Source organism: Spectribacter acetivorans (genome assembly GCF_031846305.1).
Lineage (GTDB): Bacteria > Pseudomonadota > Gammaproteobacteria > Nevskiales > Salinisphaeraceae > Spectribacter > Spectribacter acetivorans.
In genome coordinates, this window is record NZ_JAVRHY010000018.1 from 1 (window position 1) to 53043 (window position 53043).

Below are 53043 nucleotides of genomic sequence, written 5' to 3' on the forward strand. Positions count from 1 at the left end.
CCGGGCGATCGGACACAAAAAAGCCCGGCCGACGGCCGGGCTGGGTTGCTCGACGATTGAGCGCGCCGGGTATTACTGGCCGCCGCCCTGGGCGGGCGCCATCGCCTGGAGTTCGCCCCGGAGCTCCTTCATGCGGGCCAGCAGATCATCCGTTTTGGGGTTCTGCTCACGCATTGCCTCGAGGGTTGCGTCGTTGAGTTCCTCGGCCTTGGCCTGGATTTCCGGCTTCTGCATTACCTTTTGCTGGGCTTGGCGCATCTCCTGCTGTTCGGCGCGCAGCTTTCCGATCAGTTCCTTGCGGCGCTCGTCCGCGACGTCTTCACCGCGCAATTCGGTGCCCATCTCCTTGATGGATTCGCGCTTGGACTCGACGTCGTAGCCCTCGCTCTTCATCTCGCTGACCACGCGATTACGGAAGGTTTCCTGCTGTTCCGTGATATCCGGGTTCTCGGCCACGGCCTTCTTGCGGATGCCCTGCAGCTCGCTGGAAACCTCGCGGTATTCCTTGATCACGGACTGCATTTCCGCCTGCTGGGCGGGTGAGGCAGCCGGGGCCTGCTGGGCGACGGCGGCACCGGAAACGGAGGCGCCAACCCCCAACAGGGTGGCCGCGGCCATGGTGGAAAATTTTCGCATGTGCATTACTAACGTCCTCGAATGAAAAGTGGGCGTTGGGCCTCGGACAGCGTTGCAGGCTATCAGTGCCCCGGTGAGTGATCAAAAATGTCCGGCCGATGCCAGACGGTCGGCCACCCGTATCGGCTCGGGCAATCGGTACCTGTGCAGACATGCCACGACCTGTCGAACGGCGGTCGGCAGATCGATCCGGTGACCGGGCGATACGTAGACCGGCGCGACGCGGGTTCGGGTCCGCAGCACCGCGCCGATGATCTCGTCGCGGTCACGCAGGGCGGACCAGCTACCGCGTTCCGCCGGCACCGGCTCGTGCTCGCCCACCAGCCGGGTCTTGCCGACACCGATGGTGGGTAGCCCGGTGGCCAGGCCGATGTGGCAGGCCACGCCCATCCGGCGGGGATGGGCATAGCCGTGACCGTCGCATAGCAACAGATCCGGCTGCCGGCGCAAGCCCTCGAGTGCCTCCACAATGGCCGGTACCTCGCGGAACGAGAGCAGCCCAGGTACATAGGGAAACCGGGTTGGCTGTCGCACGATCTGCTGATCCAGCAGGGTCATGTCGCTGGCGTCACAGACGGCCACCGCGGCGCGGGTTACCCGACCGCCATCTTCGAAACCTACATCCGCGCCGCCGATCGTGGCGATCGCGGGGAGCTGGTTTTCCAGAATGAGCTGATCGCGCAGTTCCCGCTGCAGCTGGATTGCCTGTTTCGGCGCCAGATTCCAGCGTCGCGCGGCGGACAGCCCCGTTGCGGCCTGGCTCAGAAGCGGTCGCGGGCGCGGGAAATGGCCAGTTTCAGGCTATCCCAGGCGTGCTCGGCGCCCTGGCGGATATCGTCGAACGCCGCCTCGCTGGCGTCCCGCGCCCGGGAAAGCTGGGACTCGGCCTTGTCGCGCTGTTCGCGCAGCTCGTTCATGTAATCCTCGTACTGATGCCTGGCATCATCCGAGGCCTGGCCGGCCTTTTCCTTGAGGCGATCGATTTCCGCGTTGACCTCGTCGATCTTGCTCTTGATGCGGTTGATCCATTCGTCGCGCGTGGACATTGATGCGTCCTGTTGTCGAGTGACGCAGGCACGCTGTGGGGCAGCGGGACGGTTTTCAAGTATCGGCGGGCGTGTCTCGTGACTCGACCAGCGCCGCCATCGCGGTCAGGGTCTCGCGGCTGACGTGGTGCTCGATACCCTCGGCGTCCTGGCGGGCCGCCTGTTCGGGCACGCCGATGGCGCGCAGGAAACGCAGCACCACCAGATGGCGGCGGCGCGAGGTTTCCGCCATGCGGCGGCCGCGGTCAGTGAGGAAGATGGCGCGATAGGGTTCGCTGTTGACCAGGCCGCGTTCGCCCAGACGGCGGATCATCTTGCCCACCGTGGCCTGGGTGACGGCCATGCGCTGGGCCAGTTCGACGGCCCGGGCCTCGCCCTTGGCGTCGATCAGGTCGGCAATCAGCTCGACGTAATCCTCGATCAGCTCGGATTCATGGGCCTTGCGAACGTGGGCGTGCTGACGGGCGTGGGCCTCCGGGGACAGCATTTCGCCCGGACTGTCCGGCGAACTGACATGTTCCAGCGAGTGCGGCACGGATTTGTCAGCCATGGAATCAGGGCTCGCGAAGGGCGTCGTCAGCGCGACAACGAAGCCCAGTTTGCCATATCGGACGGTTCTGGAACCTCTGATTTATTCCGTGCGGCCTGCGCCGGCGTCCCTGTCAGCCGTTTCCGGCCCGCAGCTGGCGCAGCACCGGCGCGGTATTCGGGCGCACGCCGCGCCAGCGGTGAAAGGACTCGGCCGCCTGTTCCACCAGCATGCCGAGACCGTCGCAGACGGCCGCGGCGCCATGCTGCCGGGCCCAGTCCTGAAACGGCTGCGAGGCGGCACCGTAGACCATGTCGTAGGCCGTGGCCCCGGGGGCCAGCAGATTGGCGGGCAGATCGGGCAGGGCGCCCGCCAGTCCGGCCGAGGTGGCGTTGATCAGCACGTCCACCGGCGTGCTGTCGGCCAGGTCGGCGAAGCCGATGCCGCTAGTCGGTCCCTGCGCCGCAAAGCGTTCGGCCATGGATTGCGCCTTCGACGCCGTGCGGTTGGCGATGATCAGGTTGGCGGGCTCGGCGGCCAGCAGCGGGCCGATCACCCCCTGGGCGGCGCCGCCGGCGCCCAGCACCAGCAGGCGACGGTCGGTCAGTGTCACGGCGCGGTTGTGCTGCAGGTCCCGCAGCAGGCCGGCACCGTCCGTATTGTCGCCCTCGATCCGCCCCTGGTCATGCGCAATCAGGGTATTGACGGCCCCGGCTGCTCGGGCGCGATCGCTGAGCCGATCGGCGAAGTCGGCGGCGTCCAGCTTGAACGGCACGGTCACATTGAGGCCGCGACCGCCTGCCTCGAAAAAGGCCCGCGCGGTGGCGGCAAAGGCGTCCGGTTCGGCCGGCAGGCGGTCGTAGTGCATGGCCTGGCCGGTCTGCGCGGCGAACGCGGCATGGATGTCCGGCGACAGCGAGTGGGCCACCGGATTGCCGATCACCGCGTAGCGATCGGTCACGGCGTCGAGTCGTCGGCCAGCCAGCGGGCCACGTCCACTGCAAAGTAAGTCAGCACGCCGTCGGCCCCGGCCCGCTTGAAGGCGGTCAGGCATTCCAGCACCGCCTTGCGCTCGTCCAGCCAGCCGTTGGCGGCGGCGGCCTTGAGCATGGCGTATTCGCCGGACACCTGATAGGCGAAGGTGGGCACGCCGAAGGTATCCTTCACCCGGTGGACTATATCGAGGTAGGGCAGGCCGGGCTTGACCATCACCATGTCCGCGCCCTCTTCAAGATCGAGGGCCACCTCGCGCAGGGCTTCGTCGCTGTTGCTCACCGGCATCTGGTAGGTGTGCTTGCCGCCGCCACCGAGGTTGCCGGCCGAGCCCACCGCCTCCCGGAACGGGCCGTACAGGTCGGACGCGTATTTCGCGGCATACGACAGGATCAGCGTGTTGACGTGGCCGTCGGCCTCCAGCGCATCGCGGATGGCGCCGATGCGGCCGTCCATCATGTCGGACGGGGATACCACGTCGGCGCCGGCCGCGGCATGGGCGCGGGCCTGGGCCACCAGTTGCGCCACCGTGGGGTCGTTGACCACATAGCCGGCGTCGTCCAGCAGGCCGTCCTGGCCGTGGCTGGTATAGGGGTCGAGTGCCACGTCGGTGATCACGCCCAGCTCCGGGAAGGCCCGTTTTAGCCGGCGGATGGCCTCGGGCACCAGGCCGTCGGGATTGGCGGCCTCGGCGCCGTCCGGGGTCTTGCGGGCCGGGTCGATCACCGGGAACAGTACCAGCGCGGGCACGCCCGCCGTCACTGCCCGTTCTGCCTCCGATAGCAGGCCGTGCAGCGTATGTCGCCGTACGCCCGGCATGGCGGCCACGTCGACTGGTTCGCCCTCGGTAATGAACACGGGGTAGATCAGGTCATCTGTGGTCAGGCCGCGTTCGCGGGTGAGACGACGGGCAAAGGCGCTGGCGCGGGTGCGCCGGAGGCGGGTCTGCGGGTAGCGTCCGGGAAAGGCCTGGACCATGTTGCTTGCTCCTGCGGCGGGCGCGGCGCGAGTATATCAAGGGCGGGATGCCACCCCGCCCGGCAACAACCGAGGCACCGATGCGAGATACTCAACCGCTGTTCCAGCAGACCGATTTTCCGCCCCTGCGGCGTGCCCGGCTGGAAACGCTGCAGATGAACCTTGGCTATCTGTGCAATCTGGCCTGTACCCACTGCCACGTAGCGGCCGGACCGCGGCGCACCGAGCTGATGGACCGCGAGACCATGGACGTGGCCCTGGACTTCATTCAACGCCAGTCGATCGCCAACCTGGATGTGACCGGTGGGTCGCCCGAGATGAACCCGCACTTCGAGTACCTGATGCGCGAGGCAGCGGCGCTAGGCACCCATCTGATGGATCGCTGCAATCCCACCATCATCGAGGAGCCCGGCTACGAATGGGTGCCGGATCTGCTGGCCGAGCTGCGGGTGGAGGTGGTGGCGTCGCTGCCCTGTTACACCTCCGACAATGTCGACAAGCAGCGCGGCAAGGGCGTGTTCGATGCCAGTATCAAGGCATTGCAGAAACTCAACGACCGCGGCTACGGCCATCCGGACTCCGGCCTGACACTGAACCTGGTCTACAACCCCGCCGGCCCGACATTGCCGCCGCCGCAGGAGCAGCTCCAGGCGGATTACAAGCAGTTTCTGACGGACGAATTCGGGATCGTGTTCAACGACCTGTTCACGCTGGCCAACATGCCGATCAAGCGTTTCGGCAGCATCCTGCTGTCGAAGGGGCAGTTCGGCGATTACATGGCGTTGCTGCAGGAGTCCCATCGCGCCGAGAATGCGCGCAACGTGATGTGCCGGAGCCTGGTGAGCGTGGATTACCGGGGCTACGTCTACGATTGCGACTTCAACCAGATGCTGGACGTGCCGCTGGGAGCAACGAACCGGCCGCGAACCCACCTGCGGGACCTGCTGGATACCGATTTCAACGGCCAGTCGATTGCGGTGGCTGACCACTGCTACGGTTGCACCGCCGGCCAGGGATCGTCCTGCGGCGGGGCCCTGAACTGACTCACCGGCGCGCCCGCGCGTGACCGCCAAGCAAGGAAAACGAGCATGAGCACAGCCAGCGTTGTCGAGCGTTACACCCAGGGGGCGCAGGCCCGGGAAGAGGCCCTTTGCTGCCCGGTGGACTACGACCGCAGCCTGCTGGAGATGCTGCCCGCCGAGATCGTCGAGCGCGACTACGGCTGCGGCGACCCTTCGCGTTACGTGCAGACCGGCGACACAGTGCTGGATCTGGGTTCCGGCGGGGGCAAGATCTGCTACATGGCGGCCCAGCTGGTAGGTGAGACAGGCCGCGTCATCGGCATCGACATGAACGACGAAATGCTGGCCCTGGCCCGCCGCCATCAGGCCGATATGGCGCGCCAGCTGGGCGGCGACCGGGTGATCTTCCACAAGGGACGCATCCAGGATCTGGCACTTGATCTCGCCGACACCGAGGCCTTTCTCGCCAAGCGCACGGTGGCCGATACCAATGACCTGCTGGCGCTGGAAGCCCATCAGGATCAACAGCGGCTGTCCCGCCCGCTGATTCCCGATGCCAGCGTCGATCTGGTCATCTCCAACTGCGTGCTTAATCTGGTGGCCGAGCGGGACCGCCGGCAGATGATCGGCGAGATCTTCCGCGTGCTGCGGCCGGGTGGCCGGGTGGCCATTTCCGACATCGTGGCCGATCGTCCGGTGCCCGAAGCCTTGAAGCGGGACCCGCAGCTCTGGAGCGGCTGCATTTCCGGCGCCTTCCATGAGGCGGCCTTCCTCGATGCCTTCGCGGCCGCCGGCTTCCACGGCGTGGCCTACGACAAGTGGCAGAACGAGGCCTGGCAGGTGGTGGACGGCATCGAATTCCGGTCGGTCACGCTGGTCGCCACCAAGGGGCCGACCCAGGCCGAGCGCGATGCCGGGCATGCGGTGCTCTACCGCGGCCCCTATCAAGCCGTCATCGACGAGCGCGGCCAGAACTTCCCGCGCGGGCAACGACTGGCGGTCAGCGACCGTGATTTCGAACGCCTGACTGGCGGCGCCTATGGCGAGGATTTTGTGGGTATCACGCCGAGCCAGCCGCAGGACGCGCCCTGGGCACTGGTTCACGGTACCACCCGCCCGCCCGGCCCGGCCGGCAGCGACCGCTACACGGATGGCAATCAGGGGCGCGGCTGCTGTTAAGCTACGCTCCCATGACGGATTTCATCGCTGCCCCGAGCCGCTTCCATGGCTGACAATTCCCAGCTCGCAGAATGGCTGGAAGCCGTCGGTCGTGGTGACGAGCAGGCTTTCCAGCACCTGTATCGGGCGACGTCCGCGCATCTCTATTCCCTGCTGCTCCGTATGTTGCGCAACGAGGAGCGGGCACAGGATGCGTTGCAAGACACCTTCGTCAAGGTGTGGAAGAAATCGCACACCTACTCCTCGGATCGGGGGTCGCCGCTGACCTGGCTGTTGTCGGTGGCCCGTTACAGGGCACTGGACATGCTTCGGCGCCAGCGTCCGGAAACCGGCATGCCGGAGGATCCGGACGTCGAGGCGCTGCTGCTGGTAGACGAGAACTCGCCCGGGCCACAGGACGAGAACGTCACCGAGGAGGCGCTGGCAGCGGTGCGGACATGCTTGGGCACATTGCAGGCGGATCAGCGTCGTAGCGTCATTCTGGCCTACTACGAAGGGCTGACCCATCAGGAATTGGCGGCACGCCTCGGCGCGCCGCTGGGAACCGTCAAGAGCTGGGTACGACGCGGGCTGATGCGCCTGCGCGAATGCCTGGTGGAAACACGTTAGATGAACGACCACGAGCCACAACCCGAGGACACGCGCGCCGCCGAGTATGTGCTGGGCACACTCGACGCCGAGCAGCGTGTGGCCGTTGACATGGCTCTGCAGGCCGGCGACGCGTCGCTGGCGCGCGAGATCGCCTGGTGGGAGCAGCGCCTCGGTCAGCTCGGGCTTGAACTCGAGCCCGTCGCGCCGCCGGCCCACGTCTGGTCGCGGATTGCGCTGGGCACCGGCATTGGCCGGTCGTCGGTGGCCGGGGGGCGTCGTCGCAGCCGGCGCCTGTGGCAGGGGCTTGCCACTGCCGCCAGCCTGGCCGCGGTGGCGCTGGCACTGGTCCTGTTGCTCGGGCCGGACCGGCCGGGGGTGGAAGGTGAAGCGGGTGCGCCGGTCTACGCCAGCGTGATCCGCGACGAGCCCACCGGCGCCGGCTGGCTGGTCACGACGGCGGACCGCGGCGACCGGCTCGAGGTGACGGCTCTGCGAGGCTATCCGACCGACGCCGACCACTCGCTGCAGCTCTGGTTGCTGCCGGAGGCGGGCAATCCGATTCCCCTGGGTCTGATGCCGCAGGCCGGACGCCACCGGATGGGTCTGCCGCCCGAGGCGGCCGATGCCCTGTCGGCCGCAGCCAAACTGGCGGTATCCCTGGAGCCGGCCGGCGGCTCGCCGACCGGGCAGCCCACCGGGGAAGTGCTCTGGGTCGAACCGCTGACCGGGCAGCCCGGCTAGGGTAGCGGCCATGCTTGCCAGCTCGTCAGGCAGTCGCCGCCTGGTCCGCCCGGTCGACTGACCGGCAGTCAGAGTCCCACCTTGATGCGCCCCCGCGCCTCCCTCAACGCCGAACCCGGGCAGATATCGGCCTGGCTGCAGGCGGTGGCCGCGGGCGATCAGCGCGCCTTCCGGCGCCTTTACCAGGCCACCGCGCCGAAACTTATGGCCCTGCTGATCCGTATATTGGGGACGGAGGAAGCGGCGGAAGATGCGCTTCAGGACGCATTCGTCAAGATCTGGCAGAAAGCCGGCAGTTACGCGCCGGAACGCGGGTCGGGTTTGACCTGGATGTTGACGGTGGCGCGTTACCAGGCACTGGACATGCTGCGCCGTCGACGGCCGATGGGCTCCATTGACGATACGTCGGTCGAAACCAATGCCGCACTGGCCGAGCGTGCCGCGCTGCAGCCGGAGAATCACGAGGAGACGATGCAGACGCTGACCCGGATACAGGATTACCTCGGCGACCTGCCCCGCGATCAACGGCGGGCGCTGATGCTGGCCTATTTCCGGGGCATGCCCTACCGCGAACTGGCCCAGCGCCTGCGGGTGCCCGAAGCCACCATCAAGACCTGGGTACGACGCGGTCTCGCGCGCTTGCGCGAACGCCTCAAGGAGCGGCCATGAGCCACAGCGATTGCGACAGCGAACAGGCCTATCTGGCCGCGGAATACGTGCTTGGCGCGCTGGAACCCGAACAGGCCAGAATGGTGGGCGAGCGCCTCCGGTTCGACGCGGTTCTGCGTGACGAGGTCGCCGCCTGGGAACACCGGCTATCCGCGCTGGCCCGGGACCTGCCGCCGCGTCCGCCGCGATCCGGCGTCTGGCAGAGCCTGGTCGACCGGCTGGGGTTCGATCACTGGCGGCAGCAGCTCTGGTTCTGGCGCGGCATGACGGCGGCCTCGATGATGGCCACGCTGGTGCTGGCGGCACTGATGATGGTCGGACCGGGCAACAGTCCGGTGCCGACGCTGTCACCCGCCGATACGCCGCTCTACGTCAGCCTCATTCGTGATGAAACACGCGGCGTGGGCTGGCTGGTTACCGCCGGTCCGGACAAGCATGAACTGCGCGTGAAGACGCTCGGCAGCTACCAGGTGTCCGATCATAAGTCGCTGCAACTGTGGCTGCACAACCCGACTGGCGAACTGGTTTCACTCGGATTGCTGCCGACCGACGGCGAACAGAGTTTCGTTTTGCCGACCAATCTGGCCCAGGCCCTGTCCGATCGCGCCACGCTCGCGGTGTCGGTGGAACCGCCCGGCGGTTCGCCCACCGGCCGGCCGACCGGCCAGACGGTGTCGATCGCGCCGGTGACGGCGGAGACCGGCGCGGAGACCTATTCGGCCTCGTTGAGCGACCAGTCGTAGCGGTAGCCGGCGATATCGTCGGCGGCATCCAGCCGGGCCGACAGACTCGGCTCGGCGAAGCGGCGCAGGTGGCTGATGACGCCGGTTTCGCTGCCGCCGAAATCCACCTGATACCACTCGTAAATTTTCGATACCAGTAGCCGGCCGTCATCGAAGCGCGCCCCGCGCGGGCTGTTGACGTAGGCACGCGCGTTGTCCCGCAGTTGCTCGTTCACCCGAGCCCCGAGATACGCACTGTCGCGCAGGTTGGGGCAGCCCACCGAGGCGCAGTTGACCCCGTAGTGGGTCAGGCCGTCGCCCCAGATCGGCCGCAGGATGCGGTGCTCGATGTCGTCCAGACTCAGGGGTTTGCCGTCCACCGTCAGCAGTTTCTGTTGCCAGGCGTTGCTGCCCAGGCCGAACAGGCCGCCGCCGATGTCGCGGATGCTGTCCAGCGGATAGTTTTCCAGAATCAGTCGCACGGTGGCGGCGTTGTACAGATTCAGCCAGTAGGCTCGCTGGACCGGACGGTTGTAATCCGCGATGGCCACGTTTTCCAGCCGGCGGATGTAGGTATCGAGCGTCTTGCGGTCCGCGGCGCTGACCGCACCGTAGCGGACCCGGTTCAGGCCCAGGGTCGGGTCCGGCACTACATGATTACCGAGAAACTCGCTCCAGGCGGCGTGATCGATGGTAGCGGTGCTGTTTTCGTCGTGTGCGGTCCAGTGTTCCCACAGGTTAGCGGTGGGCACGGCCTGCGCGGTGGCAGCGGCAAGCAGGGAGATGAGCAGTACGCTGATGAATCGCATGGGGTCAGTCTTTTTCGTCCTGATTGAAGTAAATAGACCGGGTTCAGTCGTGATTGCTCGCCGGCCTCGCGCTTGACCCGCCGGCGGCGCTTCGGGAAAGCTGCCGCAAAGCCGCCGCCGGATCGGATCATGTCCGCAGTCTATCTACTTGCCATTGACCAGGGCACGACCAGCAGCCGCGCCATCGTGTTCGCCCGTGACGGCAGCATCGTCGGCAGCGCCCAGCGCGAGTTTCGTCAGTACTTCCCGGCCGAGGCCTGGGTGGAACACGATGCGGATGAAATCTGGCGGATCACGCTGGCGGTGTGCCGCGACGCACTCACCGATGCCGGTGTGGCGGCCAACGACATCGCCGGCTGCGGCATCACCAACCAGCGCGAAACCACTGTCATCTGGGACCGCGCCACCGGCCGGCCGGTTCACCGCGCCATCGTGTGGCAGGACCGCCGCACCGCCGACTGGTGCCGCGAACACGGAAGCGATGAGCGCGAAGCCTGGTTGCAGGCGCGCACCGGCCTGCTGCTGGACCCGTACTTCTCCGCCACCAAGATCCGCTGGCTGCTGGACAACGTGGACGGTGTGCGCGAGCGAGCCGAGGCAGGCGAACTGGCCTTCGGCACCATCGACACCTGGCTGCTGTGGCAGCTCACCAACGGGCGCGCCCACGCCACCGACGCCTCCAATGCCTCGCGCACCCTGCTGTTCAACATCCACACCCAGGACTGGGATGACGAATTGCTGGCGTTCTTCGGTGTGCCGCGGGCCCTGCTGCCCGACGTCCATGACAACGCCGCCGATTTCGGCCGCATCGATGCCGACCACCTGGACGCGGCGATTCCGATTGGTGGCATGGTGGGGGACCAGCAGGGGGCACTGGTTGGCCAGGCCTGCTTCGAGCCCGGCATGGTCAAATCCACCTACGGCACCGGCTGTTTTCTGGTGCTGAACCTCGGCCGCGAGGCGGTGACCTCGCGCCACCGTCTTCTCACCACCGTGGGCTACCGGCTGAACGGCGAGACCACCTACGCGCTGGAAGGCAGCATCTTCGTGGCCGGCGCGGCGGTTCAGTGGCTGCGAGACGCGCTGCATCTGATCGAGCAGGCGCCGGAAACCCAGGCCATGGCCGAGTCCATCGACGGTACTGACGGCGTGTACCTGGTACCGGCTTTCACCGGCCTGGGTGCGCCGTACTGGGACCCGGCAGCCCGTGGCGCGATCTTCGGCCTGACCCGCGACACCGGCATCAAGCAGATCGTGCGCGCGGCGCTGGAATCCACCTGCTATCAGACCCGCGATCTGGTGGAAGTCATCGGCGACGATGCGGTCACCCCCACCGAGCTGCGCGTGGACGGCGGCATGGTAGCCAACGACTGGGTATGCCGCTGCCTGGCCGATGTGCTGCAGATTCCGGTGGCTCGGCCTGGCGTGATCGAGACCACGGCGCTGGGGGCGGCCTATCTGGCCGGCCTGCAGGTCGGCGTGTACGACTCACTGGCGGAGATCGGCGCGCTGTGGCAGGCGCAACAGACCTTCGCACCGCAGCGCGATGCGGCGGCCATGCAGGGCCTGTACGAGGGCTGGCTGGCGGCCGTTCAGCGAGTGCGTTCAGGCTGACCGTCAGCTCGCGCGGCGCAGGGTCAGGTTGATCCGCGCCTCGCCCGCGAACGGATGGGAGCCCGCCCGTAGCGGCGCGATGCCGTGGTAACGCAGCCGGGCCGCCGCGCCCCAGACAGCCACATCGCCATGCTCCAACGGCACCCGCTGCGGTCGGTCGGCCCGTCGGTCGCCGCCGAACAGGAACGTGGCCGGCAGGCCCAGTGAAACCGAGACGATCGGCGCGTCGAAGTCCTGTTCGTTCCTGTCCTGATGCAGGCCCATGCGAGCGCCGGGCTGGTACCGGTTGATCAAGCAGGCGTCGGGGTCGAACCCGGTGTAACCGGCCGCGGTGGCAGCGGTGGTCGCCAGCTCGCGGAACACGGTCGGCATGGCCGGCCACGGGCGCCCGGTCTCGGGATCATCTCGGGTGTAACGATAGCCGCGCCGGTCCGTGGTCCAGCCAAGCTCGCCGCAGTTGGTCATGGCCGCGGACATGCGATGGCCGCCGGGCGTTTCCATGTGCCGGAAGGGGGTGTCTGCCGTTACCTGCTCGATGGCGGCGGCCAGCGCGGTTTCCCGGTCGAGTGCGAAGCCGCGCAGGATCATCGCGCCCTCGGCCAGGGTTTCCCGGTGTTTGGCCGGGGCGAACAGGTCGGCAGTGCGGCCGCTCATGTCCGGCGTTCACGCGTGAGCAGTTTGCGCTTGCGATCCACGCCCCAGCGATAGCCGGACAGATTGCCGTCGCTGCGCACCACGCGATGGCAGGGAATGGCCACGGCCAGCTGGTTGGCCGCGCAGGCGCCGGCCACGGCGCGGACCGATTTCGGCCGGCCGATGCGGGCGGCGATGTCCGTGTAGCTGGCGGTCTCGCCCGGCGGAATCGCCCGCAGCGCTTCCCAGACACGCTGCTGGAAGGCGGTGCCGCGGATGTCCAGTGGCAAGTCGGCGCCGGTCTCCGGCGATTCGACCAGGCCGACGACACGGGCGACCAGTTGCTCGAAGTCGCGATCGCCGCCGACCAGTTCGGCATGCGGGAAACGGTCCTGCAGTTCGTGGGTGAGGGCCTCGGGATCGTCACCGAGATAGATGGCGCAGATGCCGCGCTGACTGGCGGCTACGAGGATCGCGCCGAGCGAACTCTGGCCCACGGCGAAGCGGATCGCGGTGTTGGTGCCGCCAGCGCGGAAGTCGCCGGGGGTCATGCCCAGTACCGCATCGGCCTGTTCGTAGAAGCGGCCGCTGGAGCCGTAACCCGCCTCGAAGATGGCCCGGGTCACCGGCGCGCCACCGCGCAGCTCCTGCCGCAGGCGTTGCTCGCGATGGGCGGCGGCGTACTGGCGCGGGGTCAGGCCGGTCAGGCGTTTGAAAAGCCGGTGGAAATGCGAGGGGCTGAAACCCACGTGGGCCGCGATCGCGTCCAGACCGGGCGCGGTGTCGGCGGTTTCGATGAAACGGCAGGCAGCCGCCACCACCGCGACATTGGCGTTGGTCGACGCGGGCAGGTCCGGGCGGCAGCGTTTGCAGGCACGGAATCCGGCCGCCGCGGCCGCGGCGCCATCGGTGAAGAAGCGCACGTTCTCGCGGCGCGCGGCACGCGACGGGCAGGAGGGGCGGCAGTACACGCCGGTGGTGGTCACGCCGTAGAAGAAATGGCCGTCGGCGGTCGAGTCGCGGGCGGTGATCGCCGCCCAGCGCGCCGCGTCAGCGCGGCGGTTGGTGGCGGAGTCGGGTGCTGGCGTGCTCATGGGAGGAGTCTCCGTGATTGACCGTCTGCCGCCAAGCGTAGTCATGCGATTGGTCGCCGACACTCCGTATTCTGCCCTTGAATCCCCGCCCACGAAAAAGCCGGCACGAGGCCGGCTTCTCCGAGTTCCGCTTTCGCGTTTCGCTTACAGCAGGTTTTCCACCGCGGCGCGTTCCTCGCGCAGTTCGGTTTCGGTGGCGGTCATCTTCTCGCGGGAGAAGTCGTCCACGTCCAGGCCCTGCACGATCTCGTACCCGCCGTTCTGGCAGACCACGGGGTAGGAGTAGATCACGCCGGGTTCGATGCCGTAGCTGCCGTCCGACGGGATGGCCATGCTGACGATGCCGTCGCTGCCGAGCACCCAATCGTGGATATGATCGATGGCCGCCGACGCCGCCGACGCCGCGGAGGAGGCGCCGCGCGCCTCGATGATCGCCGCGCCGCGCTTCTGCACGGTGGGGATGAAGTCGCTGCGGTACCAGTTCTGGTCGACCAGATCGGCGGCGGCCTTGCCGTCGATCTTGCAATGGGCGATGTCGGGATACTGGGTGGCGCTGTGGTTGCCCCAGATGATCATGCCTTCGATGTCGGTGACATGCTTGCCGGTCTTCTGCGCCAGCTGGGTCAGGGCCCGGTTGTGGTCCAGGCGGGTCATGGCGGTGAACTGGCCGGGGTCGAGATCGGGCGCGTTGGCGCTGGCGATCAGGGCGTTGGTGTTGGCGGGGTTGCCCACCACCAGCACCTTGACGTCGCGACTGGCGTGATCATTCAGGGCCTTGCCCTGCACCGAGAAGATTTCGGCGTTGGCCTGCAGCAGGTCGGCACGCTCCATGCCCTTGCCGCGGGGCCGGGCGCCCACCAACAGGGCGACGTCGGCCTTCGCGAAGGCGACGTCGGGGTCGTCGGTGGCGACGATGTCCTGCACCAGCGGGAAGGCGCAGTCGTTGATTTCCATTACCACGCCCTTGAGCGCGTCCATGGCCGGCGGAATTTCCAGCAACTGCAGAATGACCGGCTGGTCCGGTCCCAGCATGTCGCCGGCGGCGATGCGGAAGATGAGCGAATAGCTGATCTGACCGGCACCACCGGTGATGGCCACGCGTACGGGGGTTTTCATGGAATCTCCTGCGTCCCTGAGAGCCTGGAAGGCGCGCGATGATAGCCGAAATCGCCCGGGGCGTAAAAAGCAACCGGATTGGCAGCCGGCGCGTACATCGGGGATAGTAGCGGCCGCCCGGCGGGACGGCCGGGCATTTCCGAAGGAGAATCTATGCGCGTTGCCGTGGTAGGGACCGGCATTGCGGGTCTGGGCGCGGCCTGGCTGTTGCAGCAGGCGCACGAGGTGACGGTATTCGAGGCCCAGGCCCGGCCTGGCGGTCACACCCATACCGTGGATGACGGCGACCAGTCGGTGGATACCGGTTTCATCGTCTACAACGAGCCCGCCTATCCGCGGTTGAAGGCGCTGTTCAAGGCGCTGGGCGTGGCCACGCAGGCCAGCGACATGTCATTCGGCGTGTCGGTCGATCGCGGCCGTCTGGAATGGGCGGGGGATAACTGGCGCACGTTGTTCGCCCAGCCGAGCAATCTGTTGCGGCCTTCGCACACCCACATGATTGTCGACATCCTGCGCTTCAACCGGCAGACGAAGAAGTTGCTGGCTGATGACGCGCTGCCGGATCAGTCGCTGGGCGAATTCCTGGACGAGCAGGTTTACGGTCAGCCGTTTCGCACCCGCTATCTGCTGCCCATGGCCGCCGCCATCTGGTCGGCGCCGACCGCCAGCATGCTGTCGTTCCCGCTGGCCAGTTTCGTGCGCTTCTTCGACAACCACGGCCTGCTCAACGTTAGCGACCGGCCGCAATGGCGCACGGTCACCGGCGGCAGCCGCGAGTACGTGAACCGGATCATCGCCTCGCTGACCCGACCGCCGCGGCTGGAAACGCCGGTGGTCCGCATCGAGCGCCGGGCCGAGGGCGTGGCGGTGATCGACCGGACCGGCAACGCGGAACTATTCGATCAGGTGGTGCTGGCCGCCCATGCGGACGACAGCCTGACCATGCTGGCCGATGCCACGCCCACCGAACGGGAACTGCTGGGCGCCTTCGGGTTCCAGGACAATCATGCCGTGCTGCACAGCGATATCAGCCTGATGCCGAGGCGCCGGGCGGTGTGGTCTTCCTGGAACTACCTGACCGAGGACGACGGAATTACCGGGCAGCGCGTGGCCGTAACCTACTGGATGAACCGGCTGCAGCGCATTGCCGGGGACCGGACCTATCTGGTCAGTCTCAACCCGTTGCACGAGCCGGATCCGGCCACCGTGATCCGGCGCATGGACTATCGCCATCCGGTGTTCGATCGGGCGGCGGTGGCCGCGCAGGCAAGGCTCGACGAAATCCAGGGCCGCGATCGGGTCTGGTTCTGCGGCGCCTGGTGCGGTTACGGCTTCCACGAGGACGGACTCGCCGCCGGGGAGGCCGTGGCCCGCGGACTCGGCGTCATCCCGCCGTGGGAGTCGGACGTTGCCTGAGTCGACCCTCTACGACTGCCGCATCGTGCACCGGCGGCCGGGGCCGCCGCGGTACCGGTTCGCCTATCGCGCGTTCTATCTGTGGCTGGACCTGGATCGGCTGGATGCCGATCTGGCCGGCCTGCGCCTGCTCTCGCGCAATCGTTTCAATCTGATGTCGTTTCACGACCGCGATCACGGCGCGCGGGACGGCGGCGATCCGGCCGCCTGGGCGCGCGCCCGGCTGGCCGACATGGGTGTCGACGCCGGCGGCCGCGTGCGGTTGCTGTGCATGCCGCGGATTCTCGGCTACGGCTTCAATCCCATCAGCCTGTATTACTGCGAGAACGCTGCCGGCGCTCTGGTGGCCGTGATCGCCGAGGTACACAACACCTTCGGCGAACAGCACAGCTACGTGCTGCACAACGACGGCGGTCCGGTGGATCTCACCCGTAGCCACGACAAGGCCAAGGTCTTCCACGTTTCCCCGCTGCTGGAAAGGGCCGGGCGCTACCGCTTCCGGCTGGTGCCGCCGGGCGAGCGCATGGCGCTGGGCATCCGTCTGCTTGCCGACGATGGCAGCCAGCGCATCGCCACCGCCCTGTCGGGTCATCGACAGCAGTTGGCAGATCGCAACCTTTTGGCCCTGTTCCTGCGTATACCGGTCATGACCGTGAAAGTGACGCTGGCCATTCACTGGCAGGCGTTGAAGATCTGGTGGCGGGGTGCCCGCTTCCATGCCAAACCCGAACCGCATCGACCCAATATTTCCTGATCCCATGTCCAAGCGTGAAGAGTCTCTCCCCCGCGTCAACGAACAGCTGCCCTGGCTGCTGCGGCTGGCGCTGAGCCGCATCGGGCGGCTGCGTTACGGCCGTGTCGAAGTGCTGCTGCCCAACGGCCAGCGGCGCGAGGTCGAGGGCGAGATGCCCGGTCCCAGCGCCACGCTGCGGCTGTGCGGCCCCCGGGCGATGAGCCGGGTGCTGACCGGCGGCGAACTGGGTTTTGCCGAAGGCTTCATGAACGGCGACTGGGATACCCCCGATCTCGCCAACCTGATCTACCTGCTGCATCTCAACGAGGATTATCTGGTGCCGCAGGTGCCCGGCGTGACCCGGCTGGCCCGGGCCTGGAGCGGCTGGCGGCACCGGCGCCGGCGCAATACCCGGCGCGGCTCGCGACGCAACATCGCCTACCACTACGATCTGGGCAACGATTTCTACGGCCTGTGGCTGGACGACACCTGGACTTATTCCAGTGCGGTGTTCGACACGCCCGAGACGGATTTGGCCGAGGCGCAGCGGCACAAGTACCAGTTACTGCTGGACCGGCTCGAGATCCGGCCGGGTGATCACATTCTGGAAATCGGCTGTGGCTGGGGCGGCTTTGCCCGTTATGCCGCGCAGGCGGCGGACGTTCGCGTCACCGGTATCACTCTGTCCACCGAGCAATTGGCATTCGCCCGCGAGCGGGCTGCCGAGGCCGGCCTGGATGATCGCGTGGATTTCCGGCTGCAGGATTATCGTGACGTGCAGGGCCAGTTCGATGCCGTGGCGTCGATCGAGATGTACGAAGCCGTGGGCGAGGACTACTGGCCGTCGTATTTCCGTGCCATCCAGCGGGCGCTCAAGCCCGGCGGCCGCGCGGCGATCCAGGGCATTACCATCGATCACGCCCAGTTTCCGAGCTACCGTGATGAAGTCGATTTCATCCAGCGCTATATCTTCCCGGGCGGCATGCTCGCCTCGCCGGAAATCTTCGAGCGCCAGGCGCGCGCGCAGGGCCTGGTGCCGTCCGACGCCCGTTTCTACGGCAGCCATTACGCGGAAACGCTGTGCCGCTGGCATCAGGGCACTTGGGCGGCCAGACAGGCGATTCGCCAGCAGTTCGACGATCGCTTCCTGCGCATGTGGCGTTACTACCTCGCCTACTGCGAAGCCGGTTTCCGTTCCGGTAACATCGATTTGATGCAGATCACCTTGCAGCGGGCCTGACCCGCCCGTGCACTCGCCCCGGACGCTGCGGGAGCTGTTCGGCTACGGCGTTCTCGGCCTGCCGCTGGCGGCGCTGGGGCTGCCCCTGGTGGTCTATCTGCCGGCCTATTACGCGACGCTGCCAGCGCTGGGCACCGGGCTGGTGGGCACCATGCTGATCGTGGCCCGCTTCTTCGACGTGGTGTCCGACCCCGCCATCGGGTGGGCTTCCGACCGTTTTCCCACGCGCTTCGGCCGGCGCCGACCCTGGATTGCGGCCGGCGTGCCGCTACTGATGGTGGCCGCCTGGTTCCTGTTCGTGCCGCCGGATTCCGCCGGCTGGGGCTATCTGCTGAGCTGGAGTGTGCTGGCCTATCTGGGCTGGACGCTGATCTATCTTCCCTACACCACGCTCGGGGCCGAGCTATCCGGCGATTACGACGAGCGTTCCCGGGTCACTGCCTTCCGGGAAGGATTCTTTGCGCTGGGCACGCTGGTGGCGATCGCGCTGCCGGCTCTGATTGCCGGTGGCCAGGGTGGCGATGCCGCCGGGCTGGCGGCGGTGGCCGTGTTTCTGCTGATAGGGCTGCCGCTGGCGGCCGGGATTTTCCTGTGGCTGGTGCCCGAGCCGCGTCACATCCGCCGACAGCCGCCCGACTGGGCCCGAGGCTTGCGGCTGCTGGCGGGCAACGCCCCGTTCCGGCGGTTGCTGATTGCGTATCTGCTCAACGGGGCCGCCAACGGTTTGCCGGCCGCGCTGTTCATGTTCTTCGTGCTGCATGTGCTGGGGGGCGACCAGATCGTGGCTGGTGCCTTCCTGGGGGTCTATTTCCTGTCCGCCATCGCCGGTTTGCCGGTGTGGCTGTGGCTGGGGCGGGGCTGGAGCAAGCACCGGCTGTGGTGCACCTCGATGCTGTTCGTTTCGGCGGTGTTCGCGTTCGTGCCGCTGCTCGGCGAGGGGGATTATCTGGGCTACGCGCTGATCTGCATTCTGGGCGGCAGCGTGCTCGGCATCGATCAGGCCATCCCCGCCTCGATTCAGGCGGATGTCATCGACGAGGACACGGCGGGTGGCGGCGACGGTCGGGCCGGGCTGTATTTCGGCCTCTGGGGCATGGCCACCAAGCTGGCTTTCGCCTTGTCGCTGGTGGCCTTCCCGATTCTCGAGTGGTCCGGCTTCGATGCCTCGGCCGAGAGCAACAGTGATGGCTCCCTGGTGGTACTCGCGCTGCTCTACGGCGTTCTGCCTGTCGCGGTGAAGGTCGGCGTGGTGGCGCTCATGTGGCGTTTCCCGCTGGGGCGGGAACGGCATGCGCATCTGCAGGCCAGCATCGAGTCGGCCTCGTCGTCATAAATCGGTAACCGGTCTGTCGCAATCGCGACACCGTATCGACATCTCCGGGTGACACGCTTCGCGGTTCGAGGTAATCACTCAGGGAGACAAGTCGATGTCATTATTACGCGCTGCGGGAGCCACGCCGCTCCTGCTTTGTCTACTGGCCGCCGGTTGTGGCGGCGATAACAACGGCGCGGCTGGCGACGGCGGCGCGCCGTCCGTTGCCGCCAATGCCGTGGCGGTGGCGCCCGGGCCGGACTGCCCCACGGGCGGGGTCGAGGTTGAAACCGGTATCGATGAGAATCTGAACGGTGTGCTCGACGACGATGAAGTCGACGAGTCGGCGATTCTCTGCAACGGTGAGAATGGCGCCGATGGTCTGTCCGCCGCGATTCTCGTTGACAATGACACTGGCGACAGCTGCAGCACCGCGGGTATCCGCGTGCGCGTCGGCCAGGACGACAACGGCAACGGCACGCTGGACGCGCCGGGCGAGGTGGATGATACGGCCATCGCTTGCAATGCCTCGCTGGCCGGTCTGCGGCTCGAGCAAATCGGGCGCTACGAGTCCGGCGTATTCGATGAAAGTGCCGCCGAGATCGTGGCTCACGATCCGGGTTCGCAGCGTCTTTTCGTCGTGAATGCCGATGCCGCGACCCTGGACGTGCTCGACATCGCCGATCCCACCAATCCGGTGCTGGACGACACGATTTCGGCCGGTGACAACTGGTCGGATTCCGGCGGCATCAACAGCGTCGCCGTGTCTTCCGGTGGCCTGGTTGCGGCGGCGGTCGAGAACGACAACGGCAGCCTGAACGGTCGGGTGCAGTTCTACGATGCCGCCTCATTGGCGTTTCTCGGTCAGGTCGAGGTCGGCAACCTGCCCGATCTGGTGACCTTCGCCGATGCCGATACCGCGCTGGTGGCCAACGAGGGCGAGCCGAACAGCGATTACTCGGTGGACCCCGAGGGCTCGGTGAGTGTCATCGACGCCAGCGACCCGACCAACCCCACGGCCATGACCGCCAGCTTCATGGAGTTCAACGTTGATGGCCCGCGGGCGGCCGAGGTGCCGGACGAGATGCGCCTGTTCGGAAATTTCGGGCGGACTGCGCTTACGGTGAATGACTTTGCCGATACCGATCCGGCCACGCTGACCGTCAACGACGCCAGTGGTTTGGCAGCGAACGACTTCTTCACCCTGGCCAGCAGCGAGGGCGACCCGATTCTCTACCGGGTGGCCTCGGTTACCGGCAATGTGGTTACTCTGACCGACGAGTTCGACGGCGATTCCGAAGTCGACGATCCCGCCACCGTCCTGACTGCGTACCTGCACGACGGCATGTCCAGCGTGGCCCAGGACGTGGAGCCGGAATACATTGCGGTAGCCCCCGATGGCCAGAAGGCCTGGGTGACGCTGCAGGAGAACAATGCGGTGGCCCAGATCGACATCGCCACCGCTTCGGTCGATGCCATCATCGCCCTCGGCTTCAAGGATCACAGCATCCCCGGCAACGAGCTGGACGCTGGCAACAACGACGACCGGGTCAAGATTCAGAGCTGGCCGCTGATGGGCATGTACATGCCGGACTCGATCGCATCTTATGAAGTGGGCGGCCAGACCTATTACGTGACTGCCAACGAGGGTGACGCCCGTGAATACGACGCTTTCGTGGAAGAGGTGAAGGTCGAGGACGTCGGTATCGATCCGGATACGTTCGCCGATGCGGACTTCCTGGAAGACGACGAGAACGTCGGCGATATCAACACTACCATCGCGAATATCGACGACGTCGATACCGATGGCGACGGTCTGCTGGATGAAATCCGCGTATTCGGCGCCCGCAGCTTCAGCATCTGGGCTGACGACGGCACCCGCGTGTTCGATAGCGGCAGCGATTTCGCGGTGGAAACCGCCAACCGCTACGGGCTGGATTTCAACAACGACAACGCCGAATCCGACGGCGACGGCCGCAGCGACAACAAGGGCAGTGAGCCTGAGGCGGTTACGGTTGCGGAATTCAACGGCCGCCAGTACGCGTTCATCGGCCTGGAGCGCATGGGCGGCATCATGGTGTACGACGTCAGCAACCCCGCGGCGCCGACGTTCGTGCACTACAGCAACAACCGGAACTTCGCCATCGATATCGAGGATGACATCGATGATGGCGGTCTGGCGGCCGGCGCCGCCGGTGATCTCGGTCCCGAGAGCATCGTGTTCATCCCGGCGGCCGACAGCCCGCTGGGTGACGGTGTGCCGCTGCTGGCGGTGGGCAACGAGGTCAGCGGCACCACCACGATCTACCGGGTGATCGGCAACTAACGGATCATGCCGGCGTGATTCGACCCCGGCAGCCTCGGCTGCCGGGGTTTTTTCATGGTGCCGATGCCAGCATCCGGCTCAGGTCCGCCGCCATCTGGTCGGCGGTAACGTCCTGATTGAACAGCAGCCTGGCTTGTCCCTGCCGGTCGAAGGCAAAAACGGCGCTGCTGTGCGAGACGAGGTAGAAGCCATCCTCGTCGGGTTCGCCGTAGCCGTAGGTCACGCGAAACCGCTTGTGCAGGGCCTTGAGCTGTTTCTGGTTCCCGGTCAGGCCGATCACCTGGTCACCGAAGCCGCTGGTGTATTCCCGCAGCCGGGCGGGATCATCGCGCTCGGGGTCCACGCTGACGAACAGTACCCGCATGGCCTCGCGTTGCGCTTCGGGAAGCTGCTTCAGGGCCGCCTGGATGCGGGCGAGGGTGATGGGGCAGATATCCGGGCAGTAGGTGTAGCCGAAGAACATCAGTCGCGGGTGATCGGCCCGGGCGGCCTCGGTCACCGTCTCGCCGGTTTCATTGGTCAGCTCGTAGGTAAGGTCGGGCATGATCCCGGCGATGTCATGGCCGTTCCATTCGGGCTCACCACTACTGCAGGCGGCCAGCAGGCTCGCCGCCAGCGACAGCGCAATCAGGTATCGGCATGGCATGGGCATCAACTCGTCGCGGATTGAGGGGCGGCGTCGGACACGGTCGGCCGGCGCTCGTGGTTGAATATGAACCGGATCAGGATCAGCGTCGAAATCACGCTCATCATCGCCGCGGGTATCCAGGTGACCAGACCGCCCAGCTGCTGGTCCAGCAGCGGCGATACCGGCCAGGCCCGCCCGCACACCGCGTAGACATCGAACACCACGTCAGGGTTCAGATAAATCCAGGCGCCCAGTGCAATCTGCGGCACCATCACCGCCCACAGCACCAGCACGCGCAGGCCGATGCCGCGCGTCACCGGCGTGGCACCGGGTGGCCGCGGATCGAGCATGAACCACCAGAACAGCAGTCCGTCCACCGCCATGCTCAGGTTCATCAGCCAGTACAGCCGAGCGCTCAGCATGGCGTCGAAATGAATCGACGGCGTCAGCCAGTAGAAGATCAGGCCCACGAACAGGAAACCCGCGATGAAGGGCTGCTGCAGGATGCGGTAGAGCAGGCGGATGGGCGGGCTCTCCACGATCAGCGCACCCAGCCGCCGTAGCCAGCCCGGTGCGCCGGCTGCCAGGATGGCGGAGGGCATCGACAGGGCGATCAGGAACGGGCCCAGGTGATGCAGTATCAGGTGCTGGATGCGATGGATGAAGAACATGTACTGGGCGTAGTAATCCACGCCGGTCTGCATCACCACGTACATGCTGCTCAGCCCGATGCCGAAGGCCAGGGCGGCCGGCGCATCCCGCCAGCGCCGCCGGCGGGCCAGGCCGCGCCCATAGCACCAGGCGGTCAGCGCGAACAGCGCAATCAGCCACCACTGGGTTTCCCAGGGCAGCAGCAGAAAGGCCCAGTCGGTCATTGGATCATTGGTTGCGGGTTACCAGTCGACAGGTGTCTGATAGCGAAGCAGCATGCCGTTCGGGCCATCCGCCGGCACCAGGACGGCATGCGCCACGTCACGGGCGGCATCGTCCGGCGTGCGCGGCGCTTTCGCCCCGCCCATGTCGGTCGCGACCCAGCCCGGATCGACGGCATTGATTTTAACGTTACCGCGGGTTTCGTGCGCGGCGATGCGGGTCAGCGTGTTGACCGCGCTCTTGGCCACCCGGTAAGCGGTCATGCCCGGCCCCGGCGGCGCGCCGCCATAGCCGGAGGTCAGATTGACGACTCGCCCGAATCCGCGTTCGTTCATGCCCGGCAGCAGGCCGTGCAGCAGCCGCCAGGCTCCGAGGAAATGGACCTCGAAAGCCCGGCGGATAGTGGCCTCGTCCACATCGAAAAAGCCGGCGCCCAGGTCATCAAACACGCCGGCGTTGTTTACCAGCGCGTCGATGCCGTCCGGCTCGGCTGCAGTCTCGTCGAGCAGGCGCTGACAGGCCGCTGCGTCGGTGACGTCGAGCGCCCGGCCGGTCACGCTCGCGCCGGTTTCAGTCTGCAGCCTCTGCGCCGCGACCGCGATGTCGGATGCGTTACGGCCGGTCAGAAGCAGCTCGTGGCCGGCGCCGGCCAGCAGGCGTGCGGTGGCCAGGCCGATCCCACGGTTGGCGCCGGTCAGCAGGATTCTCACGGCAATGGCCGGGCGGCGAATCGGGCCTGCAACTCGAACGCCTTCCGGTTGCCGGCCTCGATGGTGACCGTGACGTCGAGTTCGGCCTGCCCGCGGTCGGCGAAGTCCGCCGCGAATCGGCCATCATCGCGACAGCGGGCAGTGGCCAGCAGGTCCTGTCTGACCGGGCGCCGATAGTCGGCGTCGGCGTGCTGGACCACCACCATGCCCCGGCCGTCGAGTTTCAGACTGGCCAGGCCCCAGCCGGCCACCAGCGCCACGGTATACAGGCTGCCGCCAAAGGCGGTGCCGTAGTGATTGGCATTGGCCGCCAGCGGGGCGGTGACGGTCAGCCGGTCGTCCCCGGCATCAGCCAGCGTAATCTGCATGGCCGCAGCCAGCGGAATGTGCTGATTGAGCAGCGCCTGCAGTGCCTTGCGTTGCTCGCCGGTCATGGGTCGACGACCGTGATCGGGTCACCCACGGTCAGGCCCAGCTGATCCGCGGCGCTGCCCTGATTGACCGCGACTTCCGCCAGGCCCAGGGAATTGACGTACCAGAAGGCCTCGCCCGGAGCGACCGCGCCGAAGGTCTCGGCTCGCGGTAGGTGGCGCTCCGCCACGATCAGGCGGGCGTCCGCCGGCCAGGTCCGTGGTCGCAGACCGGTCATCGCGTTGCCGTAATCGTCGATGTAGATCACGGCCGAGCGATCCGCGTCCGCGACGGCCGCCGCCGCGCGCGGCGCCAGGCGTTGCGCCGGATCACCGCCGCCGGCGAGGTGGCCGGCCACCGGCGCGAACAGATCGCGGCCGTGAAAGCTGGTGGACAACCGATCCGGCCGCCAGGTGATGTCGTACCAGCTGGCCTGTTCGGCACGCGCGGCGACCACGTCGAACAGGCCGTTGTCGGGGCCGATGTACCAGCGTTCATTCGCCTGCAGGGCGACGGGGGCACGGTGGGTGCCCACGCCCGGGTCCACCACCCCGAGCAGCACGCTGGCCCGCGGCAGGTCGGGGGTGAGTGCGGCCAGCAGGTGGGCGGAGGCCGCCGGGTCGAAGGCCGGGGCGTCGTTCAACAGATCGACCACCGGGCAGTCAGGGGCGCAGCCGGCGAGCACCAGGCGCATCTGGCCCAGGTAGGGGCCGTGGGGGCCGAAATCGGTAAACAGGGCAATCAACGGGGGTCGTCGTCCCGGTCCCATTCATCCTGGCTCAGGTCGCGCAGCTTGCTGCGATCGACGTGTTTGAGTTCCTCGCGGGTACGCCGGATGTGGGCCCGCACGAAGTGGGCGATTCCCAGCCCGATCAGGACCAGCAGCAGGGTCAGCAGCAGCATGCGCATCAGTTTGTTTCCCGATCGTCAGAGTTGGCCATTCGTTGGCTGATTTCGGCATCGCGAGCCGCCCACAATTCATTCAGCCAAGCCCGGAAGCGTTCGGCATAGTCCGGGTCGTTCTCGTAATCGCCCCGGCGCAGGGCCTCGGGGATGTCCAGCCGGCGGAGAACGGCATGGACCGGCGGCATGCGCCCGCAGGCGTAATCCCAGGCGCTGGGCCGGTCGACACCCCGATAGGTGATCATGAGTTCCATCACCCCGTCCAGTACGTCACCCATGGCGTTGAGCATGAACGCGGTACCGCCCGCCTTGGGCCGCAGCATGGTCCGGTAGGGGGATTGCCGGCCCGCCCGCTTGGCCGGAGTCGAGCGGGTGCCCTCCGCGTAGTTGACCACGGTGACCGATTGATGGCGATAGATCTCGCAGGCCCGCCGCGTGGTGTCCAGATCGCGCCCGGCCAGCGCCGGGTTGCGCTCGATCTGCTTGCGCGTGTAGCGGCGCATGTAGGGGAAATCCAGCGCCCAGGTGGCGAAGCCGATGAACGGCACCCACAGCATCTGTCGCTTGATGAACCAGCGGGGGAAGGGCAGCGTCCGATCCAGGGCACGGATCAGCACCGGGATGTCGGCCCAGCTCTGATGATTGCCGATCAGCAGGTAACGCCCATTGGTATCCGGCGGAATGCCGATATCGACCACTACCGGCTGGCAGGAGATGTAATCGGTGGTCCAGGTAATGGTGCGCACCCAGGCGCGGCAGAACCACAGCATGTAGGCAACGCAGGCGCGCCGGAACCCGGCATGTGGCACCAGCAGCTTGGCCACTGCGCCGGGCAGGAAGCCGGTGAACAGCACCATCAGCGACAGGCTCACGACCAGGGCCGCGAGCACGCCGCGAAGTGTCGGGGGCAGGACTGCCATCATCGCCGGTCGGGGTGGCCGCCGGCCAGCCGGGTCATCGTGTTCATGGGCCAGATTTTACACCGGCCGCTGACAACGTTTCAGCGGTGGAAGCTGCCGCTGAGTTCGTGCACGGCATCGACCAGCGTCGCCACGTGGTCGGGGTTCACCTCGGGTGTGACGCCGTGGCCGAGGTTGAAGATGTGGCCCGGGCCCGGGCCGTAGTCGGCCAGAATCGTGCCGACCTTGTCCCGGATGACGGCGGGATCGGCATACAGGGCCGCGGGGTCGAGGTTCCCCTGCAACGCCACCCGATCGCCCACCCGTTGCCGGGCCGATCCGATATCGATGGTCCAGTCCAGTCCCACGGCGTCGCAGCCGGTATCGGCAATCGATTCCAGCCAGGCCCCGCCGCCCTTGGTGAACAGGATCACGGGTACCCGATTGCCCTGCGCGTCCGGCCGCAGTCCGGCCACGATGCGCTGCATGGTGGCCAGAGAGAACTGGCGGTACCCGGCCGGGGTGAGCACGCCGCCCCAGGTGTCGAATATCTGCACCGCCTGGGCGCCGGCCGCAATCTGGCCGTTCAGGTAATCGGTGACTGTATCGGCCAGCAGACCGAGCAGCGTTTCCAGCGCGACCGGATCGTTGTAGGCCAGCGCCTTGATGCGGCGGAAATCCTTGCTGGGCCCGCCCTCGACCATGTAGGTGGCCAGGGTCCAGGGGCTGCCGGCGAAGCCGATCAGGGGCACGCGGCCGTCCAGTTCCCGCCTGATGGTGCGCACCGCGTTCATGACATAGCCGAGGTCGTCCTCCGCATCCGGTTTGCCCAGGCGGGCGATGGCGGCCGCGTCCTGCACCGGGCGTTCGAACTTCGGCCCCTCGCCGGGGGTGAAGTACAGGCCCAGCCCCATGGCCTCCGGAATGGTGAGGATGTCCGAAAACAGGATCGCCGCGTCCAGATCGAAGCGCCGCAGCGGCTGCATGGTCACCTCGCAGGCCAGCTCGGCGTTGCGGCACAGGTCCATGAAACTGCCGGCCTGATCCCGCGTGGCACGGTATTCGGGCAGGTAGCGCCCAGCCTGGCGCATCAGCCAGACGGGGGTGCGGTCCACCGGTTCACGGCGCAGGGCTTTCAGCAGTCGGTCATTTTTCATAAGGCGAGCGGAACCGCAAAGGACGCAAGGAGCGCAAAGGGCCATTATGGATAAGCACAGCCTTCGCGCTCCTTGCGGTTAATGGCTTTTCGACAGGGCGCCGGCGATCTCGGATTGAATGGTTTCTGCCGCGGCCCTGGGGTCGTCGGCGTCGCGGATGGGCCGTCCCACGACCAGGTAGTCCGATCCGGCCCGGATCGCCTCGCGCGGGGTCATGACCCGCTTCTGGTCGTCGTCGTTGTCCACCGGTCGGATGCCGGGCGTGACCGCAATCAGCCGGTCCGGCGCCTCGGCGCGCAGGGCGGCGACCTCCATGCCGGAGGACACCACGCCGTCGCAGCCGGCCGCCAGCGCGCGGCGGGCGCGGGACAGCACCAGCGACTCGACGTCGCAGGCGAAGCCCAAATCATCGAGATCGCCGCGATCCAGGCTGGTCAGGGCCGTCACGGCGAGAATCTTCAGCGGCCCGCGTTTGGCCTCGGCGGCAGCTTCCATGATCGCCTGGTTGCCGTGCACGGTGGCGAAATCCACCTCCCGCTCGGCCAGTCGGGCGATGGCTCGGCCCACGGTGGCCGGCACGTCGAACAGCTTGAGGTCGACGAACACCTTCTTGTCGCGCTCGCGCAGCCAGTCGATCAGGTCCAGGAACCCTTCCGACAGCGCCAGTTCCAGCCCGACCTTGTAGAACACGACGGCATCGTCTAGCTGCTCGACCAGCTGCCGCGCGGCGATGTGGTGCGGGACGTCGAGCGCGACGATGAGACGCTCGCGGGCGGGGATCGTGAACATCAGGTGCCTGTCAGCAGGAAATCGATGGCGCCGAGAATGGTATCGCGTTCGGCGGAAAGGTCGGCGACCCAGTCTCGAAGCTCCCGCGCCGGCAGGCCGGCGAGATCGGGTGACGCGAGGATGACGCGCCGGTCCGCGACAATGAACGCCGGATGCAGGCGCGTCAGGCAGGGGCCGAATACCTCGGCGTCCACCAGGGGCGCCACCAGACGGCTATCAATGGTCACGATATCCGATTGAAGGTCGAGCAGGAACGGCACCTGCTCCGCGCTTGGTCGCGGATTGCGGTAGGCCTGATACTGCGCCATTTAGAAGGAAACCAGATCCCGGTTCCAGAGTCCGTCGCGCTCGATGCGCTCATTGTAGGCCCGGATGGCGTCCCGGTTTTCCTCCTGCCAGCGCCGCGCTCGCATTTCACGATTGCGTTCGACGAGTGTCTGCTCGAACAGCTGCGACAGATTGACGTTCAGCGCACGCGCGTCGCGCAGCACCGACTCGTCCACGGAAAGATTGATTCGCGCCTTGGCCATGCGCGCAAGTATGCGCATGAATCATGCGCACGGCAAGGCCATTGCTCGGCGCGTGCGCGTCCGTTTCGTTTAACCGCAAAGGTCGCCAAGGACGCAAAGGTTGTCTGAATCCAGTCCCTTTGCGCTTCTTTGCGTCCTTCGCGGTTCAGGTCCCGCTTGCCAACGTCTCAAACGCCAAGGTAGTCGAGGATGCCCTGGCCGGCTTCCCGGCCCTCGAACACCGCCGTGACAACCAGATCGGAGCCACGCACCATGTCGCCACCGGCGAACACCTTGGGGTTGGAGGTCTGGAAGCGGAATTCGCCGTCGCCGGCGGCGATCACGCGGCCGCCGTCATCCACGTCGATGGTGTGGTCGTCGAACCAGTCCTGCGGGTTCGGCCGGAAGCCGAAGGCGATGATCACCCGGTCGGCCGGGATCACTTCCTCGGTGCCGGGCACCGGTTCGGGCCGCTGGCGGCCGCGGGCATCGGGGGCGCCGAGCTTGGTGGTGACCACCTTCACGCCCTCGACCTTGCCGTCGCCGACGATTTCCACCGGCTGACGGTTGAACTTGAACTTGACCCCTTCTTCCTTGGCGTTGGCCACCTCGCGCGCGGAGCCGGGCATGTTCTCCTCGTCGCGGCGGTAGGCGCAGGTCACGCTTTTCGCGCCGTGGCGGATGGAGGTGCGGTTGCAGTCCATGGCGGTGTCGCCGCCGCCGAGCACGACCACACGCTGGCCGCGCATGTTGATGAATTGCCGGGAATCGGTTTCCAGCCCCAGTTCGCGGTTGATGTTCGAGACCAGGAAGGGCAGGGCCTCGTACACGCCCTCGAGTTCCTCGCCCGGGAATCCGCCTTTCATGTAGGTGTAGGTGCCCATGCCCATGAACACGGCGTCGTGCTGCTCGAGCAACTGCTCCATGGACACGTCTCTGCCCACCTCGACGCCGAGACGGAATTCCACGCCCATGCCTTCCATGACCTCGCGGCGGGTTTCGACCACTTCCTTTTCCAGCTTGAACGGCGGGATGCCGAAGGTCAGCAAGCCGCCGATGCGCGGGTACTTGTCGTACACCACGGCCTTCACGCCGCTGCGGACCAGGATGTCGGCGGCACCCAGCCCGGCCGGCCCGGCTCCGATCACCGCCACCTTCTTGTCGGTCCACTTCACGTGGGAGACATCCGGCCGCCAGCCCTGCTTGAAGGCCTCGTCGGTGATGTACTTCTCCACCGAGCCGATGGAGATGGCGCCGAAGCCGTCATTCATGGTGCAGGCGCCCTCGCACAGCCGGTCCTGCGGGCAGATGCGGCCGCAGATTTCGGGCAGCGTGTTGGTCTGGTGCGACAGCTCCGCCGCCTCGAACAGATTGCCCTCGTCGACCAGCTTCAGCCAGTTGGGAATGTAGTTGTGCACCGGACACTTCCACTCGCAGTACGGGTTGCCGCAGGAAATGCAGCGTCCGGCCTGCTTGGCCGCCGTTTCCTTGTCGAATTGCCCGTAGATTTCGGCGAATTCGTGGATGCGCACCGAGGCCTCGACCTTGGGCGGATCCTGCCGCGGCATTTCCAGGAATTGCAGGTTGTTCTTTGCCATGAGCGAGTTACTGAAAAGATTGGCGACCCGCAAGGCACGCAACAGGCATGAAGCGTTGCGTGCCTTGCGGTTCTAGGTGTCCGGCAACGGCTGGGCCGCGCCGTGCGAATCAGGCAGCCCGGTTCAGGGTGTCGAGCACGGTGTTGACGTCCTCGGCCTTGGGCTTGACCAGCCAGAACTGTCCGACGTAGTCACGAAAGTTGTCCAGGATCTGCTGGCCCCAGGCGCTTCCGGTCGCCTCGACGTAATCGACGATCAGCGATCGCAGGTAATGCCGGTGGGCCTCCATGTTCTCGGCCACGACGCGATGGATGTCGATCAGCTCGTGATTGTAGCGGTCGACGAATTCACGTTTTTCATCCAGCACGTAGGCCATGCCGCCGGTCATGCCGGCGCCGAAGTTGATGCCGGTGTGACCCAGCACCACGATGCAGCCGCCGGTCATGTACTCGCAGCCGTGGTCACCCACGCCTTCCACCACGGCGTGGGCGCCGGAATTGCGGACCCCGAAGCGCTCGCCGGCCAGGCCGGCCGCGTACAGGGTGCCGCCGGTGGCGCCGTACAGGCAGGTGTTGCCGATAATGGTGGCTTCGTTAGTCTTGTAGGCCACGCCGGCTGGCGGCCGGATCACGATGCGGCCGCCAGCCATGCCCTTGCCGACGTAGTCGTTGGCGTCGCCGGTCAGGTCCAGGTGCAGCCCGCCGGCATTGAACACGCCGAAGCTCTGCCCGACGGTGCCGCTCAGCTTGAGTGTGATCGGGTTGTCGGCCATGCCCTGGTTGCCGTGGCGGCGGGCAATTTCGCCGGACAGGCGCGCGCCGATGGAGCGGTTGTTGTTCTGCACGCGGTAGCTGAATTCCCCGCCCCGCTGATGCTCGATGGCGTCGAGTGCGTCCACCACCATCTGTTCGGCCAGCTCGCCCTTGTCATAGGGCTCGTTATGCGGCTCCAGGCAGTAGCGGGGCACGTCGTCGGCCAGACCGCCCTTGGACAAGATGGGCGACAGGTCCAGGTGCCGCTGCTTGTCGGTGTCGCCCGGAAGCAGCTCGAGCAGGTCGGTGCGCCCGATCAGTTCCTCCAGCGAACGTACGCCCAGACCGGCCATCAATTCGCGGGTTTCCTGGGCCACGAAGCGGAAGAAGTGCTGCACCATCTCGGGCAGGCCGATGAAGTGCCGCGCGCGCAGCGTCTCGTTCTGCGTGGCCACCCCGGTGGCGCAGTTGTTCAGGTGGCACACGCGCAGGTACTTGCAGCCCAGGGCCACCATCGGCGCGGTGCCGAAGCCGAAGGATTCCGCCCCCAGAATGGCGGCCTTGATCACGTCCACGCCGGTCTTGAGGCCGCCGTCGGTCTGTACCCGCACCTTGTCGCGCAGATCGTTGGCGCGCAGGGTCTGGTGGGTCTCGGTCAGGCCCAGTTCCCAGGGCGTGCCGGCATAGCGAACGGAGGTCAGCGGCGAGGCGCCGGTACCGCCGTCGTAGCCGGAAATGGTGATCAGGTCCGCGTAGGCCTTGGCCACGCCGGCGGCGATGGTGCCCACGCCCGGGCCGGACACCAGTTTCACCGACACCAGCGCCTGCGGATTGACCTGCTTGAGGTCGAAGATCAGCTGCGCCAGGTCCTCGATCGAGTAGATGTCGTGGTGCGGCGGCGGACTGATCAGCGCCACGCCCGGCTTGGAATAGCGCAGGCTGGCGATCATCTCGTTGACCTTGTGGCCGGGCAGCTGGCCGCCCTCGCCGGGCTTGGCGCCCTGGGCCACCTTGATCTGCAGCACCTCGGCGTTGACCAGGTAGTGCGGGGTGACGCCGAAGCGGCCGGAGGCCACCTGCTTGATCTTGGACATCTTGTCGGTGCCGAAGCGCGCGCTGTCCTCGCCACCCTCGCCGGAATTGGAGCGCCCGCCCATGCGGTTCATGCCCTGGGCCAGGGCCTCGTGCGCCTCGGGTGACAGCGCCCCGAGCGACATGCCGGCGGAGTCGAAGCGCTTGGTGATCGCTTCGATCGGTTCCACGTCGTCGACCTTGATCGGCTCGATGTCGTCACGCAGCCGGAACAGATCACGCAGGACCGTGACCGGACGGTTCTGGACGATGTCGGCGTAGACCCGGTACTTGTCGTAGTCACCGGTCTGCACGGCGTCGTGCAGGGTGGCGATCACGTCCGGGTTGTAGGCGTGATATTCCTGCCCGTGGACGAACTTGAGAATGCCGCCCTGATTGATGGCCACGCGCGGATTCCAGGCAATGGCGGCCAGGCGGGCCTGATCCCCGTGCAGGTCGGCGAACATCGCGCCCTGCACCCGGCTGGTGGTGCCGGTGAAGCACAGGTTCACCACTTCGTCGTGCAGGCCGACGATCTCGAACAGCTGGGCCCCGCGATAACTGGTGATCGTGGAGATGCCCATCTTGGACATGATCTTGTACAGGCCCTTGTTGATGCCCTTGCGGTAGGCCGTGCACAGCTCCTGCGCGGGCGTTCCCTGGATCTGGCCGCAGCGGGCCAGATCGTTGAGGCATTCGTAGGCCAGATACGGATGCACCGCGGTGGCGCCGTAGCCGATCAGGCAGGCGAAATGATGCGAATCGCGGGCGGTCGCGGTTTCCACCACCAGGTTGGCGTCGCAGCGCAGATTCTCGTGCACCAGCCGGTGATGCACCGCGCCCACGGCTAGCAGCGCGTGAACCGGCATCCGGTCCTGCTGGATGTGGCGATCGGACAGCACCAGAATGGTGGTGCCCGCGCGCACCGCGGCCACGGCTTCGTCGCAGACCCGTTCGACGGCCGTCTGCAACCCGCCATCGGCCTGGCTTTCATCCGGGCTGTACTGGAGATCGATGACGGTATGCGCGTAATCCGCGTCGTCGAGCGCCAGTAGCTGCCGGAACTTGCCGGTGGATAGCACCGGGGAATCCACCACCAGCCGCTTGGCCCGTTCGGGGCCTTCGTCGAACACGTTGCGCTCGCGGCCGAAGCAGGTCTCCAGGCTCATCACGATGCGTTCGCGTAGGCTGTCGATGGCCGGGTTGGTCACCTGGGCAAACTGCTGGCGGAAGTAATCGAACAGCACCCGGTCGACGCGCGACAGCACCGGGAAAGGCGTGTCGTCGCCCATCGAGCCAGTGGCCTCCTGGCCGGCCTCGGCCAGCGGCCGCAGCACCTGGTCGCGTTCCTCGAACGACACCAGGAACAGCTTTTCGTAAACCTTGACCTGATCGCGTTCCAGCCAGTCGTTGAGGTCGTCGCCGTCGAGGCGGGATTCCAGCTCGCGCGCGTGCTCCTTCAGCCACTGCTTGTACGGGGCGCGCTTCGCCAGCCGCTCGTCGATCTGACGCGGCTGGATCAGCTCGCCGGTTTCGGTATCCACGGCAATCATGTCGCCGGGCTTGAGCCGGCCCTTGGCCACCACCTGCTCGGGTTCGTAGTCCCACACCCCGATTTCCGAGGCCAGGGTGATGTGCCGGTCGTTGGTGATAACCCAGCGGGCGGGGCGCAGGCCGTTGCGGTCAAGGCAGCAGGCGGCGTAGCGGCCGTCGGTAAGCACGATGCCGGCCGGGCCGTCCCAGGGCTCCATGTGCATGGAGTTGTATTCATAGAAGGCGCGCAGGTCCGCGCTCATGTAATCCACGTTCTGCCACGCCGGGGGCATCATCAGCCGCATGGCGTAGAAGATGTCCATGCCGCCGGCCAGGAGCACTTCCAGCATGTTGTCCAGGCTCTGGGAGTCCGAGCCCTCCATCGATACCAGCGGCTGGATCGAGGCCATGTCTGGCAGCTTGTCGGAGGCGAACTTCCCGGCCCGGGCGGTGGACCAGTAACGGTTGCCCATGACGGTGTTGATCTCGCCGTTGTGGGCGAGATACCGGAACGGTTGGGCCAGACGCCACTGGGGCAGGGTGTTGGTGGAAAACCGCTGATGGAACACGCACAGCGAGGTTTCCAGCCGTTCGTCGGCCAGATCCTGATAGAAGTCGGGCAGGTAGGTGGGCATCACCATGCCCTTGTACGAAAACACCCGGGCGGACAGCGACGGCACGTAGAAGGTGTCGTCGTCGGGCAGGGCGTTCTCGGTGCGCCGGCGTGCAAATACCAGCCGGGCCTCGAACAGGTCGCCGTCCATGTCGTCGGGCGCATTGACGAACACCTGCTCGATCACCGGCAGGGTCTCGATTGCCTGGGCGCCGCAGACGCTGGCGTCGGTCGGCACCGCGCGCCAGCCGGCCAGTGTGAGCCCTTCGCGCTCGAGCTCCCGGGCCAGGGCCTTGCGCGCGGTGTCGGCCAGGGTTTCGTCACGATGCAGGAAGATCAGGCCTGAGGCGAAGCGCGCGCCCAGCTCGATACCGGCCTCGGCGGCAATGGTGCGCTGAAAGCTGGCCGGCTGCTTCATCAGGATGCCGCAGCCGTCGCCGGTCTTGCCGTCCGCTGCGACCGCGCCGCGATGGGTCAGCCGCTCCAGCGCCTTGATCGCGGTGTCCACCAGCCAGTGGCTGGGGCTGTCGTCCATGTTGGCGATCAGGCCGAAACCGCAGGCATCCTTTTCGAACTCGGGACGGTAGAGTCCCCCGGTCATCTTGTGCATAGCGTCATCCTCGGTGCCGCGGTCGCCGCCGGCACCTTTCCCGCGGGCGGCAGGATCAGGGACGAGCGGGAACGCGCCGGTTTCAGGGCCGCCCGTTGTGGCTGGTGGCGGCCGCGGCGATAGCTGCGAGCCCTTGAGTATAGCGGTTCGATCGCCGGCGAGCAATCGGCCTCGCTTGGAGGTTGGCAATAAATAACGCGCTAAATCAGTATGTTAGGTGCTCGGGGTTACTCGGGCCGTGCGTTCTCGGCCAGGGTGCGGGACAGCGCATCGGGCTCGAAATCGCCGGTCACCACGGCCTCACCCAGCGCGCGCAGCAGCACCAGCCGCAGTTCGCCGGCGACTACCTTCTTGTCACGCGCCATGAGTTCCCGCATGCGGTCGGGTGTCAGGCCGCTCGGCGGCCGGGTCGGGAGCCCGGCCCGTTCGATGAGGTGGACTGCGCGGGCGCGATCCGCCTCGCCCAGCCACCCCAAACGCACCGACATGTCGGCCGCCATGCACATGCCGGCACCCACCGCCTCGCCGTGCAGCCATTCGCCGTAACCCAGGCCCGCCTCGATGGCGTGTCCGAAGGTATGGCCCAGATTCAGCAGCGCCCGGACGCCGCCCTCCCGCTCGTCCGCGGCCACTACCTCGGCCTTGTTCCGGCAGGAGCGGGCGATGGCTTCGGTCAGCAGCGCCGGCTCCCGCGCGCGCAGGCCATCCATGTTGGCCTCCAGCCATTCCAGGAACGGCAGATCGCGGATCAGGCCGTACTTGATGATCTCCGCCAGCCCGGCAGACAGTTCGCGGTCCGGCAGGGTGGCCAGGACGTCGGTGTCGGCAATCACCGCCTTGGGCTGATGAAAGGCACCGATCATGTTCTTGCCCAGCGGGTGATTCACGCCGGTCTTGCCGCCGACCGAGGAGTCCACCTGCGCCAGAAGCGTCGTGGGAACCTGAATGAAGTCGATGCCGCGCTGGTAGATCGCGGCCGCGAAGCCGGCCAGGTCACCGATCACGCCGCCGCCCAGGGCCACCAGGGTGCCGTCGCGGCCGAAACCGGCCCGCAGCAGCCGGTCCAGAACCTGCTCGGTCCGGGCCAGGGTCTTTTGTCCTTCGCCGTCCGGCAGCACCAGCGTTTCGGGATCGCCCAGGGCCGCCACAACCTGATCCAGGTACAGTGGTGCCACGCGATCATTGGTAACAACCAGAAGTTGACCGCTGCCGCGATGGCGCTCGTAGAGTTCGGGTTGTGCCAGCAGCCCGGGCCCGATGTAGATGGGGTAGGTCCGCTCGCCGAGGTCGACGGCCAGCTGTTGCATCGAGCCCTCTAGATTTCGGCCGTGCCGATGCTCTCCAGGCGCTCCACGATCTCGCGCGCCAGGCGTCGGGCCGGCTGATCACCGGTCTTGACAGTGAGATCCGCAATGCTCCGGTAGAGCGGGTCGCGCTCTTCCATCAACTGGGTCAGCGTGGCCTCGACGTCATCGCTGCCTTCCAGCAACGGGCGATTGCGGTTGTTGCGGGTGCGCGCAAGCTGCTGCTCGAGCGAGGTCTCCAGATAGACCACCACGCCACGCGCCGAAAGCAGGTCGCGATTGGCCGATTCGAGAATCACGCCCCCGCCGGTGGCCATGACCGTATTGGTCTCGTTGACAAGGGTGGTGATCATGTCGCTTTCGCGCTTGCGGAAGCCATCCTCACCCTCCATGTCGAAGATGAAGGAGATGTCCACACCCGTGCGCTTTTCGATTTCCTGATCGGAATCGATGAACTGCATGCCCTTGATCTCGGCGATCCGGCGACCGACGGTGGTCTTGCCGGCGCCCATCGGGCCGATCAGGTAGATGTTTGGGTTGGCTGCCATTCGGATATTCTACCAACTTTGATCACCCTGCATTACGCCGAAGCTACGATGGATTTGAGCAGAATGGCTCTGTCGGCTCCGGTTGAGTGCCGAATGGGCTGGGTGTGCCTGGAGGTGCTACGTCAACATTGTTGATGTCATCCGCTAGAGCCGGCAACACGACCGTAGAGATAGCAATATCTTCGGAACCAGCCACATCCGTCGTAGCTTCGAGCCTGACTTCTACCCATTGATTTCGGTCCTGGAGGTAGGTGATGCCAAAGCTGGCGAATCCATCTTCGCCCGTGGTGACGCTGGTTGGCACCTGAGCGGCATTACCGGGATCGAGCACGCCATTGTTGTTCAGATCTTCGCCTTCCTCGAATCCATCCCCGTCCACATCTTCATTAATGCATGCGGCGGTGACATTCGCTACCCATCGATCCGCGGTGCCATCTAGGTCGGTATCGGTCAGATTGAAGGTGCCTTTGAAGTAACGCGTCGGGACTATATTGAGTTGCACTTCCGCATCTTCTATTGGGTTGCCAGCCGTGTCTGTAACCAGTACCTGATACGGGTAGACGAAACGCTGCTCGTCCGGAACTTCCACTACGTTACCCGTGCCAAATTCGATATCTATAGCTCGGCGCGCTACCGTCAGTTGAACCTGGTCGCTTGGTACGGCTGACCCTGGGATGCTCGTCTCCACTATTATTTGTCGCTGGCCAGTAGTGATGGGGCCAGCTGTAAACGTCACCTCCGCTATGCCACTGCTGTCAGTGACAGCCGTTGGCGCAGATAGCACTCCGCCGCTCGTGCCCGTGACACTAAAATTGACTGTCTGGTTCTTCACCGGGTTGTTGGCCAAATCTCGAACGACCGCGCGAATCCCGCTCTGCTCACCCGAGCCCAGGGTCTGGGGTACTGCCTGCGCCACAATCAATTCGGGGACCGTGGCGACGAACTCAAAATTCAGCCGAGTTGAGGGGGATTCGCCGGCGGTCTCTCCGACTGCTTCTATGGTTGTCGGGCCGGCCGTTGTCGAGGCAATTTCGACGCTGGCTGTGCCGCCTGAGGTGGTTGTAGTCTGAGTTCCAGAGCCGCTGCCGACGAAGCTTCCGCGTGTGGCAGAGAAGGTTACATTGGTGCCATCCGGAATGGGAACGCCGGCTTGATCCCAACTGACCGTGACGGTGCGATTGGTATTGGTGGGCACCTCTATATTCGCCATCGGGCTGGAAAGCCGGAAATCATCCTCCGAAACCGATACTTCTCTGGTGGCGGTCAGACCCAGCGCTTGTGCCGTCAGCGTGTCGTCGCCGGCATTGTTGGCGGTTAACTGGAAGTCGATCTGGCCCGCATTATTGGTATTCAGTGAGCTTGCGGAAATAGTGTTTGCCAGCGCCGAGTCGACAGCGACATTTTCCCCCGTGATCGGCGCACCCCCCGCGTCGCGCAACGTGATGGTATAGCTGGCGCTGTCGTTCAGCACGATGCTGTCGGGGCCGGTCAGATTGAGGTCGGTGCCGATCACGTCCACGTTTACGGAATCCTGTGCGCTGCCACTCGCGGCGGTCACTCGAAGCGTGCGTGTGGCGCGATTACCCGGTGTAATTAGTGTGGCCTGGGCGCGTCCGTTTTCGTCGGTCGTGGTGTTGCCGATAATCAGCGTACCGTCGTTGTCGACGGAAAAGTCCACGGGCTCGCCGGCAACCGCATTGTTGTTAGCGTTGCGCAGGATGGCGGTTATGGCGACACCCTCTTCGGGCTGGTCGGCATCGGAATTAAGCTGCGGTGCACCGGCAAAGGCCAGTACGGAGTTCGCTCCCGTTCCCGGGTTTTCTCCGTCCCCGTTTTCGCCGTCCTGGCCTTCGGTGGAGCCCCCGCATCCCGACAGCAATAGAATGCTCGACGCCAGTAGCAGCGGTATGGATTTCATCTTGCTCATAGTGTCCTCGGGAACGGTTGTCGCGGTTATATGGCGTGCACTGCTGATCGACGCTAATTGATCTGCAGGCCTTCCTTGAGAATCTTGGGGGTGACGAACAGCAGCAACTCGCGCTTGTCGCGTTGCTTGGAGGTGTTGCGGAAGAACGCGCCCAGCAGCGGAATGTCGCCGAAGCCGGGTACCTTGTTGACCACGTCGCGGTCTTCCTGCTCGTAGATACCGCCCAGCACGACGGTTTCGCCGTTTTCGACCAGCACCTGGGTGGTCAGGCTGCGGGTGTTGATCGAGGGCACCTGTCCGCCGCCCTGGACGTTGATGGCATCGCCCTGGGTGTCCTGGGTGACGAACAGGTCCATGATCACGCGTTCATCGGGGGTGATCTGGGGGGTGACGGTCAGGCTGAGCACGGCTTCCTTGAACTGGACGGTGGCGGCGCCGGACGAGGCCGCTTCCAGATAGGGGATTTCCACACCCTGTTCGATCTTGGCTTCCTTGGCATTGGCCGTGATCACGCGCGGTGATGAGATCACTTCGCCGCGGTTCTCGGATTCCAGTGCCGACAGGGCCAGGTCCAGGTTGAAGGTGTTGCCGATGATGCTGGTGGTCAGCGTCCCGGCGGGACCGGCCACCGGCAGATTGACGGCGAAGCCGGTGTCGGCGGTGTAGTTGCCGCCGCTGGGGGATTCGAATGCCGCGTTATCGGTGGCGCTGGCGGTCACGCCCAGGTTGCGCGCGAACTCGCGGTTGGCGACCACGATGCGTGACTCGATCAGCACCTGGCGCACCGGGATGTCCAGGCGGTTGATCACCCGGCGGATTTCCTCGAGCTTGGCGCGGGTTTCGTTGATCAGCAGGGTGTTGGTGCGCTCATCCACCGTCACCTGGCCGCGGGACGACAGCAGCGACACTTCGCCGGATTTCAGCAGCGCGGCGAAATCCCCGGCCCGGGCGTAGTTGATCTGGATGATTTCCGAAACCAGCGGCGCGGAGTCGCTGGTCGCCTGCTGGGCCTCGAGTTCGGCCTGTTCCCGGGTGGCGATTTCCGGCAGCGGGGCCACCAGGATGACGTTGCCCTGGCGCCGCATGCCCAGGCCTTCGGATGCCAGGATGATGTCCAGCGCCTGGTCCCAGGGCACGTTGTCCAGTTCCAGGGCCATGGCGCCGGATACGCTTTCCGACACCACCATGTTGACGCCGGCCACGTCCGCCAGAATCTGCAGCACGGCGCGCACGTCGACGCTCTGGAACGACAGCGAGATGCGTTCCCCAGTGTATTCGGGCTCGCGGGCCTGCTGTTCTTCCGGGCTGACCGGTTGCAGCTCAATCACGAAAGTGTCGTCCGACTGGTAGGCCACCTGCTCGAAGTCCGCGCCCTCAGTGGGCGTGATAGCCACGCGCGTTGCGCCGTTACGGGCCAGCGCATCGATGTATTTGACCGGGGTGGCGAAGTCGATCACGTCCAGCCGCTTTTCCAGGTCGGCCGGCAGCTGCACGCCGCTCATGGTGGCGACGATGCGCTGGCCTTCATTGTTGACGTCTACCGGGCCGGGTGTGCCGCTCAATTCAACTGTAACCCGGCCGCCACCGGCTTCGGTGCGGCGGAAATCGATGTCGGTGATGCGCTGGCCGGATGTCGGCGCCGCTGTCGGCGTGGGTCCATCGGTGGTGGCAGTGGTGTTGCCGCTGCCCTGGCCCAGGCGGACCAGTACCCGGTTGCCCTCGCGGCTCAACTGGTAGGGCACGATTCGCGACAGTTCCAGCACCACCCGTGTCCGGTCACCGCCTTCGGCCAGGGCGATCGCCTGCAGATTGCCGGCGTCCACCCGCCGATAGCGGGGTTTGGCGGCCAGTTTCGTGCCCGGCAGATCCAGCGACAGGCGGGCCGGCTGGTCCACGGTGAAGGCGCTTGCCTCCGGCGCCGGGCCGGAGAGGGTAAGCGTGACCAGCACCTGATTGCCGGCCAGTCGGGCGTGTTCCACCGATTCCAGTTCCGCGGCGCCGGCCTGGGCCGAGAAGATGCCTGTCAGCGTCAGCCCGACGAGCAGGGCAGTCCAGCGACCGGCGGGGCGGTTGAGGCGCTGTTTCATGGCATGCATTCCGTTCAAACCCGTTGATTGCCGCGGCTGGCGGCTATTGTTCAAGCGCGATGCTGGCATCGCGTTTCATGTAACCGCCGAGCCCGTCGGGCACGATCTCCACCAGGCGGATGCCGGTCTTGTCGATGGCCACGATCTCGCCGAAATTCTTGCCCATGTGGTTGCCCACCGTCACCCTGTGTACGACGCCGTCCGGTGCACTGACCAGCGCGTAGTTGGTGCCGGCGACTTTCAGGCTGCCGGCCATGCGCAGGGCGTCCAGCGGGAACTCCTCCAGCGGCTCGCGATTGCGGTTGAAATCGGGCGAGATGCCGGAGTTGCTGCGGCGCTGTTCCTGGTCGGTGTCGGCGGCAAACGGCACGAAGGGTTCGCGTCGATCGGCCGGTCGGTAGGCGAACGGTTCGTAGGTGCGCATCCGGGGTATCGGCTCGATGTCGTCGGACTTGCGCGCCTTGATCTCGGCGGCGTATGTACGCAGGTCCGACATGTCCTCGCTGCAGCCTGCCAGGGACGCTGCCAGGCCCAGCAGAAGCAGCGATCGCATGGCGTGGCGCCCGATCACTGGTCATCCTCCGTGGTCCCGGCGGTTTCGTCGCCGTCCAGATAGCGGTAGGTGTTGGCCACCACGCTCATGCGCAGTTCTCCGCCCTGGCTGTCCTCGGCGGGCTGGATGCTGACATTGTCCAGGGTGACGATGCGCGGCAGCGCGGCCACGCCGGAAACGAACGCGCCCAGTTCGTGATAGCTGCCGGTGACCACCAGATCGTTGGGCAGCACGGCGTAGAAATCCTTCACCAGTTCCGGGCGCGGCTTGAACAGTTCTTCCTCCAGCCCGCTGGCCAGACGGGTCTGGGAGATGTCGTTGAGCAGGTTGGGCACCTCGGTCTGGCTGGGCAGTTGCCGCAGCAGGTCACCGAAGGTCTGGCGCATTTCCGCAAGCTGTTCCTTGTAGGCGTCGAGATTGGCCACCTTCTTCTGCTTGCGCTCGAACTCGGCGCGCAGCGACGTTTCCTGCTGGCGGGCGCGGTCGAGTTCGTCGCCCTTGGGCAGCACGAAGTACCAGCTTCCCAGGCCCAGCAGCACCGCCGAGACGATCACCACGGCGCCGACATAGGCCCAGGTCGGCCAGCTGCCGACATTGTGCTGATCCAGCGCCCGGAGTTCGTCGACAAACTCGTTGAGTCTCATGGCGTTTCGGCCTCCGACTCGCCGCCTTCGTCATCCGGCTTCTGGGGGTTCACGGTACGGAAGTTCAGCGTGAATTCGGCGGCACGCTGGGAGCCGCCGCTGGTGCCCTTGATGACCACCAGCCGCGGATCCTCGAACCAGTCGGAGTCATCCAGGTTGATCATGTAGGCCGACACCCGGCCGTTGGATTCGGCGATGCCGTCGACCGTGGTGGTCTTGCCGTTCTGTTTCAGCGAGGTGAGGTAGACGCCCTCGGGCAGCGTTTCCACGATCTGGTCGAAATAGTGGACGATCTGGGAGCGGGACTGTTGCAGTTCCTCGATGATGCGCATGCGGGTGATCAGATTGTCGCGGGTTTCCTCGAGTTTCTCGATCTCAGTGATCTGCTTGTCGATCTCCGCGATCTCGGCCTTGAGGAAGCGATTGCGGGCCTGCTGGCTGTCGATGGCGCTGTTGTAGGCGAACACCCCGAGCGCCACCAAGCCCAGTGCGCCGATTGCTGCCGCGGCAAGTGCGGTGAAGAACTGCTTCTTGCGCTGTTCGCGGCGGGCTTCGCGCCAGTCCAGCAGGTTGATGCGGATGAGTGTCTGCATGACGCCGCTCAGTCCAGTGCCCGCAGCGCGAGGCCGGTTGCCACCATCAGGGCCGGGGCCTCGGCATCCACGCGGCCGCGCCGGGCGCCGCCGCTGGCCTTGAGCCCGGCCAGCGGGTTGCCCGAGGCAGTGGCGATTTCCAGCGTGCGGCCGACGTGGTCATCCAGACCGGTAAACAGCGCGCAGCCGCCGGTGAGGATGATCTGCTCCACACTTTCGATCTCGCCCGATTGCGAGAAGAACAACTGCAGCGATCGATCGATCTGCTGGGCCAGCTGTTCGGCAAAGTCCGGCACGATGGATGCCAGATAATCGGCCGCCAGCTCGCCGCTGCGCAGGCGGGCCAGCGCGGCTTCGGACGAATCCAACCCTTCGTGCCGCTGGATTTCCTCCACCAGATGGCTGCCGCCGAAGGCCTGTTCACGGGTGTAGATGGTTTCACCGCTATGCAGCACGTTTACCGCCGTGGTGGTGGCCCCCACGTCGACCACCGCCACCGTGCGTTCCGCGCCCTTGTCGGGCATCTGCTCGATCAGCAGCCCGCAGGCGTTCTGCAGCGCGTAGCTTTCCACGTCCACCAGCCTGACCTTCAGGCCGGCAATTTCAACCGCGGCGATCCGCATTTCGACATTGTCGCGCCGGCAGGCCGCCAGCAGCACCTGCTGCATGTCGCCGTCGTGGGGCGAGGGGCCCATGATCTGGAAATCCAGGCTGACGTCCTCGATGGGGTAGGGAATATAGGCATCGGCCTCGAAGCCGATCTGCTGTTCGATCTCGTCCTCGGTCAGGGTGGCGGGCATGTCGATGATCTTGCTGATCACCGCCGAGCCGGACACGGCGACCGCCGCCTGTTGCTGGCGGCAGCCGGATTTCTGCATCGCGCGGTTGATGCTCTGGGCCACCAGTTCCGGTTCCACAATCTGGCGATCCTGCACCGCGTCGGGCGGCAGGGCTTCGGTGGCAAAGGCCTTGATCAGGGGCGCATCGAGGCTGCCGCCGAGTTCGAGCAGCTTGACCCGGCCAGCGCTGATGTCCAGCGCCACCAGTTCCGGTGATTCGCGTCCCGTGATCGAATCCAGCAGACCCATCAAATTCCCCCAGTACCAAGGCCGGCGGTCACCGGTGCGGTTTGCCCCTTACCCCCAAGGCTTTCTGCAAGCCGCTGACTTGTAATCAATATCGTGACCCATCCGGCCTGAAAGAACCATCGCAGAAGTTATCGGCGCCGACAAGCCGCACTGAAGCAAGGCTGCAGGCCGTACGCGGCCCCGGTATCATGACGACTGGCTTTATGCGTGCGTGCCGCTTGCGCCACGCGCGATACCTCGGGTGGACACTCACATTGCCGCGTGCGGTCAAGGTTCTTCTGGTTATCATGGCGGGTCTGCTGTCCGCGTCCCTGCTTGCGGTGGGCGTGGTCGGCGGCACCTATCTGTATTTCGGCCCGCAGTTGCCCAAGCCGGGCGAGATCGGCGAGGCCCAGCTCAACGAACCGCTCCGGGTTTACACCGCCGACGACCAGCTGATTGCGGAATACGGCGCCGAGCGGCGCCTGCCGGTGACGTTCGAGGACATTCCGTCCCGGGTGATTGACGCCTTCCTGGCGGCCGAGGATGACCGCTTCTTCGAGCACCCCGGGGTGGATTACCAGGGCCTGTTGCGGGCAGCCTGGAATCTGCTTCTCACCGGCGAGAAGACCCAGGGTGGCAGCACCATCACCATGCAGCTGGCCCGCAACCTGTTCCTGTCGCGCGAGCGCACCTACACCCGCAAGATCAAGGAAATCTTTCTGGCGCTGCGCATCGAGGCGGCGCTGTCCAAGAACCAGATTCTCGAGATCTACCTGAACAAGATTTACCTGGGCAATCGCAGCTACGGGGTGGGCGCCGCGGCCGAGGTGTATTACGACAAGACGCTGGCGGATCTTTCGGTGGGTGAGGTGGCGACCCTCGCCGGCCTGCCCAAGGCCCCCTCGCACTACAATCCGGCGCGCTATCCGGAGCGTGCCCGCAGCCGCCGCGATTATGTGCTCGGCCGGATGGTGGCGCTGGACTACATCACCCGTGACGAATACGAGACCGCGGAGTCCCAGCCGGTGGAGACCGCCACGCGGGTGGCGGACAGCCGTTACGAGGCCGATTACGTGGCCGAGATGGTGCGCCAGGAGGTGGTGGACCGGTTCGGCGAAGATGCCGCCTACACCGCCGGCTACAAGGTCACCACCACGCTGCTCAGCGAGCGCCAGCGCGCTGCCAACCGCAGCCTGCGGCGGGCATTGCTGGCCTATGACGCCCGGCACGAGTGGCGGGGCGCGGAAGCCGACATGCCGACGAGCGATATGGGCGATACCGAGATCATGAACGACGCCCTGGCCGAACGCCCCGATGCGGGCGGCCTGGTGCCGGCGGTGGTGCTGTCGGCCGGCGCCGACGAGGCCACGCTCTACACCGAGCCACACGGCGAGGTGAGGGTGAACCGGAGCCGGGTTGCCTGGCTGAGCGACGGCGATTCGCTTGCCAGCCTGATCGAGCGCGGGGATATCGTGCGGCTGGCCTACACCGGTGACGACAAGCAGGCCTGGTCGCTGGTGCAGATTCCCGACGTGCAGGGGGCGCTGGTCGCGCTCGACCCACGCGACGGGGCAATCCAGGGCCTGGCCGGCGGCTTCGACTACAGCCTGAGCAAGTTCAACCGGGCGGTGCAGGCGAAACGCCAGCCGGGTTCCTCGTTCAAGCCATTCCTGTATGCCGCGGCGCTGGACAACGGCTTCACCCCGGCCACCATCATCAACGACGCCCCGGTGGTATTCGACGCCCCCGGGCTGGGGCGCGACTGGCGGCCCGAGAACTACAGCGGTCGCATTCACGGGCCCACCCGGCTGCGCGAGGCTCTGACGCATTCGCGCAATCTCGTGACCATCCGCCTGCTGCGCTCGATCGGTATCGACACCGCCATCGACTACATCAGCCGGTTCGGCCTGCCCGTGGACCAGATGCCGCGGGATCTGTCGCTGTCTCTGGGTAGCGGTACTTTCAGCCCGCTGCAGATAGCGCGGGCCGATGCCGTGTTCGCCAATGGCGGGTTTCTGGTCGAGCCCTATTTCATCCGCGAGATACGCGATGGCCGCGACGAAACGGTGTACGAGGCGGAACCGCTTACCGCCTGCCCGCAATCCTGCAGCGGGGCCGACCGGCCGTTCGCGCCACGCGTGATCCCGGCACAGACGGCCTGGCTGATGAACAGCATGATGCAGGACGTGATCCAGCACGGCACCGGAAGGCGCGCCACCCGGCTGGGGCGTAAGGATCTTGCCGGCAAGACCGGCACCACCAACGAGCAGCGTGACGCCTGGTTTACCGGCTTCAACGCCGATCTGGTGGCGGTGGCCTGGGTCGGCTTCGACAAGCTCGAGCCCCTGGGCGGCGGCGAAACCGGCGGGCAGGCGGCACTGCCGATGTGGATCGACTTCATGGGCTCGGCCCTCGCCGATCAGCCGGAACACAGCATGACGCGGCCCTCGGGGCTGGTGAGCGTGCGCATCGATCCGGAATCCGGGCGGCTGGCCGAGGGCGGCGGTGACGGCATATTCGAGATCTTCCGCGAGGAGAACAAGCCGGAGGCCGGGGCGCCCGGCCAGGACGGCGGCACCGAGGAAGTCGAGCAACTGTTCTGATCGCGCCGGGTACGGCGCCGGTCCATCAGAGGATTTCTGGCGATGGCCAACGGCAAGCGGGTAGAGGCGATGCGCCAGCAGCTGGCGCAGACCGCGGCGCAGATGATCCAGGAGCAGGGCATTCGCGACTATCGGCTGGCCAAGGAAAAGGCCGCGGCCCGGCACGGGGTCGATATCCGTCGCGGGCCGCTGCCGCGCAATACCGAAATCGAAGCCGCGCTGGCGGCGTACCAGCGGCTGTTCGCCGGGACCGATACCGCCGACCGGCTGGCCGAGCTGCGGCGTGCGGCCCTGCAGGCCATGCGCGAACTCGAGGCGTTTGAGCCGCGGCTGGTGGGGGATGTGCTCAGCGGTCTGGCGACCCCGCACAGCGATGTGCAGTTGCACGTGTTCGCCGATCACTCCGAGGCCTTCGATTTCCACCTCCAGGATCGCGGTATTCCGTTCGAGCTGGGCGAGCGCCGCTTCCGCTATGGCCGCGGTGGCTACCAGCATTACCCGGCATTCCGTTTCGTCGCCGGCGGGGTCGGTTTCGAGGCGGTACTGTTCCCGCTGACGGAAATGCGCCAGGCCCCCAACAGCCTGATCGACGGCACACCGCTGGCCCGGGCCAAGACCGAGGAGGTGGCGCGGCTGCTGGCCGATGATGTCGCCGGCATCTGATTCGTCCCCAGTGGGTGGTCGCTGGCCGGCCACCCTGACCGTGCTGATGGGGACCATCTCGGTGGTCCTGACCACCACCATCGTGAACGTCGCCGTGCCCGGCATCATGGCCGACTTCGACATGGACCAGTTGCATGCCCAGTGGCTTTCCACGGGCTTTCTAGCCGCGATGACCGCCACCATGCTGGCCAGCGCACGGGTGGTGGAGCGGCTGGGCCAGCAGCGCACCTTCCGCATTGCCCTGTGGCTGTTCGTGGTGGCCTCGCTGCTGGCGGCGGCCAGCTGGAATACGCCGGTGATGATTGCCGCGCGCATCCTGCAGGGGGCGGTGGCCGGCATCATTCAGCCGCTCGCGCTGGTGGTGATTTTCCAGGTATTTCCTGACGACGAACGTGGCCGGGCGCTCGGTCTTTACGGCATGGGTGTGGTGCTGGCGCCCGCGGTGGGTCCGGCCGTGGGCGGCTGGCTAGTGGACGTATTCAGTTGGCGCGCGGTGTATCTCGCCGCGCTGCCGTTCTGTGCCGTCGGCCTCTGGGGCGCCCGGCGCACGCTCGGCAATCACCGGGCCGAGACGGTGCTCCCCTTCGACTGGTGGGGCATCGGCCTGCTGGCGGCAGGCCTGGCGCTGTTGCTCGGCGGGTTGGCGGAGCTGGGGCTGGCGCACGCCTGGATTCCCCCGGGCTGGCTGATTGCCGGCGGACTGGTGTTGCTGGCCGGGTTCCTCATTCTGCAGCGGCGCCGGGCCTCGCCGTTGGTGAACCTTGGCGTATTCCGCCAGCCGGCATTTGCCCTGGCTTTCGTGCTGGCACTGGTCTACGGCGCCGGGCTGTTCGGTTCCACCTATCTGCTGCCGCTGCTGGTGCAGGGCGTGCAAGGGCTGTCCGCCACCATGACCGGGCTGGTGCTGATGCCCGCGGGGCTGGCGCTGGCGATGGTGTTTCCGGTATCCGGGCGTCTCAGCGACCACTGGCCGGCGCACCGGCTGATCATCGCCGGGCTGGTGCTGGTGGCGCTGGCGTTCTTCGCCCTGGCGACCACCGGGCCGGCGACCGGTTTCGTGGTGCTGGCGGCGTTCATCCTGCTGGGCCGCATCGGGCTGGGGCTGATTCTGCCGGCCCTCAATCTGGATGCCCTGCGGGGCTTGCCGGACGGCCTGATGCATCAGGGCTCCGGCGTGATCAACTTTGCCCGGCAACTGGGCGGGGCCTTCGGCGTCAACCTGTTCGCGCTGTTGCTGGACTGGCGCGTGCGCCAGCATCTTCATGCCGGGGGCGAGTCGTCACTGGCGCTGCATAACCTGTATCAGCCGGGTGCGGCCGACCCCGCGGGCCTGCAGGCATTGACGCGGGGCTTCGCAGAGACTTTCATGGTGCTCGGTTCGTGTTTCGTCCTGGCGGTGATCCCGGCAGTGGCGATGGGAGTGCGGCATGCGCGAGTTCGAGCGAATTCTTCTGGCCTATGACGGCAGCGAGCGGGGGCGGGTGGCCCTGCGCGGGGCGCAGCCGCTGCTGAAACTGCCCCAGTCCGAGGTTCACCTGCTGGCGGTGGTGCCGCTGGCCAGCGCGGTGGCCGCGGCGGAGGGTTTCTACACCGAAGCCATGTACGAGGCCGAGCGCGATCGGGTCGAGCAGATACTCGCCGAGGGCGTCGAGATTCTGCGCGACCTCGGCGTCGAGGCGCGCGGCCATCTGCGGGCCGGTCTGCCGGCCCAGGAAATCGCCGAGCTGGCGGAGTCGCTGAATATCGACCTGGTAGTGGTGGGTCATCAGCAGCGTGGGCCGCTGACGCGCTGGTGGCAGGGCTCGGTAAGCGCCTCGCTGCTGGACCGTCTTACCTGCGCCATGCTGGTGGTTCAGGCCTGCGACCCCGCCCTGGCGGAAGAATAACGGGGACCGGTTGCGCCAGTCTGGTCCGGCGCGGATCATGCCGGCATGACCGATTCCCCGCGCAAGTCGATCGACGAACTGACCTGGGACAACCGTTTCCAGGCGCTCGGTACCGCCTACGGCAGGCCCCAGACACCTACCGAATTGCCCGACCCCTTTCGTATCGCGGTCAGCGACGAGGCGGCCGCGCTGATCGATCTGGATACTGCCGACCCGGCATTCGTCTCCACCTTCGCCGGTAATCGGCTGCCGGCAGACTGCCAGCCCTTCGCGCACCGCTATGCCGGGCACCAGTTCGGCGTGTGGGTACCGCAGCTGGGCGACGGTCGCGTGGTGTCTCTCGGGCAGGTGCGCAACCGCGCCGGCAAGTGCTGGGATGTGCAGCTCAAGGGCGCCGGCAAGACCCCGTATTCCCGGCATGCCGACGGGCGGGCGATGCTGGCTTCCACGGTACGGGAATATCTGGTCAGCGAGGCGATGGCGGGGCTGGGAATTCCCACCACCCGGGCCCTGTGCGTGATCGGCTCCAGCCTGAAGGTGGCGCGCGACACCTGGCATCCCGCCGCGGTGCTGACGCGGCTGGCGCCGACCCACGTGCGATTCGGCAGCTTCGAATACCTGTTCTACCGCTCGCAGTTCGACCATCTGGCGCCGCTGGCAGATCACGTCATCGAAGTGGAGTATCCCGATCTGGCCGGCCAGCCGCCCGGTCAGGCCCGTTATCAGGCCTGGGTGGCCGGCGTGATCGAGCGCACTGCCGAGCTGATGGCGGCCTGGCAGAGCGTGGGTTTCGTCCACGGCGTGATGAACACGGACAACATGTCGGTGGCCGGCCTCACGTTGGACTACGGGCCGTTCGGGTTCATGGACGACTATCGGCCCGACGCGGTGTTCAATCACACCGACGAAACCGGACGCTATGCGTTCAACCGCCAGCCCGACGCCGCCCTGTGGAATCTGGGCTGTTTCGTGCAGGCCATCCTGCCGCTGCTGTCCGAGGATCCGGACACCGCCATCGGTATGGGGCAGGACCTGCTCAAGGCCTATCGGCCGGCCTTCGATGCCGCGTACAACCGCCGGATGGCGGCCCGGCTGAGGCTGCCGGATAGCCCGGCCACGGTCGATCTGCGCGATCGTCTGCTGACCCTGATGGCGGCGGATGGCGCCGACTTCACCCGCAGCTTTCGGGGCCTGTGTTCGGCAGCAGCCGGGGATGAGGGTGCATGGCTGGCGGAATTCTCTCGGCCGGATGACGCCGCGGCCTGGCTGCGGGACTGGCGCGCGGCCTGGCCGGTGTCGGCGGCAGCGATGGCCGAATGCCTGCCGGCGGCCAATCCGCGCTACGTGCTGCGTACCTATCTCGCGGAGCAGGCGATTCGTGCGGCGCAGGGCGGCGACTACAGCGAAATCGAACGGCTGCAGCGTCTGCTGGCCCGGCCCTTCGACGAACAGCCCGATATGGCGGAGTACGCGAAACGCCCGCCCGCCTGGGCTGCGGAGATCGCGTTGAGCTGTACCGCCTGAGCAGCCCCGCGGCAATGGAAACCACCGGGCCACGGTCTAATGCATCGAATCGATGACAAGGGTGGCCGCCGGGCGGACATGAGCAGCAGACAACATCAGTTCGATGCCATGACGGCGGCGGTGGCCAACGATCTGTTCCGCTACGCCGTATGGCTGTGCCGGGATCGCGACCTAGCCCAGGACCTGGTGCAGGAAACCCTGCTGCGGGCCTGGCGCTTCATGGACAAGCTGCGGGATTCCGGTGCCGTCAAGGCCTGGCTGCTCACCACCCTGCGGCGGGAACACGCGCGGCTGTACGAGCGCAAGCACCTGGACCGGGTGGACATGGACATGTCCTTCATCGAGGACGAATCGGGACGCGATCCGTTTGCCGACGCCGAACGGCGGGAGCTGCAGCAGCGCATCGCCGCGCTGCCCGAGGACTACCGCGAACCCCTGGCCATGCAGGTGATTCTGGGCTGCAAGGTGGCCGAGATCGCCGAGGCCATGGACCTTAGCGAAAGCGCGGTGATGACCCGCCTGTTTCGCGCGCGCAAACAACTTATGGACGGCACCGATCGGGCCGTGGAGAGTGTGCAATGAATTGCCTGGAATTCCGCCGGGCCTGTCAGGCAGACCCGCAGCATCTGACCGCCGAACAGCAGGCACATCGTCTGCAGTGTGCGGCCTGCAATCGTTTCGCGGCCGAACAGCTGGATTTCGACCGGCGCCTGGCGTCGGCCCTTCGGGTGCCCGTGCCCGAGGGCCTGACCCAGCGGGTGATCTTCGAACGCAGCCTGCGCGGTCGCCGCCGGCGCACCGGCTGGCTGGCGATGGCGGCGTCGGTGCTGGTGGTGGTCGGCGTGACATCGGTGCTTCTGGTGTCGCCGTCGGGATCGGATATCGAAAACTTTACCGCGCACATGACGGCTCATCCCGTGGATCAGGTGCCGTTGGCCGAAGCCGATGGCATGGCGTTGCAGCGAGTGGCGGCCAATCTGTCCCTGCCGGCGGTTTCGGATCTATCCGAGGTTGTCCGGGCCGAACTATGCGTGGTGGACGGGCATCGCGGTGCCCATCTGATCGTGGATTCGGGCGAGGCCCCGGTCACCGCGTTTGTCATGCCCGGCATGACCGCCGAGCAGCTGTCCGGTCTGTCCGAGGTGCCCGGGCTGTCCAGCCAGGTGGTGAGCACCCGCGACGGGCTGATCCTGCTGTTCTGTCCCGACCAGAGCCGGCTGGTCGAACTGGGCGAGCGCATGCGCCGGCAGCTGGGCTGGCAGGTCTGAGGCCTGATTCGCATGGGTGCGTCCAGCGCCCACCCCGGTTAACCTTGGACGCGTCGGCCCGCCGTACGATGGCCGGGGCGTTGTCATCGCTGTTGTCGGGGAGAATGCATGCTGGGGGTCATGGGAATCTTGGTGTCGCTGGGACTGCTGATGTTCCTGGCGTACCGCGGGGTATCGGTGATTCTGCTGGCGCCGGTGCTGGCGCTGCTGGCCTGTCTGTTCCAGGCGGATGGCGTCCCGCTTCTGGCCACCTATACCCAGGTGTTCATGCCTGCCATGGGCGACTTTGCGGCCCGCTACTTCCCGATCTTTCTGCTCGGCGCCATCTTCGGCAAGCTGATGCAGGATTCCGGCTGCGCGCGATCGATCGCCCTGCAGTTCCGCGACTGGCTGGGCGAGCGCCACGCCGTGCTGTCGATCGTGCTGGCCTGCGGGCTGCTGGAATACGGCGGCGTATCCGCGTTCGTGGTGGCGTTCTCGGTCTATCCGCTGGCTGCGGCGCTGTTCCGGGAGCTGGATATTCCCAAGCGTCTGCTGGGCGGCACGCTGGCGCTGGGGGCGTTCACGTTCGCGATGACGGCGCTGCCCGGTACGGCGCAAATCCACAACGTGATTCCCATGTCCTATTTCGGCACCACCGCGTTTGCCGCGCCGGTGCTGGGACTGACGGCGGCCGTGATGATGGTGGGCGGCGGCGTGCTATGGCTGAACTGGCGGCTGCGGGCTGCGCGCCGTGCCGGCGAGGGCTACGGCACCGGGCATACCCGCGAGCCGGAAGCCATCGACGGCGGCGTGCCGGGCTTCTGGACCGCCCTGTTGCCCATCGTCGCCGTGATCGGCGTCAATCTGGTGATGGTTCGGTACGTCATGCCCGGCTGGGACACCGGCTATCTGGGCACGGACGCCTACGGCAATACCGATTTCGAGTCCGTACGGGGCCTGTGGGGCATCATCCCCGCGCTGCTGGTGGCCGGTCTGCTGGTGGCGGCGGTGCATTTCCGCTCGCGGGCCGGGCTCAATCGCACACTATCGGATGGCGCGATGGGCTCGTTGCTGCCGATGTTCAACACCGCCAGCGAGGTGGGCTACGGCACCACCATCGCCACGCTGGCCGCGTTCGCGGTGGTCAAGGAGTCGGTGCTCAACATTTCGCCGGGCAACCCGCTGATTTCCGAGATGGTGGCTGTGAACGTGCTGGCGGGTATTACCGGGTCGGCGTCGGGCGGCCTCGGCATCGCCCTGTCGGCGCTGGGCGAAACCTACAACGAGCTGGCCGCCAGCCTGGGCGTGAATCCGGAGTTCATGCACCGCATCGCCTCGATGTCCTCGGGTGGCTTCGATTCGCTGCCGCACAACGGCGCGGTCATCACCCTGCTGACCATCTGCGGGCTGACCCATCGTCAGGCCTATCCGGACATCGCGGTGGTGTCGCTGCTGATCCCCTTTCTGGTGACCGCCACCTGCGTCGCCGGGCTGAGCCTGATTTTGTAATACTGAGGTCTTGTTTCTTGTTCGGGCCCGGATATGCTAATTTGTCACCGCTTTGTGTCGGGATACGAGGGCCCGGTAGACCCAAGGCAATTCCCAACCAGGAGAAGTGATTATGACGGGTAAGTGGATCAAGGTTGCAGCTCTGGCGGCGCTGGTTGCCGGCGCGGCAGGTTGCTCGAACAGCGAACTCCAGGCCCAGGTCGACGAGGCAATGCGCACGGCGGAAGCCGCGCAGAGCACGGCGAATGCTGCTCAGAGTTCGGCCGATTCGGCCCAGCAGACTGCCGATCGTGCGATGAGCGCGGCGCAGGAAAGCAAGTCCTGCTGCCAGGCCAACTCGAAGCGCATCGAGCGCATGTTCGAGGCCTCTCAGCGCAAGTAATCGGAACAGTCGATCCGATTCGTCAAAGCCCCGCTCCGGCGGGGC

At 66.3% G+C, this 53043-nt stretch carries 52 protein-coding genes; 21 read left to right on the forward strand and 31 right to left on the reverse strand.

The features are described from left to right. Positions 1-72: 72 nt before the first annotated feature. From RM531_RS14285 to hemB, 6 genes are all read right to left on the reverse strand, one after another. Positions 73-642, reverse strand: a complete 570-nt coding sequence (locus tag RM531_RS14285) for a hypothetical protein (RefSeq protein ID WP_311660199.1) — start codon at positions 640-642, stop codon at positions 73-75. Between the two features lie 75 nt (positions 643-717). Then, entirely contained in the window at positions 718-1401 is a 684-nt protein-coding gene (nfi, locus tag RM531_RS14290) for a deoxyribonuclease V (protein WP_311660290.1), read from the reverse strand. Then, a complete protein-coding gene (locus tag RM531_RS14295) occupies positions 1398-1682 on the reverse strand; it encodes a sll1863 family stress response protein (protein WP_311660200.1) in 285 nt (94 codons plus the stop codon). The genes nfi and RM531_RS14295 overlap by 4 nt, the downstream gene beginning before the upstream one ends. Positions 1683-1737: 55 nt before the next feature. Then, positions 1738-2232: a manganese-binding transcriptional regulator MntR gene (gene mntR, locus RM531_RS14300; protein WP_311660202.1), complete on the reverse strand. Its 495-nt coding sequence runs from the start codon at positions 2230-2232 to the stop codon at positions 1738-1740. A 112-nt stretch (positions 2233-2344) separates the two neighbouring features. Beyond that, positions 2345-3172, reverse strand: coding sequence for a shikimate dehydrogenase (aroE, locus tag RM531_RS14305; RefSeq protein WP_311660204.1), 828 nt, complete (start codon positions 3170-3172; stop codon positions 2345-2347). Next, positions 3169-4182 (reverse strand): porphobilinogen synthase, encoded by a 1014-nt coding sequence (gene hemB / locus RM531_RS14310; protein WP_311660206.1) that lies wholly within the window; start codon positions 4180-4182, stop codon positions 3169-3171. The genes aroE and hemB overlap by 4 nt, the downstream gene beginning before the upstream one ends. Positions 4183-4262: 80 nt before the next feature. On the opposite strand from hemB, the gene arsS reads away from it, so the two are divergent. From arsS to RM531_RS14340, 6 genes are all read left to right on the forward strand, one after another. After that, a complete protein-coding gene (gene arsS, locus RM531_RS14315; protein WP_311660208.1) occupies positions 4263-5225 on the forward strand; it encodes an arsenosugar biosynthesis radical SAM (seleno)protein ArsS in 963 nt (320 codons plus the stop codon). Positions 5226-5270: 45 nt separating this feature from the next. Continuing rightward, the gene (locus RM531_RS14320; protein ID WP_311660210.1) at positions 5271-6383 is read left to right on the forward strand and encodes a methyltransferase domain-containing protein; all 1113 of its coding nucleotides are present in this window, start codon (positions 5271-5273) and stop codon (positions 6381-6383) included. 45 nt (positions 6384-6428) lie between these two features. Beyond that, positions 6429-6992: an RNA polymerase sigma factor gene (locus RM531_RS14325; RefSeq protein ID WP_311660211.1), complete on the forward strand. Its 564-nt coding sequence runs from the start codon at positions 6429-6431 to the stop codon at positions 6990-6992. Beyond that, the gene (locus RM531_RS14330; protein WP_311660213.1) at positions 6993-7715 is read left to right on the forward strand and encodes an anti-sigma factor; all 723 of its coding nucleotides are present in this window, start codon (positions 6993-6995) and stop codon (positions 7713-7715) included. Between the two features lie 84 nt (positions 7716-7799). Next, complete coding sequence (locus tag RM531_RS14335; RefSeq protein ID WP_311660215.1) at positions 7800-8384, forward strand: sigma-70 family RNA polymerase sigma factor; 585 nt, start codon at positions 7800-7802, stop codon at positions 8382-8384. Further along, entirely contained in the window at positions 8381-9127 is a 747-nt protein-coding gene (locus RM531_RS14340; protein WP_311660217.1) for an anti-sigma factor, read from the forward strand. The genes RM531_RS14335 and RM531_RS14340 overlap by 4 nt, the downstream gene beginning before the upstream one ends. Here RM531_RS14340 and RM531_RS14345 read toward each other — a convergent pair. Further along, positions 9097-9915 (reverse strand): DUF547 domain-containing protein, encoded by an 819-nt coding sequence (locus RM531_RS14345; protein ID WP_311660219.1) that lies wholly within the window; start codon positions 9913-9915, stop codon positions 9097-9099. The two genes, RM531_RS14340 and RM531_RS14345, sit on opposite strands and share 31 nt — an antisense overlap. A 129-nt stretch (positions 9916-10044) precedes the next feature. Between RM531_RS14345 and glpK the strand changes: the two genes are divergently transcribed. Then, positions 10045-11529: a glycerol kinase GlpK gene (glpK, locus tag RM531_RS14350; protein ID WP_311660220.1), complete on the forward strand. Its 1485-nt coding sequence runs from the start codon at positions 10045-10047 to the stop codon at positions 11527-11529. 3 nt (positions 11530-11532) lie between these two features. Here the strand turns inward: glpK and alkB are convergent, their stop codons facing one another. The 3 genes from alkB to RM531_RS14365 form a co-directional block, all read right to left on the reverse strand. Further along, positions 11533-12183: a DNA oxidative demethylase AlkB gene (gene alkB, locus RM531_RS14355; protein ID WP_311660221.1), complete on the reverse strand. Its 651-nt coding sequence runs from the start codon at positions 12181-12183 to the stop codon at positions 11533-11535. Further along, positions 12180-13256 carry a bifunctional DNA-binding transcriptional regulator/O6-methylguanine-DNA methyltransferase Ada gene (gene ada, locus RM531_RS14360; protein ID WP_311660223.1) on the reverse strand — a complete coding sequence of 359 codons (1077 nt, stop codon included), beginning with the start codon at positions 13254-13256 and terminating at the stop codon, positions 12180-12182. The genes alkB and ada overlap by 4 nt, the downstream gene beginning before the upstream one ends. Before the next feature lie 144 nt (positions 13257-13400). Continuing rightward, positions 13401-14372 (reverse strand): malate dehydrogenase, encoded by a 972-nt coding sequence (locus RM531_RS14365; protein WP_311660225.1) that lies wholly within the window; start codon positions 14370-14372, stop codon positions 13401-13403. A gap of 153 nt (positions 14373-14525) precedes the next feature. Between RM531_RS14365 and RM531_RS14370 the strand changes: the two genes are divergently transcribed. The 5 genes from RM531_RS14370 to RM531_RS14390 all read left to right on the forward strand — a co-directional run bounded on the left by RM531_RS14370 (position 14526) and on the right by RM531_RS14390 (position 21399). Beyond that, positions 14526-15788, forward strand: coding sequence for an NAD(P)/FAD-dependent oxidoreductase (locus tag RM531_RS14370; RefSeq protein ID WP_311660227.1), 1263 nt, complete (start codon positions 14526-14528; stop codon positions 15786-15788). Then, on the forward strand, positions 15781-16542 hold the full coding sequence (locus RM531_RS14375) for a DUF1365 domain-containing protein (protein WP_311660229.1): 762 nt from the start codon (positions 15781-15783) through the stop codon (positions 16540-16542). The genes RM531_RS14370 and RM531_RS14375 overlap by 8 nt, the downstream gene beginning before the upstream one ends. Before the next feature lie 4 nt (positions 16543-16546). Continuing rightward, the gene (locus RM531_RS14380; RefSeq protein WP_311660231.1) at positions 16547-17761 is read left to right on the forward strand and encodes a class I SAM-dependent methyltransferase; all 1215 of its coding nucleotides are present in this window, start codon (positions 16547-16549) and stop codon (positions 17759-17761) included. A gap of 7 nt (positions 17762-17768) precedes the next feature. Continuing rightward, positions 17769-19094, forward strand: a complete 1326-nt coding sequence (locus RM531_RS14385; protein ID WP_311660233.1) for an MFS transporter — start codon at positions 17769-17771, stop codon at positions 19092-19094. Between the two features lie 94 nt (positions 19095-19188). Continuing rightward, entirely contained in the window at positions 19189-21399 is a 2211-nt protein-coding gene (locus RM531_RS14390; RefSeq protein WP_311660235.1) for a choice-of-anchor I family protein, read from the forward strand. Positions 21400-21451: 52 nt separating this feature from the next. Here the strand turns inward: RM531_RS14390 and RM531_RS14395 are convergent, their stop codons facing one another. From RM531_RS14395 to pilM, 21 genes are all read right to left on the reverse strand, one after another. Further along, the gene (locus tag RM531_RS14395) at positions 21452-22045 is read right to left on the reverse strand and encodes an SCO family protein (protein ID WP_311660237.1); all 594 of its coding nucleotides are present in this window, start codon (positions 22043-22045) and stop codon (positions 21452-21454) included. Between the two features lie 5 nt (positions 22046-22050). Then, complete coding sequence (locus RM531_RS14400) at positions 22051-22902, reverse strand: cytochrome c oxidase assembly protein (protein ID WP_311660240.1); 852 nt, start codon at positions 22900-22902, stop codon at positions 22051-22053. Positions 22903-22920: 18 nt separating this feature from the next. Further along, complete coding sequence (locus RM531_RS14405; RefSeq protein WP_311660241.1) at positions 22921-23610, reverse strand: SDR family NAD(P)-dependent oxidoreductase; 690 nt, start codon at positions 23608-23610, stop codon at positions 22921-22923. Then, positions 23607-24044, reverse strand: coding sequence for a YiiD C-terminal domain-containing protein (locus tag RM531_RS14410; RefSeq protein WP_311660242.1), 438 nt, complete (start codon positions 24042-24044; stop codon positions 23607-23609). The genes RM531_RS14405 and RM531_RS14410 overlap by 4 nt, the downstream gene beginning before the upstream one ends. Next, positions 24041-24766, reverse strand: coding sequence for an SAM hydrolase/SAM-dependent halogenase family protein (locus RM531_RS14415; protein WP_311660243.1), 726 nt, complete (start codon positions 24764-24766; stop codon positions 24041-24043). Before RM531_RS14415 ends, RM531_RS14410 begins: the two co-directional genes overlap by 4 nt. Then, complete coding sequence (locus RM531_RS14420; RefSeq protein ID WP_311660245.1) at positions 24763-24930, reverse strand: hypothetical protein; 168 nt, start codon at positions 24928-24930, stop codon at positions 24763-24765. Before RM531_RS14420 ends, RM531_RS14415 begins: the two co-directional genes overlap by 4 nt. Beyond that, complete coding sequence (gene yihG, locus RM531_RS14425) at positions 24930-25847, reverse strand: 1-acylglycerol-3-phosphate O-acyltransferase, YihG family (protein ID WP_311660246.1); 918 nt, start codon at positions 25845-25847, stop codon at positions 24930-24932. The genes RM531_RS14420 and yihG overlap by 1 nt, the downstream gene beginning before the upstream one ends. Positions 25848-25924: 77 nt before the next feature. Beyond that, complete coding sequence (gene hemE, locus RM531_RS14430; RefSeq protein ID WP_311660248.1) at positions 25925-26980, reverse strand: uroporphyrinogen decarboxylase; 1056 nt, start codon at positions 26978-26980, stop codon at positions 25925-25927. 78 nt (positions 26981-27058) lie between these two features. After that, entirely contained in the window at positions 27059-27769 is a 711-nt protein-coding gene (gene pyrF / locus RM531_RS14435; protein ID WP_311660249.1) for an orotidine-5'-phosphate decarboxylase, read from the reverse strand. After that, on the reverse strand, positions 27769-28077 hold the full coding sequence (locus tag RM531_RS14440) for a CcdB family protein (RefSeq protein ID WP_311660251.1): 309 nt from the start codon (positions 28075-28077) through the stop codon (positions 27769-27771). Before RM531_RS14440 ends, pyrF begins: the two co-directional genes overlap by 1 nt. Further along, positions 28078-28317, reverse strand: coding sequence for a type II toxin-antitoxin system CcdA family antitoxin (locus RM531_RS14445; protein ID WP_311660252.1), 240 nt, complete (start codon positions 28315-28317; stop codon positions 28078-28080). It abuts the gene before it with no gap. Between the two features lie 149 nt (positions 28318-28466). Then, on the reverse strand, positions 28467-29876 hold the full coding sequence (locus RM531_RS14450) for an FAD-dependent oxidoreductase (protein WP_311660254.1): 1410 nt from the start codon (positions 29874-29876) through the stop codon (positions 28467-28469). Between the two features lie 109 nt (positions 29877-29985). Continuing rightward, positions 29986-34455: a glutamate synthase large subunit gene (gene gltB, locus RM531_RS14455; RefSeq protein ID WP_311660256.1), complete on the reverse strand. Its 4470-nt coding sequence runs from the start codon at positions 34453-34455 to the stop codon at positions 29986-29988. 227 nt (positions 34456-34682) lie between these two features. Beyond that, entirely contained in the window at positions 34683-35762 is a 1080-nt protein-coding gene (gene aroB / locus RM531_RS14460) for a 3-dehydroquinate synthase (protein ID WP_311660258.1), read from the reverse strand. Positions 35763-35770: 8 nt separating this feature from the next. Continuing rightward, a complete protein-coding gene (gene aroK / locus RM531_RS14465) occupies positions 35771-36307 on the reverse strand; it encodes a shikimate kinase AroK (protein ID WP_311660260.1) in 537 nt (178 codons plus the stop codon). A 43-nt stretch (positions 36308-36350) separates the two neighbouring features. Further along, positions 36351-38234: an Ig-like domain-containing protein gene (locus RM531_RS14470; RefSeq protein ID WP_311660261.1), complete on the reverse strand. Its 1884-nt coding sequence runs from the start codon at positions 38232-38234 to the stop codon at positions 36351-36353. Between the two features lie 53 nt (positions 38235-38287). After that, complete coding sequence (locus tag RM531_RS14475; RefSeq protein ID WP_311660262.1) at positions 38288-40321, reverse strand: type IV pilus secretin PilQ; 2034 nt, start codon at positions 40319-40321, stop codon at positions 38288-38290. Positions 40322-40364: 43 nt separating this feature from the next. Further along, complete coding sequence (locus RM531_RS14480) at positions 40365-40874, reverse strand: pilus assembly protein PilP (protein ID WP_311660264.1); 510 nt, start codon at positions 40872-40874, stop codon at positions 40365-40367. A gap of 14 nt (positions 40875-40888) precedes the next feature. Further along, a complete protein-coding gene (locus RM531_RS14485) occupies positions 40889-41518 on the reverse strand; it encodes a type IV pilus inner membrane component PilO (RefSeq protein WP_311660265.1) in 630 nt (209 codons plus the stop codon). After that, positions 41515-42111, reverse strand: coding sequence for a PilN domain-containing protein (locus RM531_RS14490; RefSeq protein ID WP_311660267.1), 597 nt, complete (start codon positions 42109-42111; stop codon positions 41515-41517). Before RM531_RS14490 ends, RM531_RS14485 begins: the two co-directional genes overlap by 4 nt. 8 nt (positions 42112-42119) lie before the next feature. Then, on the reverse strand, positions 42120-43199 hold the full coding sequence (gene pilM / locus RM531_RS14495; protein ID WP_311660269.1) for a type IV pilus assembly protein PilM: 1080 nt from the start codon (positions 43197-43199) through the stop codon (positions 42120-42122). Between the two features lie 287 nt (positions 43200-43486). Between pilM and RM531_RS14500 the strand changes: the two genes are divergently transcribed. The 9 genes from RM531_RS14500 to RM531_RS14540 all read left to right on the forward strand — a co-directional run bounded on the left by RM531_RS14500 (position 43487) and on the right by RM531_RS14540 (position 52998). Then, entirely contained in the window at positions 43487-45784 is a 2298-nt protein-coding gene (locus RM531_RS14500; RefSeq protein WP_311660271.1) for a penicillin-binding protein 1A, read from the forward strand. Between the two features lie 42 nt (positions 45785-45826). Continuing rightward, positions 45827-46447, forward strand: a complete 621-nt coding sequence (locus RM531_RS14505; RefSeq protein ID WP_311660273.1) for a hypothetical protein — start codon at positions 45827-45829, stop codon at positions 46445-46447. A gap of 10 nt (positions 46448-46457) precedes the next feature. Then, entirely contained in the window at positions 46458-47909 is a 1452-nt protein-coding gene (locus RM531_RS14510; RefSeq protein ID WP_311660275.1) for a DHA2 family efflux MFS transporter permease subunit, read from the forward strand. Beyond that, positions 47875-48333: a universal stress protein gene (locus tag RM531_RS14515; RefSeq protein WP_311660278.1), complete on the forward strand. Its 459-nt coding sequence runs from the start codon at positions 47875-47877 to the stop codon at positions 48331-48333. Before RM531_RS14510 ends, RM531_RS14515 begins: the two co-directional genes overlap by 35 nt. Positions 48334-48378: 45 nt before the next feature. Then, the gene (locus RM531_RS14520) at positions 48379-49857 is read left to right on the forward strand and encodes a protein adenylyltransferase SelO (protein ID WP_311660279.1); all 1479 of its coding nucleotides are present in this window, start codon (positions 48379-48381) and stop codon (positions 49855-49857) included. Between the two features lie 78 nt (positions 49858-49935). Beyond that, on the forward strand, positions 49936-50439 hold the full coding sequence (locus RM531_RS14525; RefSeq protein ID WP_311660282.1) for a sigma-70 family RNA polymerase sigma factor: 504 nt from the start codon (positions 49936-49938) through the stop codon (positions 50437-50439). Beyond that, positions 50436-51125 (forward strand): DUF3379 family protein, encoded by a 690-nt coding sequence (locus RM531_RS14530; RefSeq protein ID WP_311660283.1) that lies wholly within the window; start codon positions 50436-50438, stop codon positions 51123-51125. The genes RM531_RS14525 and RM531_RS14530 overlap by 4 nt, the downstream gene beginning before the upstream one ends. A gap of 108 nt (positions 51126-51233) precedes the next feature. After that, positions 51234-52616, forward strand: a complete 1383-nt coding sequence (locus RM531_RS14535; RefSeq protein ID WP_311660286.1) for a GntP family permease — start codon at positions 51234-51236, stop codon at positions 52614-52616. Positions 52617-52728: 112 nt separating this feature from the next. Then, the gene (locus RM531_RS14540; RefSeq protein WP_311660288.1) at positions 52729-52998 is read left to right on the forward strand and encodes an Lpp/OprI family alanine-zipper lipoprotein; all 270 of its coding nucleotides are present in this window, start codon (positions 52729-52731) and stop codon (positions 52996-52998) included. Positions 52999-53043: the final 45 nt, after the last annotated feature.

What these genes read in the sequence shown, in the direction of transcription:
- RM531_RS14400 (WP_311660240.1), bottom strand. Translation starts at nt 22,902, where the DNA reads ATGACCGACTGGGCCTTTCTGCTGCTGCCCTGGGAAACCCAGTGGTGG.
- RM531_RS14445 (WP_311660252.1), bottom strand. Translation starts at nt 28,317, where the DNA reads ATGCGCATACTTGCGCGCATGGCCAAGGCGCGAATCAATCTTTCCGTG.
- ada (WP_311660223.1), bottom strand. Translation starts at nt 13,256, where the DNA reads ATGAGCACGCCAGCACCCGACTCCGCCACCAACCGCCGCGCTGACGCG.
- RM531_RS14470 (WP_311660261.1), bottom strand. Translation starts at nt 38,234, where the DNA reads ATGAGCAAGATGAAATCCATACCGCTGCTACTGGCGTCGAGCATTCTA.
- RM531_RS14525 (WP_311660282.1), top strand. Translation starts at nt 49,936, where the DNA reads ATGAGCAGCAGACAACATCAGTTCGATGCCATGACGGCGGCGGTGGCC.
- RM531_RS14365 (WP_311660225.1), bottom strand. Translation starts at nt 14,372, where the DNA reads ATGAAAACCCCCGTACGCGTGGCCATCACCGGTGGTGCCGGTCAGATC.
- RM531_RS14485 (WP_311660265.1), bottom strand. Translation starts at nt 41,518, where the DNA reads ATGAGACTCAACGAGTTTGTCGACGAACTCCGGGCGCTGGATCAGCAC.
- RM531_RS14490 (WP_311660267.1), bottom strand. Translation starts at nt 42,111, where the DNA reads ATGCAGACACTCATCCGCATCAACCTGCTGGACTGGCGCGAAGCCCGC.
- arsS (WP_311660208.1), top strand. Translation starts at nt 4,263, where the DNA reads ATGCGAGATACTCAACCGCTGTTCCAGCAGACCGATTTTCCGCCCCTG.
- RM531_RS14345 (WP_311660219.1), bottom strand. Translation starts at nt 9,915, where the DNA reads ATGCGATTCATCAGCGTACTGCTCATCTCCCTGCTTGCCGCTGCCACC.
- gltB (WP_311660256.1), bottom strand. Translation starts at nt 34,455, where the DNA reads ATGCACAAGATGACCGGGGGACTCTACCGTCCCGAGTTCGAAAAGGAT.
- RM531_RS14450 (WP_311660254.1), bottom strand. Translation starts at nt 29,876, where the DNA reads ATGGCAAAGAACAACCTGCAATTCCTGGAAATGCCGCGGCAGGATCCG.
- aroB (WP_311660258.1), bottom strand. Translation starts at nt 35,762, where the DNA reads ATGCAACAGCTGGCCGTCGACCTCGGCGAGCGGACCTACCCCATCTAC.
- glpK (WP_311660220.1), top strand. Translation starts at nt 10,045, where the DNA reads ATGTCCGCAGTCTATCTACTTGCCATTGACCAGGGCACGACCAGCAGC.
- RM531_RS14330 (WP_311660213.1), top strand. Translation starts at nt 6,993, where the DNA reads ATGAACGACCACGAGCCACAACCCGAGGACACGCGCGCCGCCGAGTAT.
- RM531_RS14395 (WP_311660237.1), bottom strand. Translation starts at nt 22,045, where the DNA reads ATGCCATGCCGATACCTGATTGCGCTGTCGCTGGCGGCGAGCCTGCTG.
- hemE (WP_311660248.1), bottom strand. Translation starts at nt 26,980, where the DNA reads ATGAAAAATGACCGACTGCTGAAAGCCCTGCGCCGTGAACCGGTGGAC.
- RM531_RS14325 (WP_311660211.1), top strand. Translation starts at nt 6,429, where the DNA reads ATGGCTGACAATTCCCAGCTCGCAGAATGGCTGGAAGCCGTCGGTCGT.
- RM531_RS14390 (WP_311660235.1), top strand. Translation starts at nt 19,189, where the DNA reads ATGTCATTATTACGCGCTGCGGGAGCCACGCCGCTCCTGCTTTGTCTA.
- hemB (WP_311660206.1), bottom strand. Translation starts at nt 4,182, where the DNA reads ATGGTCCAGGCCTTTCCCGGACGCTACCCGCAGACCCGCCTCCGGCGC.
- RM531_RS14410 (WP_311660242.1), bottom strand. Translation starts at nt 24,044, where the DNA reads ATGACCGGCGAGCAACGCAAGGCACTGCAGGCGCTGCTCAATCAGCAC.
- RM531_RS14535 (WP_311660286.1), top strand. Translation starts at nt 51,234, where the DNA reads ATGCTGGGGGTCATGGGAATCTTGGTGTCGCTGGGACTGCTGATGTTC.
- yihG (WP_311660246.1), bottom strand. Translation starts at nt 25,847, where the DNA reads ATGATGGCAGTCCTGCCCCCGACACTTCGCGGCGTGCTCGCGGCCCTG.
- RM531_RS14285 (WP_311660199.1), bottom strand. Translation starts at nt 642, where the DNA reads ATGCACATGCGAAAATTTTCCACCATGGCCGCGGCCACCCTGTTGGGG.
- RM531_RS14295 (WP_311660200.1), bottom strand. Translation starts at nt 1,682, where the DNA reads ATGTCCACGCGCGACGAATGGATCAACCGCATCAAGAGCAAGATCGAC.
- RM531_RS14515 (WP_311660278.1), top strand. Translation starts at nt 47,875, where the DNA reads ATGCGCGAGTTCGAGCGAATTCTTCTGGCCTATGACGGCAGCGAGCGG.
- mntR (WP_311660202.1), bottom strand. Translation starts at nt 2,232, where the DNA reads ATGGCTGACAAATCCGTGCCGCACTCGCTGGAACATGTCAGTTCGCCG.
- RM531_RS14440 (WP_311660251.1), bottom strand. Translation starts at nt 28,077, where the DNA reads ATGGCGCAGTATCAGGCCTACCGCAATCCGCGACCAAGCGCGGAGCAG.
- RM531_RS14340 (WP_311660217.1), top strand. Translation starts at nt 8,381, where the DNA reads ATGAGCCACAGCGATTGCGACAGCGAACAGGCCTATCTGGCCGCGGAA.
- pilM (WP_311660269.1), bottom strand. Translation starts at nt 43,199, where the DNA reads ATGGGTCTGCTGGATTCGATCACGGGACGCGAATCACCGGAACTGGTG.
- pyrF (WP_311660249.1), bottom strand. Translation starts at nt 27,769, where the DNA reads ATGTTCACGATCCCCGCCCGCGAGCGTCTCATCGTCGCGCTCGACGTC.
- RM531_RS14320 (WP_311660210.1), top strand. Translation starts at nt 5,271, where the DNA reads ATGAGCACAGCCAGCGTTGTCGAGCGTTACACCCAGGGGGCGCAGGCC.
- RM531_RS14420 (WP_311660245.1), bottom strand. Translation starts at nt 24,930, where the DNA reads ATGCGCATGCTGCTGCTGACCCTGCTGCTGGTCCTGATCGGGCTGGGA.
- aroK (WP_311660260.1), bottom strand. Translation starts at nt 36,307, where the DNA reads ATGGCAGCCAACCCAAACATCTACCTGATCGGCCCGATGGGCGCCGGC.
- RM531_RS14335 (WP_311660215.1), top strand. Translation starts at nt 7,800, where the DNA reads ATGCGCCCCCGCGCCTCCCTCAACGCCGAACCCGGGCAGATATCGGCC.
- RM531_RS14505 (WP_311660273.1), top strand. Translation starts at nt 45,827, where the DNA reads ATGGCCAACGGCAAGCGGGTAGAGGCGATGCGCCAGCAGCTGGCGCAG.
- RM531_RS14370 (WP_311660227.1), top strand. Translation starts at nt 14,526, where the DNA reads ATGCGCGTTGCCGTGGTAGGGACCGGCATTGCGGGTCTGGGCGCGGCC.
- RM531_RS14380 (WP_311660231.1), top strand. Translation starts at nt 16,547, where the DNA reads ATGTCCAAGCGTGAAGAGTCTCTCCCCCGCGTCAACGAACAGCTGCCC.
- RM531_RS14520 (WP_311660279.1), top strand. Translation starts at nt 48,379, where the DNA reads ATGACCGATTCCCCGCGCAAGTCGATCGACGAACTGACCTGGGACAAC.
- RM531_RS14540 (WP_311660288.1), top strand. Translation starts at nt 52,729, where the DNA reads ATGACGGGTAAGTGGATCAAGGTTGCAGCTCTGGCGGCGCTGGTTGCC.
- RM531_RS14500 (WP_311660271.1), top strand. Translation starts at nt 43,487, where the DNA reads ATGGCGGGTCTGCTGTCCGCGTCCCTGCTTGCGGTGGGCGTGGTCGGC.
- RM531_RS14480 (WP_311660264.1), bottom strand. Translation starts at nt 40,874, where the DNA reads ATGCGATCGCTGCTTCTGCTGGGCCTGGCAGCGTCCCTGGCAGGCTGC.
- RM531_RS14475 (WP_311660262.1), bottom strand. Translation starts at nt 40,321, where the DNA reads ATGAAACAGCGCCTCAACCGCCCCGCCGGTCGCTGGACTGCCCTGCTC.
- alkB (WP_311660221.1), bottom strand. Translation starts at nt 12,183, where the DNA reads ATGAGCGGCCGCACTGCCGACCTGTTCGCCCCGGCCAAACACCGGGAA.
- RM531_RS14530 (WP_311660283.1), top strand. Translation starts at nt 50,436, where the DNA reads ATGAATTGCCTGGAATTCCGCCGGGCCTGTCAGGCAGACCCGCAGCAT.